This is a genomic window from Oxalobacteraceae bacterium OTU3CINTB1, assembly GCA_024123955.1.
Classification (GTDB): Bacteria; Pseudomonadota; Gammaproteobacteria; order Burkholderiales; family Burkholderiaceae_D; genus Rugamonas.
The window spans coordinates 4,664,706-4,722,376 of record CP099652.1; the positions used below are offsets into that span (position 1 = coordinate 4,664,706).

The 57,671-nt window shown below is 64.0% G+C and carries 45 protein-coding genes, 5 tRNA genes and 1 pseudogene (2 of these 51 cut by a window edge); 24 read left to right on the plus strand and 27 right to left on the minus strand.

Annotation, left to right across the window (positions count from 1 at the left end):
* From NHH73_20080 to NHH73_20090, 3 genes are all read right to left on the minus strand, one after another.
* On the minus strand, positions 1–937 hold the 5' end (the start) of the coding sequence (locus NHH73_20080) for a xanthine dehydrogenase family protein molybdopterin-binding subunit (GenBank protein ID USX29663.1). Its footprint begins 1,289 nt before the window's first position; the window shows 937 of its 2,226 coding nt (coding positions 1–937); it begins with the start codon at positions 935–937; the stop codon falls past the left edge of the window.
* Positions 938–1,002: 65 nt separating this feature from the next.
* The gene (locus NHH73_20085; GenBank protein ID USX24902.1) at positions 1,003–2,031 is read right to left on the minus strand and encodes a xanthine dehydrogenase family protein subunit M; all 1,029 of its coding nucleotides are present in this window, start codon (positions 2,029–2,031) and stop codon (positions 1,003–1,005) included.
* The gene (locus NHH73_20090) at positions 2,028–2,585 is read right to left on the minus strand and encodes a (2Fe-2S)-binding protein (protein ID USX24903.1); all 558 of its coding nucleotides are present in this window, start codon (positions 2,583–2,585) and stop codon (positions 2,028–2,030) included. The genes NHH73_20085 and NHH73_20090 overlap by 4 nt, the downstream gene beginning before the upstream one ends.
* 195 nt (positions 2,586–2,780) lie before the next feature.
* Here NHH73_20090 and NHH73_20095 point away from each other — a divergent pair, with 195 nt between their 5' ends.
* The 4 genes from NHH73_20095 to NHH73_20110 are packed head-to-tail and all read left to right on the plus strand — an operon-like array spanning position 2,781 to position 6,419.
* A complete protein-coding gene (locus NHH73_20095) occupies positions 2,781–3,713 on the plus strand; it encodes an isoaspartyl peptidase/L-asparaginase (GenBank protein USX24904.1) in 933 nt (310 codons plus the stop codon).
* Between the two features lie 30 nt (positions 3,714–3,743).
* Positions 3,744–4,775 (plus strand): SDR family oxidoreductase, encoded by a 1,032-nt coding sequence (locus tag NHH73_20100; protein USX24905.1) that lies wholly within the window; start codon positions 3,744–3,746, stop codon positions 4,773–4,775.
* Positions 4,776–4,825: 50 nt separating this feature from the next.
* Positions 4,826–5,425, plus strand: coding sequence for a hemerythrin domain-containing protein (locus tag NHH73_20105; GenBank protein USX29664.1), 600 nt, complete (start codon positions 4,826–4,828; stop codon positions 5,423–5,425).
* Positions 5,397–6,419, plus strand: coding sequence for a patatin-like phospholipase family protein (locus tag NHH73_20110; GenBank protein USX24906.1), 1,023 nt, complete (start codon positions 5,397–5,399; stop codon positions 6,417–6,419). Before NHH73_20105 ends, NHH73_20110 begins: the two co-directional genes overlap by 29 nt.
* 85 nt (positions 6,420–6,504) lie before the next feature.
* On the opposite strand, the gene NHH73_20115 is transcribed toward NHH73_20110, so the two are convergent.
* From NHH73_20115 to NHH73_20145, 7 genes and pseudogenes are all read right to left on the minus strand, one after another.
* The gene (locus tag NHH73_20115) at positions 6,505–8,724 is read right to left on the minus strand and encodes a formylglycine-generating enzyme family protein (GenBank protein USX24907.1); all 2,220 of its coding nucleotides are present in this window, start codon (positions 8,722–8,724) and stop codon (positions 6,505–6,507) included.
* An 87-nt stretch (positions 8,725–8,811) separates the two neighbouring features.
* The gene (locus tag NHH73_20120; protein ID USX24908.1) at positions 8,812–10,299 is read right to left on the minus strand and encodes a PepSY domain-containing protein; all 1,488 of its coding nucleotides are present in this window, start codon (positions 10,297–10,299) and stop codon (positions 8,812–8,814) included.
* A 12-nt stretch (positions 10,300–10,311) separates the two neighbouring features.
* Positions 10,312–12,453, minus strand: a complete 2,142-nt coding sequence (locus NHH73_20125; GenBank protein USX24909.1) for a TonB-dependent siderophore receptor — start codon at positions 12,451–12,453, stop codon at positions 10,312–10,314.
* Between the two features lie 164 nt (positions 12,454–12,617).
* Positions 12,618–12,989, minus strand: a complete 372-nt coding sequence (locus NHH73_20130; GenBank protein ID USX24910.1) for a DUF2946 domain-containing protein — start codon at positions 12,987–12,989, stop codon at positions 12,618–12,620.
* 73 nt (positions 12,990–13,062) lie between these two features.
* Entirely contained in the window at positions 13,063–13,611 is a 549-nt protein-coding gene (locus tag NHH73_20135; protein ID USX24911.1) for a hypothetical protein, read from the minus strand.
* A 13-nt stretch (positions 13,612–13,624) separates the two neighbouring features.
* Positions 13,625–20,218, minus strand: a pseudogene (locus NHH73_20140) (hypothetical protein).
* A 1,097-nt stretch (positions 20,219–21,315) separates the two neighbouring features.
* Positions 21,316–21,408, minus strand: a tRNA-Ser gene (locus tag NHH73_20145).
* Positions 21,409–21,632: 224 nt separating this feature from the next.
* On the opposite strand from NHH73_20145, the gene NHH73_20150 reads away from it, so the two are divergent.
* The gene (locus tag NHH73_20150; GenBank protein ID USX24912.1) at positions 21,633–22,406 is read left to right on the plus strand and encodes a thioesterase family protein; all 774 of its coding nucleotides are present in this window, start codon (positions 21,633–21,635) and stop codon (positions 22,404–22,406) included.
* Positions 22,407–22,460: 54 nt separating this feature from the next.
* On the opposite strand, the gene NHH73_20155 is transcribed toward NHH73_20150, so the two are convergent.
* The 6 genes from NHH73_20155 to cysS form a co-directional block, all read right to left on the minus strand.
* Positions 22,461–22,553 (minus strand) — tRNA-Ser (locus NHH73_20155).
* 113 nt (positions 22,554–22,666) lie between these two features.
* The gene (locus NHH73_20160) at positions 22,667–23,914 is read right to left on the minus strand and encodes an aspartate kinase (protein ID USX24913.1); all 1,248 of its coding nucleotides are present in this window, start codon (positions 23,912–23,914) and stop codon (positions 22,667–22,669) included.
* 143 nt (positions 23,915–24,057) lie between these two features.
* Positions 24,058–25,470, minus strand: coding sequence for a tRNA lysidine(34) synthetase TilS (gene tilS, locus NHH73_20165; GenBank protein ID USX24914.1), 1,413 nt, complete (start codon positions 25,468–25,470; stop codon positions 24,058–24,060).
* 61 nt (positions 25,471–25,531) lie between these two features.
* A complete protein-coding gene (locus NHH73_20170; GenBank protein USX24915.1) occupies positions 25,532–26,506 on the minus strand; it encodes an acetyl-CoA carboxylase carboxyltransferase subunit alpha in 975 nt (324 codons plus the stop codon).
* A gap of 84 nt (positions 26,507–26,590) precedes the next feature.
* Positions 26,591–27,250 carry a DNA-3-methyladenine glycosylase gene (locus NHH73_20175; GenBank protein USX24916.1) on the minus strand — a complete coding sequence of 220 codons (660 nt, stop codon included), beginning with the start codon at positions 27,248–27,250 and terminating at the stop codon, positions 26,591–26,593.
* Positions 27,250–28,641, minus strand: coding sequence for a cysteine--tRNA ligase (cysS, locus tag NHH73_20180; protein ID USX24917.1), 1,392 nt, complete (start codon positions 28,639–28,641; stop codon positions 27,250–27,252). Before cysS ends, NHH73_20175 begins: the two co-directional genes overlap by 1 nt.
* A gap of 298 nt (positions 28,642–28,939) precedes the next feature.
* On the opposite strand from cysS, the gene NHH73_20185 reads away from it, so the two are divergent.
* Genes NHH73_20185 through NHH73_20195 form a run of 3 tightly spaced genes read left to right on the plus strand, consistent with a single transcriptional unit; the run spans position 28,940 to position 30,919 of the window.
* The gene (locus NHH73_20185; GenBank protein USX24918.1) at positions 28,940–29,575 is read left to right on the plus strand and encodes a peptidylprolyl isomerase; all 636 of its coding nucleotides are present in this window, start codon (positions 28,940–28,942) and stop codon (positions 29,573–29,575) included.
* Positions 29,576–29,626: 51 nt separating this feature from the next.
* Positions 29,627–30,121: a peptidylprolyl isomerase gene (locus NHH73_20190; protein USX24919.1), complete on the plus strand. Its 495-nt coding sequence runs from the start codon at positions 29,627–29,629 to the stop codon at positions 30,119–30,121.
* Between the two features lie 21 nt (positions 30,122–30,142).
* Entirely contained in the window at positions 30,143–30,919 is a 777-nt protein-coding gene (locus NHH73_20195; GenBank protein ID USX24920.1) for a UDP-2,3-diacylglucosamine diphosphatase, read from the plus strand.
* A 3-nt stretch (positions 30,920–30,922) separates the two neighbouring features.
* Here NHH73_20195 and NHH73_20200 read toward each other — a convergent pair whose 3' ends face one another.
* The 5 genes from NHH73_20200 to NHH73_20220 all read right to left on the minus strand — a co-directional run bounded on the left by NHH73_20200 (position 30,923) and on the right by NHH73_20220 (position 36,453).
* Positions 30,923–31,675 carry a tetratricopeptide repeat protein gene (locus NHH73_20200; protein ID USX24921.1) on the minus strand — a complete coding sequence of 251 codons (753 nt, stop codon included), beginning with the start codon at positions 31,673–31,675 and terminating at the stop codon, positions 30,923–30,925.
* Positions 31,676–31,768: 93 nt separating this feature from the next.
* Positions 31,769–32,275, minus strand: coding sequence for a hypothetical protein (locus tag NHH73_20205; GenBank protein ID USX24922.1), 507 nt, complete (start codon positions 32,273–32,275; stop codon positions 31,769–31,771).
* Positions 32,276–32,377: 102 nt separating this feature from the next.
* Positions 32,378–33,565: a GAF domain-containing sensor histidine kinase gene (locus NHH73_20210; protein USX24923.1), complete on the minus strand. Its 1,188-nt coding sequence runs from the start codon at positions 33,563–33,565 to the stop codon at positions 32,378–32,380.
* Positions 33,566–33,619: 54 nt separating this feature from the next.
* Entirely contained in the window at positions 33,620–34,192 is a 573-nt protein-coding gene (locus NHH73_20215) for a DUF1439 domain-containing protein (protein ID USX24924.1), read from the minus strand.
* 56 nt (positions 34,193–34,248) lie between these two features.
* Complete coding sequence (locus NHH73_20220) at positions 34,249–36,453, minus strand: SulP family inorganic anion transporter (GenBank protein ID USX24925.1); 2,205 nt, start codon at positions 36,451–36,453, stop codon at positions 34,249–34,251.
* A 574-nt stretch (positions 36,454–37,027) separates the two neighbouring features.
* Between NHH73_20220 and NHH73_20225 the strand changes: the two genes are divergently transcribed.
* The 4 genes from NHH73_20225 to NHH73_20240 all read left to right on the plus strand — a co-directional run bounded on the left by NHH73_20225 (position 37,028) and on the right by NHH73_20240 (position 40,019).
* A complete protein-coding gene (locus tag NHH73_20225; GenBank protein ID USX24926.1) occupies positions 37,028–37,738 on the plus strand; it encodes a DUF72 domain-containing protein in 711 nt (236 codons plus the stop codon).
* Between the two features lie 108 nt (positions 37,739–37,846).
* Complete coding sequence (locus tag NHH73_20230) at positions 37,847–38,218, plus strand: GntR family transcriptional regulator (protein USX24927.1); 372 nt, start codon at positions 37,847–37,849, stop codon at positions 38,216–38,218.
* Positions 38,215–39,072 carry an ABC transporter ATP-binding protein gene (locus NHH73_20235; GenBank protein USX24928.1) on the plus strand — a complete coding sequence of 286 codons (858 nt, stop codon included), beginning with the start codon at positions 38,215–38,217 and terminating at the stop codon, positions 39,070–39,072. Before NHH73_20230 ends, NHH73_20235 begins: the two co-directional genes overlap by 4 nt.
* Positions 39,069–40,019: a hypothetical protein gene (locus NHH73_20240; GenBank protein USX24929.1), complete on the plus strand. Its 951-nt coding sequence runs from the start codon at positions 39,069–39,071 to the stop codon at positions 40,017–40,019. The genes NHH73_20235 and NHH73_20240 overlap by 4 nt, the downstream gene beginning before the upstream one ends.
* A gap of 160 nt (positions 40,020–40,179) precedes the next feature.
* Here NHH73_20240 and NHH73_20245 read toward each other — a convergent pair whose 3' ends face one another.
* From NHH73_20245 to rnr, 4 genes are all read right to left on the minus strand, one after another.
* Complete coding sequence (locus NHH73_20245; protein ID USX24930.1) at positions 40,180–40,854, minus strand: YceH family protein; 675 nt, start codon at positions 40,852–40,854, stop codon at positions 40,180–40,182.
* A gap of 11 nt (positions 40,855–40,865) precedes the next feature.
* Complete coding sequence (cysE, locus tag NHH73_20250; GenBank protein USX24931.1) at positions 40,866–41,612, minus strand: serine O-acetyltransferase; 747 nt, start codon at positions 41,610–41,612, stop codon at positions 40,866–40,868.
* A 143-nt stretch (positions 41,613–41,755) separates the two neighbouring features.
* The gene (gene rlmB, locus NHH73_20255) at positions 41,756–42,499 is read right to left on the minus strand and encodes a 23S rRNA (guanosine(2251)-2'-O)-methyltransferase RlmB (protein USX24932.1); all 744 of its coding nucleotides are present in this window, start codon (positions 42,497–42,499) and stop codon (positions 41,756–41,758) included.
* 3 nt (positions 42,500–42,502) lie between these two features.
* Entirely contained in the window at positions 42,503–45,013 is a 2,511-nt protein-coding gene (gene rnr / locus NHH73_20260; GenBank protein ID USX24933.1) for a ribonuclease R, read from the minus strand.
* Positions 45,014–45,359: 346 nt separating this feature from the next.
* On the opposite strand from rnr, the gene NHH73_20265 reads away from it, so the two are divergent.
* Positions 45,360–45,444, plus strand: a tRNA-Leu gene (locus tag NHH73_20265).
* Between the two features lie 74 nt (positions 45,445–45,518).
* On the opposite strand, the gene NHH73_20270 is transcribed toward NHH73_20265, so the two are convergent.
* Positions 45,519–47,165, minus strand: coding sequence for an ATP-binding protein (locus NHH73_20270; GenBank protein ID USX24934.1), 1,647 nt, complete (start codon positions 47,163–47,165; stop codon positions 45,519–45,521).
* 213 nt (positions 47,166–47,378) lie between these two features.
* Between NHH73_20270 and NHH73_20275 the strand changes: the two genes are divergently transcribed.
* From NHH73_20275 to NHH73_20290, 4 genes are all read left to right on the plus strand, one after another.
* Positions 47,379–47,463: transfer RNA gene (locus NHH73_20275), tRNA-Leu, on the plus strand.
* A 214-nt stretch (positions 47,464–47,677) separates the two neighbouring features.
* Positions 47,678–47,762 (plus strand) — tRNA-Leu (locus NHH73_20280).
* A 163-nt stretch (positions 47,763–47,925) separates the two neighbouring features.
* Complete coding sequence (locus NHH73_20285; protein ID USX24935.1) at positions 47,926–48,189, plus strand: type II toxin-antitoxin system RelE/ParE family toxin; 264 nt, start codon at positions 47,926–47,928, stop codon at positions 48,187–48,189.
* The gene (locus NHH73_20290; GenBank protein ID USX24936.1) at positions 48,173–48,499 is read left to right on the plus strand and encodes a helix-turn-helix transcriptional regulator; all 327 of its coding nucleotides are present in this window, start codon (positions 48,173–48,175) and stop codon (positions 48,497–48,499) included. The genes NHH73_20285 and NHH73_20290 overlap by 17 nt, the downstream gene beginning before the upstream one ends.
* Here the strand turns inward: NHH73_20290 and NHH73_20295 are convergent, their stop codons facing one another.
* Positions 48,500–49,348 (minus strand): NmrA family NAD(P)-binding protein, encoded by an 849-nt coding sequence (locus NHH73_20295; GenBank protein USX24937.1) that lies wholly within the window; start codon positions 49,346–49,348, stop codon positions 48,500–48,502.
* Positions 49,349–49,474: 126 nt separating this feature from the next.
* Between NHH73_20295 and NHH73_20300 the strand changes: the two genes are divergently transcribed.
* From NHH73_20300 to NHH73_20330, 7 genes are all read left to right on the plus strand, one after another.
* Positions 49,475–49,894 (plus strand): helix-turn-helix transcriptional regulator, encoded by a 420-nt coding sequence (locus NHH73_20300; GenBank protein USX24938.1) that lies wholly within the window; start codon positions 49,475–49,477, stop codon positions 49,892–49,894.
* Positions 49,895–49,965: 71 nt separating this feature from the next.
* On the plus strand, positions 49,966–52,164 hold the full coding sequence (locus tag NHH73_20305) for an ATP-binding protein (GenBank protein ID USX24939.1): 2,199 nt from the start codon (positions 49,966–49,968) through the stop codon (positions 52,162–52,164).
* A 66-nt stretch (positions 52,165–52,230) separates the two neighbouring features.
* On the plus strand, positions 52,231–52,440 hold the full coding sequence (locus NHH73_20310) for a hypothetical protein (GenBank protein USX24940.1): 210 nt from the start codon (positions 52,231–52,233) through the stop codon (positions 52,438–52,440).
* A gap of 62 nt (positions 52,441–52,502) precedes the next feature.
* Positions 52,503–53,057, plus strand: a complete 555-nt coding sequence (locus NHH73_20315; GenBank protein USX24941.1) for a phasin family protein — start codon at positions 52,503–52,505, stop codon at positions 53,055–53,057.
* A 187-nt stretch (positions 53,058–53,244) separates the two neighbouring features.
* On the plus strand, positions 53,245–54,885 hold the full coding sequence (locus tag NHH73_20320) for a VRR-NUC domain-containing protein (GenBank protein USX24942.1): 1,641 nt from the start codon (positions 53,245–53,247) through the stop codon (positions 54,883–54,885).
* Positions 54,873–57,227, plus strand: coding sequence for an ATP-dependent DNA helicase (locus NHH73_20325; protein USX29665.1), 2,355 nt, complete (start codon positions 54,873–54,875; stop codon positions 57,225–57,227). The genes NHH73_20320 and NHH73_20325 overlap by 13 nt, the downstream gene beginning before the upstream one ends.
* 123 nt (positions 57,228–57,350) lie before the next feature.
* A protein-coding gene (locus tag NHH73_20330) for a PEP-CTERM sorting domain-containing protein (protein USX24943.1) crosses the window boundary here: on the plus strand, positions 57,351–57,671 show its 5' portion. 21 nt of this gene lie beyond the right edge of the window; 321 of the gene's 342 nt are visible here — the first part of the coding sequence; the start codon lies at positions 57,351–57,353; the stop codon falls past the right edge of the window.

The following is a 57,671-nucleotide window of genomic DNA, read 5'->3' on the forward strand; positions in this document are numbered from 1 at the left end:
CCTCGATGCGCGAGGTTTCGGCCAGGGCTTCGTGGATGATGGCGCTCAGGGTGCCGTCCGGCTCGGCCGCCAGCCGGACGCGCTGCTGCGTTTCCGGCCGGTGGCCAAAGCTGAACATCTGCTGGCGCGTGAGCACCACGCGCACCGAACGTTCCAGCTTGAGCGCGGCCATCACCGCCAGCGGCAACTGGTACTGCGGCCGCAGGCCCGAGCCGAACGCGCCCCCAACATAAGGATTGCGCACCGTGACCTTGTCCTTCGACAGGCCGAACACGTGCGACACATACCAGCGGCTGTTTTGCGAGCTCTGGGTCTTGTCGTAGATCGTCAGGTGGCCGTCGGCGCCGCGGATCACGGTCGAGGCGAACATCTCCAGCGGATTGTGGTGCTCGACGCCGCTGTAGTACTCGCCCTCGATCTTGACGGCGGCGCTGTCCCAGCGGTCGTCCGGATGGCCCTTGGTGTCGGGCGGCGGCGTGTAGCCGGCCTTCAGGCGGCTGGGCGTGTAGGCGCGGCCGCGATGCTGCAGCAGATAGGTCTCGTGCGGCTCGACGTCGTAGTCGACGCGCACCAGCGCGGCCCCGTGGCGCGCCGCCTCGAATGTTTCGGCCACGACCAGCGCGACAGGCTGCCCGCTGTAGAGCACCTTGTCGTCGTACAGGGGGCGGAACGGCGAGCCGCCCGGCGCCGTCATGTCCTTGTAGAAAATGTCGAAGGAGCGGATGCGGGGCCGGTTTTCGTGCGAGATCACGTCCACCACGCCCGGCAACGCCAGCGCGGCGTCCGCGTGGATGGCGGCGATGCGGCCCTTGGCGACGCTGCCGCTGACCACCACGCCGTACAGCAACGGTCCTTCGCCGGCCTCGGGCCAGTGCTCGGCGGCGTAGCGCGCCTGGCCGGTGACCTTGTCGCGCCCGTCCACGCGCGAGACGGCCATGCCAATGTTGACGTTACCGGTGCCCTGGTCGGCCACGGGGGTGCGCAATGCTTCAATCAGATCGGTCACGGTTGCTCCTTGCCGGCGTATTCATGGGAATTGTCATGCGTGCCTTCGAGCGCCTGCTCGAGCGCGCGGATCACCGCGCGGCGCGCCATCGTGATCTTGAAGTCGTTCTCGCCCTGCCCCTGGGCGCCCGACAGCAGCAGCTCGGCCGCGTGCGCGAACGTTTCCGGGCCGGCGCGCCGGCCGATCAGGGCCGCTTCGGCCAGCGGCACGCGCCAGGGTTTGTGGGCCACGCTGCCCAGCGCCAGCCGGGCGTCGCGCACCACGCCGTCGTCGCCGACGTCGAGCATGGCCGCCACCGACACCAGCGCGAACGCGTACGAGGCGCGGTCGCGGAACTTCAGGTAGGCCGAGTGGGCGGCGAATTGCGCCGCGGGCGGCAGTTCGATATGGGTGATCAACTCGCCCGGCGCCAGCGTTGTGTCGCGCTCGGGATGGTCTTCCGGCAGCCGGTGAAAATCGGCAAAAGCGATTTGCCGCGCGCCGTCGGCCGACACCACGTGCACCACCGCCTCCAGCGCGGCCAGCGCCACGCACATGTCCGATGGATGGGTGGCGATGCAGTGCGCGCTGGCGCCGAGGATGGCGTGCTGGCGCGTCAGGCCGCCGATGGCCGCGCAGCCGCTGCCGGGCGCGCGCTTGTTGCAGGCGGTGGCGAGGTCGTAGAAATAGTGGCAGCGGGTGCGCTGCAACAGGTTGCCGCCGTTGCTGGCCATGTTGCGGATCTGCGGCGAGGCGCCCGCCAGGATCGCCGCCGTCAGCAGCGGATAACCGTCGCGCACCAGCGGGTGGTAGGCGGTGTCGGCGTTGCGCGCGGTCGCGCCCAGCAGCAAGCCGCCCGACGCGGACGGTTCGATGGCGTCGAGTTGCAGGCCGTTGACGTCGACCAGCGTGGTCGGGCGCATCACCTGTTCCTTCATCAGGTCGATCAGGTTGGTGCCGCCGGCGATGAACGCCCGCCCTGAGACATATTGGTGGCCCAGCGCGCCGGCCACGTCGGCCGCTTCCACATAGGTGATCGGATTCATGCCGGCACCGTCCCCGGCAGATACGGCCGGTCGGGATTATCCTTGCGCCCGGGCAGCCCCATGACCTCGGTCACGGCGGCGACGATGCCGGGATAGGCGCCGCAGCGGCAGACATTGCCGCTCATCAGCTCGCGCACCTCGGCGACCGAGCCGGCCTGCCCCTCGTTCATCAGCCCCACGGCCGAACACAGCTGGCCAGGGGTGCAGTAGCCGCACTGGAAGGCGTCGTGCTCGATGAAGGCTTGCTGCAGCGGATGCAATTGCACGCCGTCGGCCAAGCCCTCGACGGTGGTGATGTCCTTGCCATTTTGCATCACCGCCAAGGTCAGGCAAGAGTTGATGCGCTTGCCGCCAACCAGCACCGTGCAGGCGCCGCACTGGCCGTGGTCGCAGCCTTTCTTGCTGCCTGTTAAGCCTGCCCGTTCGCGCAGCAGGTCCAGCAGGGTGACCCAGGCCTCGACCTCGAAGCGGTGCGGCTGGCCGTTGATGCGCAGGTTGACGGGATAGGTGTTGATGGCCGCCTCGAGCGGCGCGGCGGTGAGATGGTCGTCCATGGCGATTCCTGAAATGGGTAGCCACCACTGTAGCCAGCGCGCTTGAAGCGGACTGTGTGTCAGCGCACGCTGGCGCCGCTTTAACGCACTCATCCACATACGTCAAATTCCTACCTCGTCCTTCGAGAAGCGCCTACATCGCGCGACGCGGATCGCGTGCATGATGAAGGCTTCAATCCCCATCAGCGAACCCCGATGACAGCAATTTCCAACCCAACATTTTCCCGCCAGGCCCCGGTCGTGGTCGCGCACGGCGGCGCCGGCGCGGATATCGCGGACCAGGACGGCTGCGTGGCCGCCGCCAGCGCCGGGCTGGCGCGGCTGCGCGCGGGCGCCGACGCGGTGCAGGCGGCGGTCGCCGCCGTCCGCGTGCTCGAGGACGACCCGCGCTTCAACGCCGGCACCGGCTCGGTGCTGCGCATGGACGGCGTCACCATCGAAATGGACGCGGCCGTCATGGACAGTCTGGGCCGCCTCGGGGCCGTGGCCGGCCTGCGCCGCGTGCGCCATCCGGTGGAGGTGGCGGCGGCCGTCGCGGGCACGCCACACTGGCTGCTGTGCGGCGAAGGCGCGCTGCGTTTCGCCCGCCACATCGGCGCCGGCGATCACGATCCGACCACCGAACAGGCGCTGCGCAAGCACCGGGAAATGCTTGAAGATCTGCAACACGGCAAGCGCCTGGTTCCCGGCGAAGACAACGCCAGCTTCGCGCAATACTGGAACTACCCGACGCCGCCGGCGATCGCCCCGGGCGAACCGTGCGACACCGTCGGCGCGGTGGTGCGCGACGCCGCCGGCCACTTCGCCGTGGCCGGCTCGACCGGCGGCTGCGCGCCTGCCCTGCTCGGCCGCGTGGGCGACACCCCGATCATCGGCGCCGGGTTTTACGCCGGGCCGGCCGGCGCGGTGGCCGTCACCGGTATCGGGGAGCACATCGTGCCTCACCTGCTGGCGCACCGGGTGCATGGCTGGCTGGCCGATGGCATGGCATTGCCGGCGGCGCTGGAGCGCGCGCTGACCTTGTTCGAGCCGGCCATCGACATCGGCCTGATCGCCGTCAGCCCCACCGACAGCGGCGCGCGCAGCAACCGCGACATGCCGTGGGCCGTGGCCAACGGAAACAATTGATTTAATCACCCACCTTTCTGGAGAAAAAAAATGATGAGCCGTTTGAAACCCCTGCACTCCCAAGTGATGGTCATCACCGGCGCCACCAGCGGCATCGGCTTGACGACCGCGCGCGCGGCCGCGCGCAAGGGCGCCAGCCTTGCGCTGGCGGCGCGCGACAGCGCCGCGCTCGATACCCTGGTGGCCGAACTGCGCGCCGCCGGCGGCGAGGCGCTGGCGGTGCCGACCGACGTCGGCAACCGTGACGAGGTGGCAGCCCTCGGCCGCGCTGCCATCCAGCGCTTCGGCCGCATCGACACCTGGGTCAACAACGCCGGCATCTCGATTTACGGGCGCAATCAGGACGTGCCGCTGGCCGACCAGGAAAAACTATTCCAAACCAACTTTTGGGGCGTCGTGCACGGCTCGCTGGTGGCGCTGGACTTGATGAAGGCCCACGGCGGCGCGCTCATCAATCTTGGCAGCGAACTGTCCGACCGCGCGGTGCCGCTGCAGGGCATGTATTCAGCCTCCAAGCACGCGGTCAAAGGTTTCACCGACTCGCTGCGGATGGAAATCGAAAAGGATAACGTGCCGATTTCGGTCACGCTGGTCAAGCCGGCCGGTATCGACACCGTGTTCACCGGCCACGCCCGCAACTACATGGCGAACGAGCCCGAACTGCCGGCGCCGCTGTACGCGCCCGAGGTGGTGGCCGACGCGATCCTGTACGCGGCCGAGCACCCGCAGCGCGACATCTACGTCGGCGGCGCCTCGAAGATGATCTCGCTGGAGAGCAAAATCATGCCGCGCGCGATGGACAAGTTCATGAACCTGTTCATGTTCAAGCAGCAGCAGAAGGATCAGCCGACCGTGCCCAACCGCGCCGATTCGCTGTACGCGTCGAACGGCATGGAGTTGAAGGAGCGCATGGGCGGCCATCGCAACAAGGTGCATGAACGCTCGGCCTACACCTACCTGAGCACGCGCGGCAAGCCGCTGGCGCTGTCGCTGCTGGTGGGCGGAACCTTGCTCGCGGCATGGAAACTCAGCGCACAGGCCGCCGCTGCGCAAGAGAAATAAGCGACCGCGAACTGCGGCGCCACGCCATTTTAAATATCGAGGAGTCAGCCATGTTCTCACTTAGCAAACTCAGCCCTTCCATCACCGACATGATCCGCATGGACCACAGCCATGTCTTGCTCGCCTTTCACCAATACACGGGCGGGGCCAAAAAGCGGGTCAAAAAAGCGCTGACCACCCATATCTGCACCGCGCTGGAAATCCACGCGACGTTGGAAGAGGAATGTTTTTATCCCACCATGCGCCGCATCAGCCCCGATGCCGTCACCGCCAAGAGCGAACCCGAACACGATGAGATGCGGCAACTCATCGCCCGGCTGCGCGCCAGCACCACCATCGACGACGAGCACGACCGCCTGCTGATGGAACTGATGCGCATCGTCATGCATCATGTGGCCGACGAGGAAACCGTGTTGCTCGCCAACGCGGAGAAATTGCTCAGCGCCGACCAACTAAGCGAGATGGGCATCCAGATGACCAAGCGGCGGCTGCAACTGGTTGGCGGCAAGGCGGGCACGATCGCCGCCAGCGGCGTGGTCGGTTTTTCCGGCAGCACCACGGCGCTGGTCCTGGCGCTGGCAGGCGGCATCGCGGCCGGTCATCTCTTGAAAGGATCGGCCAATGCGCGACTCCAAGCCCAGAACGGTTAGCATCGGCCTGCAGGGGGCGGGGGCCTACGGCGCCTTTACATGGGGCGTGCTCGACCGGCTGCTCGACGAGGAGGACCTGGCAATCGACTGCCTGACGGGCAGCAGCTCGGGCGCGATCAACGCGGCGGTGCTCGCCGACGGCTACGCCCGCGGCGGCGGCCGGCGCGGCGCGCAAGGGGCGTTGCGACGCTTCTGGACCGGGCTGGCAACTGCCGCCTCATTCAGCCCGATGCGGCGCACCTTGCTCGACCACCTGATTGGCGGCTGGACGATGGAAGCATCGCCCGCCTATCACGGGCTGGAAATGGCCGGCGTACTGGCCGGCCCGGTGTTCGAGATACCGCTCACGCAAAACCCGCTGCGCATTTTGCTGTCGCGCCTGATCGATTTCGACCGGGTCCGCGCCGCCGACACCATCCCCGTGTTCATCGCGGCCACCAATGTGCGCACCGGCAAGGGCCGCATCTTCACGCGCGACGAGATCACCGTGCAGTCGCTGCTGGCGTCGGCCTGCCTGCCGACGGTATTCGCCGCCGTCGAGGTGGAGGGTGAAAGCTATTGGGACGGCAGCTATGTGGCCAACCCGCCGCTGGCGCCGCTACTCGACCGCAACGCCGGCGACGTGATCGTGGTGCAGAACAATCCGGTCTCGCGCTCGACCATGCCGCGCAACCTTGCGGACATCAGCAACCGTGCCAATGAAATCGCCTTCAACATCAGTTTCGTGCGCGAACTTGCCACCCTCAAGCACGGGCTGGACGCGCCCGACGAGCAGGAAGGCACGTCCATGCACGCCAACCGATCGCGTTTGCACCTGATCAGTGGGAACGACACCTTGTCGGACTACCGCGTGTCGAGCAAGTTCAACGCGGAACGCGATTTCATCACCCATCTGCACCGGCGCGGGGTGGCGGCGGCCGAACAATGGTTGTGCACCGACGCCGGCCAGCTTGGGGTGCGCTCGACGCTCGACCTCGAGCGGGCGTTCGCGTAAGCGCTCGGGTTCCTCGCCACAGGAGGAGACATGCCGGGCTTGCTCAAAAGAGCGCGCGGCCAAAGGCCGCGCTGGGCGTCCTCCCTCAATCCGCCGCGTCCTTGACGCCACGGAACCCGAGCGCGCCCGAGCGGTCTTTCGACGGCGCCATCAACAGGTACTTGCCATGCTCGTTGAGCTTGTACGCTTGCGGGAAGTACCAGTACGAGTTTTGCGGCTGGTAGTAGCTGCCGCCGCGCAGCACCGCCGCGCGGGTGTGCTCGTCGGCGAACTCGTTGGTCCATTGCCAGACATTGCCCACCAGGTCCTCGACGCCGAACGGGCTGGCCGCCTGCGGACGCTGGCCGACCGCTTCCGGCGCGGTCATTTCCCGCCCCTTTTCCGGCGCCGGCACCATCGCCGCGTTCCACTCGTTGCCCCATGGGTAGAGGCGGCCGTCCCCGCCCTGCGCCGCATACTGCCATTCCCATTCGTTGGGCAGGCGCTTGCCGGCCCAGCGCAGGTAGGCGCGCACGTCGTCGAGCGACACCCACACCACCGGGCGCTGCGCATCGTCCGCCTTGGGGGCGCCAGCGGTCCAGTGGCGCAGGAAGTTATGCGCGTCCGCCGGCCGGTAGCCGCTGGCGTCGAGAAACTGCTTGAACTGCGCGTTGGTGACGAGGTGCTTGTCGATGTAGAAGGTTTTGATCGGCACGCTGCGCACGTGGTGCCGGCGCGCCACCGGCTCCCACGGATATTGCACATCCAGGCCCGGCTTGTTCTCGCCTTCGATCTCGATGCCGTGGACCTGGAAGTCGAACAGCGCGCCGGGCACCTTCACCATGCCCTCTGGCGTGGTACGTGCCGCCGGGGAGGCGGCGATGGCCACCATCTTTTGCCGCAGCGGCGTCCAGGCGTTCGCGTACGATGCCAGCGGCCGCGCGGCCTGCTTCGCCAGCATCTTCAACGTCGCCGCCAGACCCTCCACATCGACGCCCGGATCGAGGCGCAGCACGGCGCCGTAGCCATGCGCTTCCAGCGCGACGCCCAGTTCGGCGTAACCGTTCGCCACCGTCGGCGTCATTTCCTTGCCATCCCAGACGTCGAAGTAGCGTTGGCCTTGCGCATGCGGGACGCGCATGATGCGCCGGTCGACGCGCCAGTCGGTACGGTTGATGAGCGTCCACAGCGTCTTGCCGGGCAGCGGAAATTCGCTGGCGTAGACGCCGTGGTGCAAGGTCGGCACGTGCGGCCGCCAGCCGCTGCCGACCAGCTGTTCGGGGAAAGCGCGGTAAATGGTCGCGATGCGGCGCAAGGCCTCGCCGTCGCGCGGCGTGATCCGGTTCCACCAGCCCCAGACATTTTCCCAGCTCTGCACGCCGACGCCGTTGAAGAAGGCGTCCTGCAGCAAGGTGGTGCGGTCGGTCGCCCAACGGTCGCACACATGGACCTGGTGGCGCGGCTCCAGCCATTTCCATTTACTCACCAGCGGCACCGGCGACGCCGGCCAGTACCCCCAGCTTTGGTTATTGTACGCGAGCATGCGGTCGTCGCTGAACGATAGCTCCGGCTCCAGCGCCATGGCGTGGCCGGTGGCGTCGGCGGCGGTGCGGTACTCCAGCGGCAAGCCGAACATCGTGTCGCCGTTGATGCCGTCGGCGCCGATCTCGGCCATCAGCGCGGCCGTCGCCTCGTGGATCGTCGTGCCCGGATCGCGCGAGCCGGTATCCCAGGGCATGGTCGGGAAGAACACCTTGACGCCGCGCGCGTGGAAGTCCTTGATCATCCGCCGCACCCCGGCCACGCCGCCGGGCAGGTCGCGCAGCATGTCCCACTGGTTGCGGTCGTCGATGCCGATGTTCGGATAGACCGGCCATAGCAACACGCTGTCGATGCCGCCGTAGCGTTGATTCAAATCGTCGAGGAAGCGGTCGACGGTGTAGCGGCCGGTGGCCGGATCGTACAGATAGCGGTCTTCCATCATCGCCTGGGTTTGCACGAAATCGCGTTGCGTCCAGCGCAGTTCCGGGCGCCGGTACTGGGCGTCGTCGTAGCCCATCTTCGCGAGCTGGTCGAAGCGCCACGCGCGCATCGCCGCCAGCCAGGGGGCGTGCTGGCCGGTGGTGTCGCGCTTCCAGTTGTTCAGGCGGGCCAGCCAGTCCGCCTCGCCGCTGTCCTGCTGATCGGGGCCGAGGATCTGGCTGCCGCGCACGTCGATTTTGAGCGGTTCGGCGGCGGCAGCCGCCGGTCCGGCGTTCGCCAGCAGGATGCCGGCGAGGCAGTGAACGAACAGTCGGGCGTGTGCATGGCGGCGGCTTGGTTTCATCGTTGGCGGTTCCGGGGTTCGACAGGTTCGTGGGCGACACCACATTGTCCACTAGTTGCGCCCGCCAGGGAACTGGAAACCGCCGCGCTAATGCCTGACGATGGCACGCAGCCGGCGCAACGCGATGACCGCAGCCGTCGCGCTCAGCAGCAAGCCGCCGATGCTGAGCGCGATGATGGCCGCTTCGCGCGGCCAGGACGGTGTCAGCAATACGGGAATATCCCAGCTGTGCAGGAAGTTGAACAGCCAGCGTCCCAGGCGCTGGGTTTTGTCGGCGCTCAGCTCGACCTGGCCGGTGCGCGCATCCAGATACACCCACGTATTTTCCGGATCGTCGAACACCGCGCGCAAGGCCGGCAAGCGGCGTTCGTTGGCGCCGTACATGGACGCCTGTTCGCGCGCGAAATACTGCGCGTCGTAGCTAGTCAGCATGTCGAACGACGCCACCCGATACGGCAGCAGCCGGCGCGCCGCGTCCTCAAGTTGCCACAGGGGCCAGGACGTCAGGATGCGCAAGCCGCTGCCGGTCGCGTCCACAATGCGGGTGTCGTTCATGCCGTCGCGCGCCAGGATGAACGGGTGGCCATTCAATACGCCCCACTCCAGCTCGCGCGGCGCAAAGGACCCGGTGCGCAGGCGCTCGAGCACCTGCGGTACGGTTTGCGGCAGGCGCAAGCTCGCCGGCGATGCACCCTGCATCGCGATCGCGTCGGGGCGCGCGCCCTTGGCGCCGAGGATATTGAAGGGATTCATCGACATCAACCCGCTGAACATCCAGGTGCACAGCACCAGCCCGAAAACGAGGCCAAGGATGTGGTGCCAGCGCATATATGCCTCGCGGTACGGCGTGCGCTGACCGCTTTTGTAGCGGCCGCTGAATCGCCAGCGCCAAACGCCGTTCAGCAGGCCGGTTAGCGCCGACAGCACGCCGACGGCGGACAGGCCGATCAGGGTCCAGGTCCACACCGGATCGGTGTTCTGCTGGCGGATCATGTACATCCAGTGCAACCAGGCGCCAACGAAGTTCCAATAGCGCTCGGCGCGCGGCGCGTCAAGCACCACCTGGCCGGTCGAGGAAGACACGTACACCCTCGTCGACGCCTCGTCACCGAGGTCCACGATATGCAGCGGACGGTGTGGATTCAAGGCCCGCGAATGGGTCCAGCGATCTTCATCGACCGCGCCCAGGTACACCGCGTCGGCGCCAGGCTTAAAAGTGCGCGCGGCGGCGATCGCGGCGTACTTGTCCGCCGGGCCGGACGCGGTGCCGCCGACGGCGTCCACCCGCGTGTATCGCCCGTCCCCTTCCAGCAACAGATAATGCGGGCGGCCGGCGACCGATGTCAGCGTCAGCCGCTGGACGTCGGCCGGCGCGGCGCTGTGCGCCAGCGCGCGCCCGGGCTCGATGCAACAGCCCGCTGTTGGCAACGGCGGCAGCGCGCCCAAGCGCTCCCACGGCGTCAGCTTGGGATAGCCGACGAACAGCATCACCACGCCGCTGACGAACCACAGCGCCATCAACACACACATGACAATGCCGGTCCAGCGGTGCAGCAGATAAATATAGCGTCGCATCGCGCCTCCCGGTCAGAAGCGGTGGTTGACGATCAGGTCGACGCGCCGGTCCTGGCCGTAGAACCACTGGGTCGCCGAATAATACGCGGTCGTGAAATAGCGCTTGTCAAAGACATTGGCGACCCGCAGCGTCAGATTGGTGTCGGCCGATAGCTTCCAGCGCAACGACGCGTCGGTGACAGCGTAAGCGGGCAGCTTGAGCGTGTTGGCGTTGTCGGCGTTGCGTTCGCCGACATAGCGCAAGCCCGCGCTGGCGGTCCATGCCGGCATCAACTCCCAGTTGAGCCAGATGTTGGCCAGGCGCCGGGGCACATCCGGCGGCACGTTGCCGGCGCGCGAGACCAGGCTTGCGCCCGACGCTTCACTAAAATCGTCAAACCGCGCGCGCAGCAGCGAGGCGTTGGCCTCCACGCTCCATCCCGGCGCCAGCGCCGCCATCACCGTCGCCTCGATGCCGCGCGAGCTGCGCTCGCCGACCTGCACGCTGCGCGCCGGATTGGCCGGGTCGCGCGTGAGCAGATTGTTTTTGGTGATGTCGTAGAGCGCCAGCGTCCATTCGCCGCCCTGCGCGAAGGCCTGCTTGACACCAACCTCGAGTTGCCGGCCGGTCGCGTTCTTGAACTGGCTGTTGGCCGCCGACAGGAAGAACAGGGAGCTGATCGGATCGGCCGCCTTGGCGTACTGGCCGTACAGCGCCAGCGACGGCGTCACCTGGAACACCGTGCCCAGACGCCATCCGACATTGGTCGAGGTCTTGTCGTAGGCCAGTCGGTTGGCGACCAGGTCGGTGCGGCGCAAGGCCGCATGGTCGTAGCGCACGCCCGCCAGCAGCGACCAGCGCTCGTCCAGCGCCAGCCGGTCCTCGGCGAACAGCGCGTACTGCTTCGCGTAGCTGTCGTAGCGCGGGATGGTCGGCACCGGGCTACTGAACGAACCCGGCACAGGATGATATGGATCGACCGAGGGCGCACTGCCGACATAGGTGTTGTTGGTATGCTTGAGGTCGCTGGAGTTGACGTCGAAACCGACGGAGAACTGATTGGCCAGACCGAGCAAGGCGCCTTTGAATGCGGCGTCGGTGGTATTGCCCGTTTGCGATTGCCGGTGGTAGATCTCGGTGGCGTCGGAACGGTCGATCAGGCGCGTTACGGGGTTGTACCGGTACGCCTCGATATCGCGCCAGTGGCGGTCGCTGTCGATGTCGTAGAAGCGGCTGCGCACGCTGACGTTGTCGTTCGGACTCCAGTTCACCAGCAGATCGATCCAGCGGTCGTCATAGCGCATCACGCTGTCGGCGACGTTGTAGTTCTTTTCCGCCAAGGCCGGATCGGGCTTGCCGTCGATCAGCGGCGTGCCGAAATACTTCATCGGCTTTTGCCTGCCCTTTGCCACGCCAAGCTGCACATTCAGGTGCGGGGAGATGTCGAGACGTAGCGCTCCCGAGAAGGCGCCGGTGCTGTATTCGCCCCGCTCCACCCAGCCGTCGGAGCGGTCGGTGCTGGCGTCGACGCGGTACGACCATTTGTCGTCGATGGCGCCGCCGCTGCCGACGGCGAATCGGCGGCTGCCCTCGGTCCCCAGGCCGGCCTGCAGCTCGGTCTGGATGGCGCCGCGCGTGGGCTTCTTGGGCACCACGTTGATCACGGCGCCGATCGCGCCGTCGCCGTAGATGACCGAGGCCGGTCCGCGCAGCACCTCGATGCGCTCGATGGACCAGGTGTCGAACGGGAATGTGAGGCCGGCGCCGCCGTACTGGCGCATGCCGTCGTATAGGCGCATCACGGAGAGCGTGTCGGTGAAGCCACGCGCGGCAACCGAGGAGCCGCCATTGCCGGGATGCGGCATGGCGCTGATGCCGGGCGCGCGGGTGATGGCGTCCAGCAGGCTGGTGTCGCTGCGCCGCTCGAGCTGGTCGCGGGTGATGGCGTCGACGCTGGCCGGCGTGTCGAAGCGGCTCAGGTCGAGGTTGGAGCCGGTGCCGGTCTGGGAACGCAGGCCGCCGTTGTCGGCGCGCGAGGACACGACCACCGTGGGCAAGGTGGCGTCCTCCCCGGCGGGGAAGGCGCTGGCGTTGGCGGCCAGCAGTGGCAGCGCCAGCGCGCAAAAAGTGGCGACGCGGGTGCGGGCCGCAGGCAAATGGGAAATAGTGTTCATGGTATCGGGACGCGAAATGGATAATCCGGGCCGCCATGGGCGGCCCTCGGCAGACGGCGTTACCTGGCAGCGGCTGCCTCTATGCAGCGGCGCGGTCAGGTGCGTGGGTCTGGAGTACGTGCTTGTGCGGACAGGCGAAGCCGCCAGCACAGGCCAGGCGGATATCAGGCGGCGGGCGGACCGCGCGGATTCGCGACGACCCAGGAAAACAGCGGCGTCGGGGAACGGTAGAACAGCGTTGGCCGTTCCGAGGTGATCTTAAAGTGGGGAAGCCGGGCCGGTGCGGGCGGCAGCACAGGCACGTCGAAGTGAACCCGGCAATAGGGGCAGTCGTTCATCATGCCGGTTTGCTTGCTGTCCGAATCCGGCGACTTGACGATATTGACGCCCATGGCCGAACAGATTTCAAGCAGCACGGCGTTCGCCGCGCCATCCGAGGCGAATGTACGCGAGAACGCCGGCATCAATGCCGTCATCAGCATGGCTGCGCAAAGCAGCCATGCGACGTACCGTCGTCGCTGTCGTGGAATGAACATTCGACTATTTTACGCCATGTGCGCCGGGGTGCCGACAATGAACACCTCGCGCGCGCCTGCAAACGCCGTGCAACTAGCTTTTGTTGCCGCCCTTGTCGATCAGAACTTGCATCTGACGATAGGTCGATGCGGCGGTCGTACTCGCCTGGGAGGGGACGCTTCCGCCTCCCCCGGTCGCCGTCGACACCGCCGTCTCATACTTGCTGATGTAGTCAGTCAACGCTGCCTTGTAGCTGCCAAGGTCGGAAATGTCCTTGTCGCCATAGCGGCCATTGACGGTGACCCCCACATCCTCCTTATTTTTGATCATCACTTCGGCGACGCCCAACGACTTCCTGGCATTTTCGAGCGACAAGTCGGAGATGTTCGGCAAGTACATTTGATGACTTTCCATGCCTTCGGCCGAGAACTTTTTTTTCACATCCTGAAGTTGCTTCTCGGATGCGGTCGACGCCGCCGCCATATCGGCCCGGGCTTTGACGATTTCAGCCTTTTGTTCGGGCGTTTGCACCAGGGCTTTACCCAGGTACGACTCGCTCCTTCCGGTGACAGCGACGCTGGTGGGGCGCCGCGGCGCTATCGCGTCCGCGCTTGGCACGCTATTGTTGGAAATGGTGGTCATCTTTCGCTCCTTATCAGGACACCGGATACGTCGAGTTGTCTGCGGTAACAAAGAATTCTATCGTATTCCCCCCGGTAAACCATCCCAGGAGCATAACACCGGAATCCCCCGTTCCATTGTTATTGATATCCGACCACGATGTGATATACAAGTCGTCGCCCACCCGCTGTTGGTAAATATCCGCACCCGTTGCGACATTGTTCAAATATAAATAGTCGTTGGTGCCTGCGGCGCCGGTATCCCGGATGGTGACAATGCCGGTCGTATTGACATTATAAATATCGCCGCCTTCCCCGCCGTACGCCTCGCCGCCGCCGTTGAGGAAGAATTTGTCCGCGCCGGCATCGCCATACAAGGTGTACGCGCTGCCGTATCCGGTGAGCGTATCGTCGCCATCGCCCCCGTGCGCCGTCCCCGCGCCCGTCACCGTCAACTGGTCGAGGCCAATGCCGCCGTCGGCGGCGGCGTCGGTGACGCTGATCGCGTCATTGCCGGCCTCGCCCAGGGCGACGCTGCCGGCGTCGTTCGCCGCCGTGAAGATCGTATCGTTGCCGTTGCCGCCATACAACATATCCACCTGCACCGCGCCGCTTGCCGCGACGATGGCCGGGACAGCGCTGCCAAGGCCGCCGAAGATCGTGTCCGCGCCATCGCCACCGTTGATGGTGTCGTTGCCGTAACTGCCCTCCAGCGCATTGCCGAGCGCGTCGCCGGTGAGCGTGTCGTCGAACGAGGAACCGATCAGGTTCTCGATGCCGGTGAGCACATCGCCGGCGGCATGCCCGCCCGCCGCGGTGGCCGCCAGCAGATTGATCTGGACGGCGGCGTTGCTGGTCAGGTACCACGCGCCATCGAGGCCCAGGCCGCCATTGATCGTGTCCGCTCCGGCGCCGCCCATGAAGATATTGGCGTTGCCGTCGCCAACCAGCACGTCGGCGAAGCCGGTCGCCTGGATGGCCTCGATGTTGGTCAGCGTGTCGCCGGCGGCGATCCCGGTTTGAATCTTCGACGCGAGGTCAAACGTGATGCCGGACGTCGCCGTTTCATAGCTCACCATGTCGATCCCGGCCAGGCCGTTGAGCGAGCGGGCGTCGCCATTTTCGATGAAGATGTCGCCGTAGTTGGAGCCGGCGATGCGTTCGATATCGTGGAAGGTGTCGCCCTGGCCGTTTCCGGAGAAATTACCGGTGGCGAAGTTCAGCGTGATGGCCGTGCCGTCCACGTAGCTGACGGTGTCGATGCCGGCGCCGCCATGGAACTCGTCGGCGCCGGCGCCGCCGACGAACGTGTCGTCGCCCGCGCCGCCGGTGATGATGTTGTCGCCCGCGTTGCCGGTGCCGCTGAAGGCGGCCGTGCCGGTGTAGGTCAGCTTCTCGACGTTGCCGTAGCCGGCGATGCTGAGCACGGCAAGCGCGGTCTGCACTTCATCGACGCCGCCGCCGGCCGCTTCGGTCACCACGACGGTGCCGATGCCGACGGTGTAGACGTCGTTGCCGGCGCCGCCGCGCAGCGTGTGGCCGGCGGTCGACGAGGCCAACACGTCGTTGAAGGCCGAGCCGGTCACCGCTTCGAAGCCGAGCAGCACATCGCCCTGGGCGTCGCCGCCGGAGACGGCGTTGGTCGTCAGGTTGACGTTGACGGCGGCCGCCGAGGTCGAATAGTCGATGGTGTCGACGCCGGCGGCGCCGTCGAAACTGTTGGCGGCGGCCGTGCCGCTGAAGCTGTCGCCCAGGTTCGAGCCGCGGATCAGCTCGATGCTGTCGTAGGTGTCGCCGGCGGCGATGCCGGTGTGCACGCCCGTCTTGAGGTTGACCGTGACGCCGGCGGTGGCATCGAGATAGCCGACGACGTCGGTGCCGGCGCCGCCGAAGAACGCGTCCGCGCCCGCGCCGCCGTAGAGCGTGTCGTTACCGATGCCGCCGGTGATGATGTTGTCGCCGGCGTTGCCGGTGCCGGTGAAGGCGGCCGTGCCGGTATAGGTCAGCTTCTCGACGTTGCCGTAGCCGGCGATGCTGAGCACGGCAAGCGCGGTCTGCACTTCGTCGACGCCGTTGCCGGCCGCTTCGACCACCGCGACGGTGCCGATGCCGACGGTGTAGACGTCGTTGCCGGCGCCGCCCTGCAGCGTGTGGCCGGCGGTCGACGAGGCCAAGGTGTCGTTGAACGCGGAACCGGTCACCGTCTCGAAGCCGAGCAGCACGTCGCCCTGGGCGTCGCCGCCCGACACCGCGTTGGTCGTCAGGTTGACGCTGACGGCCGCCGCCGAGGTCGAATAGTCGATGGTATCGACGCCGTTGCCGCCGTCGAAGTTGTCGGCGCCGGCGGTGCCGGTGAAGCTGTCGGCGTAGCCCGAGCCGCGGATCGCCTCGATGCTGTCGTAGACGTCGCCGGCGGCGATGCCGGTGTGGACGCCGGTCTTGAGGTTGATCGCGACGCCGGCGACGCCGGCATCGGCGTAGCTGGCCGTGTCGATACCGTCGCCGCCCTGCAGCAGGTCGGCGCCGGCGCCGCCGGTGAGGACGTCGTTGCCGGCGCCGCCGACCAGCTGGTCGTCGCCGGCGCCGCCGTTGAGCGTGTCGCCGCTGGCGCCGCCGGTGATGACGTTGTCGCCGGCGTTGCCGGTGCCGCTGAAGGCGACCGTGCCGGTGTAGGTGAGCTTCTCGACATTGGCATAGCCGGCGATGCTGAGCGTGGCCACCGCGGTCTGCACCTCGTCGACGCCGTTGCCGTCCGCCTCGACCACCACCACGCCGGCGACACCGACGATGTAGAGGTCGTCGCCCGCCCCGCCCTGCAGCGTGTGGCCGGCGGTCGACGCGGCCAGCGTGTCGTTGAACGCGGAACCGGTCACCGTCTCGAAGCCGGCCAGCACGTCGCCCTGGGCATCACCGCCCGACACCGCGTTGGTGGCCAGGTTGACGCTGACGGCCGCCGCCGACGTCGAATAGTCGATGGTGTCGATGCCGCTGCCGCCGTCGAAGTTGTTGGCGGCGGCCGTGCCGGTGAAGCTGTCGGCGTAGCCCGAGCCCCGGATCGCCTCGATGCTGTCGTAGACGTCGCCGGCGGCGATGCCGGTGTGGACGCCGGTCTTGAGGTTGATCGCGACGCCGGCGACGCCGGCATCGGCGTAGCTGGCGGTGTCGAAGCCGTCGCCGCCCTGGAGCAGGTCTTCGCCGACGCCGCCGGTGAGGACGTCGTTGCCGGCGCCGCCGACCAGCTGGTCGTTGCCGGCGCCGCCGTTGAGCGTGTCGCCGCTGACGCCGCCCGTGATCAGGTTGTCGCCGGTGTTGCCGGTGCCGATGAAGGCGGCGCTGCCGGTGTATGTCAGTTTTTCGACATCGGCGAAGCTGGCGATGCTGAGCGCGGCGAGCGCGGTCTGCACCTCGTCGACGCCGTTGCCGGTGTCCTCGTCGACCACGACGCCGGCCGCGCCGACGAGATAGAGGTCGTCGCCGGCGCCGCCGCGCAGCGTGTGGCCGGCCGTCGACGAGGCCAGGGTGTCGTTGAAGGCCGAGCCGATCACCGTTTCGAAGCCGGCCAGCACGTCGCCCTGGGCGTCGCCGCCCGACACCGCGTTGGTGGTCAGGTTGACGTTGACGGCGGCCGCCGACGTCGCATAGTCGATGGTGTCGACGGCGGCGCCGCCGTCGAAGTTGTTGGCGCCGGCCGTGCCGGTGAAGCTGTCGGCGTAGCTCGAGCCGCGCACCGCCTCGATGCTGTCGTAGGTGTCGCCGGCGGCGATGCCGGTGTGGATGCCGGTCTTGAGGTTGATCGTGACGCCGCCGACGCCGGCGTCGGCGTAGCTGACGGTGTCGAAGCCGTCGCCGCCCTGCAACCGGTCTTCGCCGACGCCGCCGGTGAGGACGTCGTTGCCGGCGCCGCCGACCAGCTGGTCGTTGCCGGCGCCGCCGTTGAGGGCATCGGCGCCGGCGCCGCCGGTGATGACGTTGTCGCCGCCGTTGCCGGTGCCGGTGAAGGCGGCCGTCCCGGTGTAGGTCAGCTTCTCGACATTGGCGAAGGAGGCGATGCTGAGCGTGGCGAGCGCGGTCTGCACCTCGTCAACGCCCTCGGCGGCCTCCTCGTCGACGATGATGCCGGCCGCGCCGACCAGATAGAGGTCGTCGCCGGCGGCGCCGCGCAGCGTGTGGCCGGCGGTCGACGAGGCCAGGGTGTCGTTGAAGGCCGAGCCGATCACCGTCTCGAACCCGAGCAGCGTGTCGCCCTGGGCGTCGCCGCCGGAGACCACGTTGGTGGTCAGGTTGACGTTGACGGCGCCCGCCGACGTCAGATAGTCGATGGTGTCGACTGCGGCGCCGCCGTCGAAGCTGTTGGCGCCGGCCGTGCCGATGAAGCTGTCGCCATAGCTCGAGCCCCTTATCAGCTCGATGCTGTCGTAGGTGTCGCCGGCGGCGTTGCCGGTGTGGACGCCGGTCTTGAGGTTGATCGAGACGCCGCCGACGCCGGCATCGGCGTAGCTGGCGGTGTCCATGCCGTCGCCGCCCTGGAGCTGGTCGGCGCCGACGCCGCCGGTGAGCACATCGTTGCCCGCGCCGCCGACCAGCTGGTCGTTGCCGGCGCCGCCGTTGAGCGTGTCGGCGGCCGCGCCGCCGGTGATGAGGTTGTCGCCGGCGTTGCCAGTGCCGGTGAAGGCGGCCGTGCCGGTGTAGGTCAGCTTCTCGACATTGGCGGAACTGGCGATGCTGAACGTGGCCAGCGCGGTCTGCACCTCGTCGACGCCGTCGGCGGCGTCCTCGTCGATCAGGACGCCGGCGGCGCCGACGAGATAGAGGTCGTCGCCGCCGCCGCCGCGCAGCGTGTGGCCGGCGGTCGCTGAGGCCAGCGTGTCGTTGAAGGCGGAACCGATCACCGTTTCGAAGCCGACCAGGGTGTCGCCCTGGGCGTCGCCGCCCGAAACCACATTGGTCGTCAGGTTGACGTTGACGGCGCCCGCCGAGGTCGAATAGTCGATGGTGTCGACCGCGGCGCCGCCGTCGAAGCTGTTGGCGCCGGACGTTCCGATGAAGCTGTCGCCATAGCTCGAGCCCCGGATCTGCTCGATGCTGTCGTAGGTGTCGCCGGCGGCGTTGCCGGTGTGGACGCCGGTCTTGAGGTTGATCGCGACGCCGCCGACGCCGGCATCGGCGTAGCTGGCGACATCGACGCCGTCGCCGCCTTGGAGCTGGTCGGCGCCGGTGCCGCCGGTGAGCACATCGTTGCCGGCGCCGCCGACCAGCTGGTCGTTGCCGGCGCCGCCGTTGAGCGTGTCGCCGCCCGCGCCGCCGGTGATGAGGTTGTCGCCGGCGTTGCCGGTGCCGGTGAAGGCGACGGCGGCGCCGGTGTAGGTCAGCTTCTCGACGTTGGTGGAGGCGGCGATGCTGAACGTGGCCAGCGCGGTCTGCACCTCGTCGACGCCCTCGGCGGCGTCCTCGTCGATCACTACGCCGGCGGCGCCGACCAGATAAAGGTCGTCGCCGCTGCCGCCGCGCAGCGTGTGGCTGGCGGTGGACGAGGCCAGCGTGTCGTTGAAGGCCGAGCCGGTCACCGTTTCGAAGCCGACCAGGGTGTCGCCCTGGGCGTCGCCGCCCGAAACCACATTGGTGGTCAGGTTGACGTTGACCGCGCCCGCCGAGGTCGAATAGTCGATGGTGTCGACCGCAGCGCCGCCGTCGAAGCTGTTGGCGCCGGCCGTGCCGATGAAGGAGTCGGCGTAGCTCGAGCCCCGGATCAGCTCGATGCTGTCGTAGGTGTCGCCGGCGGCGTTGCCGGTGTGGACGCCGGTTTTGAGATTGATCGCGACGCCGCCGACGCCGGCATCGGCGTAGCTGGCGATGTCGATGCCGTCGCCGCCCACGAGCTGGTCGGCGCCGGTGCCGCCGGTGAGCACGTCGTTGCCCGCGCCGCCGACCAGCTCGTCGTTGCCGGCGCCGCCGTTGAGCGTATCGCTGGCCGCGCCGCCGGTGATGAGGTTGTCGCTGCTATTGCCGGTGCCGGTGAACGCGGCGATGCCGGTGTAGGTCAGCTTCTCGACATTGGTGGAGGCGGCGATGCTGAACGTGGCCAGCGCGGTCTGCACCTCGTCGATGCCGTCGGCGGCGTCCTCGTCGATCACGACGCCGGCGGCGCCGACCAGATAAAGGTCGTCGCCGCTGCCGCCGCGCAGCGTGTGGCCGGCGGTCGACGAGGCCAGGGTGTCGTTGAAGCCCGAGCCGGTCACCGTTTCGAAGCCGACCAGGGTGTCGCCCTGGGCATCGCCGCCCGAAACCACATTGGTTGTCAGGTTGACGTTGACGGCGGCCGCCGAGGTCGAATAGTCGATGGTATCGACCGCGGCGCCGCCGTCGAAGCTGTTGGCGCCGGCCGTGCCGATGAAGGTGTCGCCGTAGCTCGAGCCCCGGATCAGCTCGATGCTGTCGTAGGTGTCGCCGGCGGCGATGCCGGTGTGGACGCCGGTCTTGAGGTTGATCGCGACGCCGCCGACGCCGGCATCGGCGTAGCTGGCGATGTCCATGCCGTCACCGCCCTGCAACTGGTCGGCGCCGGCGCCGCCCGTGAGCACGTCGTTGCCCGCGCCGCCGACCAGCTGGTCGTTGCCGACGCCGCCGCTGAGCACGTCGGCGCCCGCGCCGCCGGTGATGACGTTGTCGCCGCTATTGCCGGTGCCGGTGAAGGCGGCGGTGCCGGTGTAGGTCAGCTTTTCGACGTTCGTCGAGGCCGCGATGCTGAACGTGGCCAGCGCCGTCTGCACCTCGTCGATGCCGTCGGCGGCCGTTTCGACCACCAGGACGCCGGCGGCGCCGATGATGTAGATGTCGTCGCCGGCCCCGCCCTGCAGCGAGTGGCCGGCGGTCGACGAGGCCAGCGTGTCGCCGAAGGCCGAGCCGATCACCGCCTCCATCGCGATCAGGCTATCGCCCTGGGCGTCGCCGCCGGAGGCAGCGCCGGTCGTCAGGTTGACCGTTACGCCGGCAGTCGAATTAACATAGGTCGCCGTATCCGTACCCAGTCCGCCATTGAGCACGTCGGCACCGGCGCCGCCGTCCAACAGATCGTTGCCAGCGTCGCCGAGCAGGCTGTCGTTGCCCGCAAGCCCGTATATTTGATCCGCGGTGGTGGTGCCAGCCAGGGATTCGCTGTTTGCCGTGCCAGTGATTACTGCCATTTTATCGATCTCTCAAAAAGGGGGAACTTCGGGTCGCTCGGGGGGGTAATTGCAAAAATCCGCATTGCCTTATTTCATGTTTACTGCTGGCAATTTTAATGCTCATGCAAGATTACAATCTAACCAATTGTCACAAACGCGAAATTTACTGAAGGTTTGCAACTGTCGGTGATGAGCGGGAATTGTCTCCCTGGAGCATCCATTGACTAATTCGACGGAACCCCGGCAAATTGATCATCGATGGCACTTTTGGCTACAAACGCTCGCTTGCAAGGCGCGGCTTCTACCTTGCGAGACTAGGCGTCGTAAAGAATGAAGAGGAACTGAATAAACTGATGAGCCAAACCCATCGGAAGTTAAGTATTGGCAACGCTCGGTTGCACTTCGAGGAGGGTCCGTTGCCGTGGGATATGTTGATCAGCCTGGCACCGGGCTTGATCGTTTAAAGCTATCCGCACCCACAACACCGGGCAACAAAAAACCCCCAGGCTTCACTATGAGCGGTGGGGGTTTTAGGACGTTGCCGACGTCAGCAAACGCTTATCTGGCGGAGACGGTGGGATTCGAACCCACGATACAGGTATAAGCCGTATGCATCCTTAGCAGGGATGTGCCTTCGGCCACTCGGCCACGTCTCCTAGTCGATCGCTCAACTATGACCACTTGCCGTGAAGCAGCAATGTGGACGCGAGTTATGATATAGATCGGTAGCCGGTTGGTCAAGGGTACGCCAGATAAATGTAACGCCGAGCGCTTGCCATATCGGCGCGTCCAGCCGTCCGCGCTTTGACCAACCTCGCTTATGATAGCGGTTCGATCAATTACTCGGCGATTGTAGATCGCATTGCAACGGATACCCGACATGGCCTATTTCACGCGCCTTAGCGATACAAACTTTCTCGCCACCGAACACATCGGCGGCGCCTGGAGCGTCCACGAACAACACATCGCAGCGCCGATGGGGCTGCTCACCCACGTCATCGAACGGGACTGCGCGCGGCGCGGCAACGGGTTCAAAATCGGCCGCCTGGCCTTCGATATTCTCGGCGTCATCCCTATCGAGGAAGTTCAGACGGAAGTGCAGTCGCTGCGCTCGGGACGCACCATCGAATTGGTCGAGGCAACCCTGCTCCACAACGGACGCCCGGCGCTGCGGGCCCGCGCCTGGCTGGTCAAACCGAACGATACCAGCGCCATCGCAGGGCACGCCATTCGTCAAATACCCGGTCCCGACACAATGCCGCGCTGGGATCCCACCACGGTGTGGCCGGGCGGCTTCATCGCCACGATCGACGTGCATCGCGCATCCGAGGAACCCGGCCGGGCGGCGTACTGGGCCCGCGCCCGCCAGCCGCTGCTCGCGGACGAACCGGTCAGCGCCCTCGCCCGCGCCGCGTCCTTGTTTGATATCGCCAACGGCATGGCCGTGCGCGCCGCGCCGACGGCCGTGGCCTTCCCCAACCTGGACCTGACCGCGCACCTGTTCGCGACGCCGCGCGGAGAATGGCTGGGCTTTGACACCTCGGTGTCGTTTGGTGCGGATGGCCTGGGCCTGACCAGCTCGACCATTTATGATGAAACGGGGCCGATCGGCACGCTGGCCCAGATTCTGACAATACGCCCCAACATCGGTTAAGCCGATGGCACGGACGAAAAAAAGCCCCGTTGCCGGGGCTTTTTTTCTGATTCTTGGCGGAGACGGTGGGATTCGAACCCACGATACAGGTATAAGCCGTATGCATCCTTAGCAGGGATGTGCCTTCGGCCACTCGGCCACGTCTCCCAGTTGATTGCTCAACCTTGTCCGACCGGTCAAACTTCACCAGAGCAGACGACCGCCATGGTATAGACCGGGACTGATCTGGTCAAGGAAACCAGACCAATATTTTTAAAAATTTATGCCTTTTCCAGTTCGAACGCTTTATGCAGCGCGCGCACGGCCAGTTCCATGTACTTTTCGTCGATCAGCACCGAGATTTTGATCTCCGACGTCGAGATCATCAGGATGTTGATGCCCTCTTCCGACAGGGTGCGGAACATCTGCGAGGCCACGCCCACGTGGCTGCGCATGCCCACGCCAACGACCGAGATCTTCGACACTTTGGCGTCGCCGGTGATGCTGGCCGCGCCCAGTTCGGCCTGGGTGCCGGTCAGCACGTCCACGGCGCGCTGGTAGTCGTTGCGCGAGACGGTGAAGGTGAAGTCCGTTTTACCGTCGACCGACTGATTCTGTATGATCATGTCGACCTCGATGTTGGCCTCGGCCACCGGTCCCAGGATGTGGTACGCGACGCCAGGACGGTCCGGCACGCCCAGCACGGTGATTTTGGCCTCATCGCGGTTAAACGCGATACCGGAGATGACTGCTTGTTCCATGTTTGTATCTTCCTCAAACGAAATCAGGGTGCCGGAGTTGGCTTCTTCTTCGATATCCAGCAGCGGATCGGTCAGCGACGACAGCACGCGGGTCGGCACGCGGTAGTTGCCGGCGAATTCCACCGAACGTGTCTGCAGCACTTTCGAGCCCAGCGACGCCAGTTCCAGCATCTCTTCGAACGTGATCGCCTTCAGGCGACGCGCTTCGGAAACCACGCGCGGGTCGGTCGTGTAGACGCCGTCGACGTCGGTGAAGATCAGGCATTCGGCCGCCTTCATGGCGGCGGCGATGGCCACGGCCGAGGTGTCCGAGCCGCCACGGCCCAGGGTCGAGATGTTGCCGTTTTCGTCGACGCCCTGGAAGCCGGTGATGATGACGATCTTGCCGTCGTCCAGGTCGCGGTTGACCTTTTCGTTGTCGATCGACTGGATGCGGGCCTTGGTGAAAGCGGAATCGGTTTTAATCGCGACTTGCCAGCCGGCGTAGGAGACGGCTTTCTTGCCGATCGCCAGCAGGGCCATCGACAGCAGGCCGACCGAGACTTGCTCGCCGGTCGAGGCGATCATGTCCAGCTCGCGTGGGTCCGGTTGCGCCTGGATTTCCTTGGCCAGGCCGATCAGGCGGTTGGTCTCGCCGGACATGGCCGATGGCACGACGACGATGCGGTGCCCGGCGTCATGCCACTTGGCGACACGCCGCGCGACGTTCTTGATACGGTCCGTCGAACCCATCGACGTACCGCCGTATTTGTGCACGATTAAAGCCATAACAGTGAGGTTTCCGCTCAAATAAAGGTAAATGGAACCCTTAACTCTACATGCCGCAGTGCAAAATAACAAGTCAAAAAGCTCATAAAGTCATACCTTATAAGCATATGCACATACAAAATTCGGCGAATGCAAGGAAATTTTTATGCCGCTTGCCAACGCAGGGTGATGCGCCCCAAGCCTTCGGTCAACTGGTTGCAATCCATGCCGATGCCGGCGGCGAACAGCATCTGTTTGTCCGCGCGCACCAGCGGCAGGCGGCCGCGCTCCCACGCCGGAATGCCCAGCGCCTGATAGTGATATTTGAGCCCGCGCGTCGGCCGGTTGTGCGCCGGCTTGAGGCGCTCGCCCCCCTTGCGGAATTCGATCACCAGCTTTTGTCCGCGCAGCCATTCCGGGGCCAGCCCGGCGCTGGCATCGGCAACGACATCGAAGTGCAGCACGCCGCCATAGGCCGGGAACGCCATTTCGCTCTCACCGGCCCAGACGAAGGAGGTGCCCGGCGTCTGGTCGAACTCGTCCTCGCGCGTGCCTTCCAGGTCGGCCAGCTTGGGCGTCAGGTGCAGGCGGTCGCGGTGGCGGCGCACGTGGCAGTCCGGATGCGTGACCAGCAGCTGGGCGCCGTCGCGCGCCTCAAGCAGTTGCGTCAGCATCTCGGACAGCCAGGCGGCGCTCGGCATGCGCAGGTCGCGCGTGCCGAACCAGTAGCGCAGCAGGTTGTAGCTGCGGTCGGTGCTCAACATGCGCAGTTTGGCGATCACGATGCAATCGCCGTCGAGGCACATTGCTAGGTCCTGTTGCGCCAGTTCCGTCAGCAGCCGCTGCGCCGATTGCGCGTGCTGGGCGCTGCGGGCGAAGCGTTCCTGGAAGCCGGGGAAGGCCTCGGCCAGTGCCGGCATGACCTTGTGGCGCAGCGCGTTGCGGGCGAAGCGCGGGTCGTCGTTGGATTCATCGTTGATATAAGCAATGCCGTGTTCGGCGACGTAGGCGGCCAGTTGCTTGCGCGACGCGGGCAGCAGCGGGCGCACCATGACGAGGTCCGGATTGGCCAGCAGGTCCGGCGCGGCGTTGGCGGCGTCCATGCCGGACAGGCCGGCGGTGCCGGAGCCGCGCAGCAGTTGCAGCAGCAGGGTTTCGGCCTGATCGTCCTGGTGGTGGGCGGTGAACAGCAACTGGACGCCGTGCTCGCGGCACAGCGCGCCCAGCGCGGCGTAGCGCGATTTGCGGGCCGCCTCCTCGGTGCCGGTCTTTTCCTTGCGCACCAGCTCGACGCGGCGCGCCTCGAAGGTGACGCCGAGCGCGGCGCAGGCTTGCTCGCAGTGCGCCTGCCAGGCGTCGGCGTTGGGGCTCAGGCCGTGGTGGATGTGGAAGGCGACCAACGCGACGCCGCGCGCCTGCGCGTAGGCGTGCGCCAGGTGCAGCAGCGCGGACGAGTCCAGGCCGCCGCTGAGGGCGATGGCGATGCGGCCGCCCTGCCCCGAACCGATGCGCGCCAATGCGGCGTCGGCGGCTTGTTCGAAAATATGGGACAGGGTCGGGATTTGCTGCTTCTTCAAGTGCTGCTCCAAAATGCAAAACCGGGAGCAGCGCTCCCGGTTGGTGTCGATGCCGGCTGGATTATTCCTGCGGCGTGGTTTCTTTGAATTTGCCGTAGCTCATCAGCTTTTCGTGACGCGCTTCCAGCAGGTCCTTGGTTTTCATGCCGTGGAACTGGCGCAGCGAGTCGGCCAGCGCGCGCTTGAGCAAGGTGGCCATCTGCTTCGGATCGCGGTGGGCGCCGCCCAGCGGTTCGCTGACGATCTTGTCGATCAGGCCGATGGCCTTGAGGCGGTGCGCGGTCAGGCCCAGCGCTTCGGCGGCGTCGGCCGCGCGCTCCGAGGTCTTCCACAGGATCGAGGCGCAACCTTCCGGCGAGATCACCGAGTAGGTCGAGTATTGCAGCATCAGCACGACGTCGCCGACGGCAATCGCCAGCGCGCCGCCGGAGCCGCCTTCGCCGATGATGGTGGCGATCAGCGGCACTTTCAGTTCGGCCATGACGTACAGGTTGTGGCCGATCGCCTCGGACTGGCCGCGCTCTTCGGCGTCGATGCCGGGGAAGGCGCCCGGGGTGTCGACGAAGGTGAAGATCGGGATGCCGAATTTCTCGGCCAGCTTCATCAGGCGCATGGCCTTGCGGTAGCCTTCCGGCTTGGGCATGCCGAAGTTGCGCATCGCGCGTTCCTTGGTGTCGCGGCCCTTCTGGTGGCCGATGACCATGCAAGCCTGGCCGTTGAAGCGCGCCAGCCCGCCCACGACCGACAGGTCGTCGGCGTAGGTGCGGTCGCCGTGCAGTTCGTGGAAGTCGGTGAAGATTTCATTCACATAGTCCATGGTGTACGGACGCTGTGGGTGACGCGCGATTTGCGCGACCTGCCAAGGGGTCAGCTTTGCGTAGATGTCCTTGGTCAGTTGCTGGCTCTTCTTGGCCAGGCGGTCGATCTCCTCTGAGATATCGACGGCCGAATCATCCTGGACGAATCGTAGTTCTTCGATTTTGCCATCGAGTTCGGCAATCGGTTGCTCAAAATTGAGGAAAGTCGTTTTGGTCATTGTACCTCCGAGTTTATTCTCAGCTGCGGCTCAGTTGCCATCTTGTGACGCGCACAAAAAGGCCTCGCGCAGCGATTAGAGTGATTATTCTACAGTAACTGGGTCCAAACTACGCCATAAGTACCACGTCGCGACGGTACGCCACGGCTCCCAATTGGCCGACACCTCGCGCGCGTCGCTGCGCGAGACGGGCTCGCCCGAGAAATAATTTTGGCTGATGCCCTGGATCAGACCGGGGTCGTCCAGCGGCAGCACGTTGGGGCGCAGCAGATTGAAGATCAAAAACATCTCGGCCGTCCAGCGGCCGATGCCGCGGATTTGCACCAGCTCGGCGATGACGGCTTCGTCGTCCATCTGGCCCCACTGGGCGCTGTGGACGCGCTTGTTCTTGAAGTGATCGGCCAGGTCGAGGATGTATTCGGTCTTGCGCTTGGACAGTCCGCAGGCCGACAATTGCTCGGCGCCGGCCTTGACCACTTGCGCGGGCGTGCATTTGGGACAGGCCAGCAGCAGCTTGTGCCAGGCGGCGTCGGCCACTTTGGGCGTGACTTGCTGGCCGACGATGGAACGCGCCAAGGTGGTGAAGGGGTCGTCGTGGCCGACCAGGTGCAGGTCGCCAAATTGCGGGATCAGCTTTTTCATGATGCGGTCACGCTTCATGAGCTCGATCTTGGCCTCTTCCCAGTACGGCGGCACGGCCGATACCGGGCTCACTCCGCCCTCGTTATCCTTGGCGGTGACCATTATGCGCGGCGCCAGTTGGTGGTGCCGTCAGGCTTGTCTTCGAGGATGATGCCGGCGGCCAGCAAGTCGGCGCGGATCTTGTCCGATTCGGCGAAGTTGCGCGCCTTTTTCGCTGCGATGCGCTGGGCGATGGCGGCGGCAATGGCGGCGTCGCCGCTCGTGTCCGCCTCGCCGACGGCAGCCTGGCGGAATTGCTGCGGCGTGCGCGCCAGCAAGCCGATGACGTCGGCCAGGCCCTTGAGCTGGCGCGCCACGGCCGGCGATTTCGCGCGATTCAACTCGCTGGCCAGGTCGAACAGCACGGCCAGCGCGACCGGCGTATTGAAGTCGTCGTCCATCGCCTCGGAAAAGCGCGCGGCGTGCGGTTCCTGCCAGTCCAATGCTGCGCCGTCGCCTTCCACGCCATCGAGCGCGGTGTACAGGCGGGTCAGCGCGACGCGGGCGTCATCGAGATGCGCGTCCGAGTAATTGAGCGGGCTGCGGTAGTGGGCGCGCAGGATGAAGAAGCGGATCACTTCGGCATCGTATTTCTTCAGCACGTCGCGGATCGTGAAGAAGTTACCCAAGGACTTGGACATCTTTTCATTGTCCACGCGCACGAAGCCGTTGTGCACCCAGTAGTTGACCATCGTGTGGCCGAACGCGCCCTCGGACTGGGCGATCTCGTTCTCGTGGTGCGGGAACTGCAGGTCGGCGCCGCCGCCGTGGATGTCGAACTGTTCGCCAAGCAAGGCCGAGCACATCGCGGAGCACTCGATGTGCCAGCCCGGACGGCCCTTGCCCCATTTCGAGTCCCATTTGACTTCTTCCGGCTCCGATTCCTTGGACGCCTTCCACAGCACGAAATCGAGCGGATCGCGCTTGCCGGTGTTGACGTCAACGCGCTCGCCGGCGCGCAAGTCGTCGAGCGACTTGCCCGACAGGCGGCCGTAGTGGGGGAAGTTGCGCACCGCGTAGTTGACGTCGCCGTCGGTGCCCTGGTAGGCCAGGTCCTTGCTTTCGAGCGTTTCGATCAGCGCCAGCATCTGCGGCACGTATTCGGTCGCGCGCGGCACCAGGGTGGGCGGCAAAATGCCCAGCGCGCCGGTGTCCTCGTCCATGTACCTGGTGAAACGGGTGGTCAGCTGCGAGATCGTCTCGCCGTTTTCCACCGCGCGCTTGATAATCTTGTCATCGATGTCCGTGATGTTGCGGGCGTACGTGACTTCGTAGCCGGAGGCCATCAGCCAGCGGTACATGACATCGAACGCCATCATCATGCGGGCGTGGCCGATGTGGCAGTAATCGTAGATGGTCATGCCGCAGACATACATGCGGACCTTGCCGGCTTCCATGGGAACGAATGTCTGCTTGTCACGCGCCAGCGTGTTGTAAATCTTTAAATTGCTCATCGGACTCTTGGTATTCTTTTATAGAAGCGCCCGTCGGCCCCGGGCAATACGAGAACCTGGCGCGGCGCCAAACAAGCGGGGCGCACCGTGTATTTCATCGCATGCCGTGGAGACTGACAGACCCTCGGTATAGTTATTTCGTTAGTTCGTTGCCTTATTTCATTCCACCGGACAGCGGGTAGAATGGAATGTATTGGAGAAGTATAGCATTGATAAAAATCGTATTGGCCCGATATGACTGAGGATTTTGGCTCGTCGGGCCGATCGTCACCAACAAAATCACTAGGGGGAAGCAAGAATGTACAAATCGCAGACATCGCTGTTCGGCAAACTGATGACCATGTTCGCGGGTGTCGCGCTGTCCGGCGCCGCGCTGGCGGCGGGACCGGCGACCAAGGCCTCCGTGCCGGCCAGCCCCACCGCGCAGGTGGAGATCAAGACCACCATGGGCGACATCGTCGTCGAGCTCGACCGCGAAAAGGCGCCGAAGTCGGTGGAAAATTTCCTCGGCTACGTCAAATCGGGCTTTTATAAGGGCACCATCTTCCACCGCGTGATCGACGGCTTCATGATCCAGGGCGGTGGTTTCGATGAAAAGCTGGTGCAGAAAAAGACCAACAAGCCGGTGCCGATCGAGTCGCAAAACGGCTTGACCAACGTCACCTATTCGCTGGCGATGGCGCGTACCGGCGACCCGAACTCGGCCACCTCGCAATTCTTCATCAACGTCGCCGACAACGAGGCGCTGAACTACCCGGGCCGCGACGGCTTCGGCTATACGGTGTTCGGCAAAGTGATCCAGGGCCAGGAAGTGGTCGACAAGATCAAAGGCGTGCTGGTCGACGACAAGGGTATCTTCCAGAACATCCCGGTGATCCCGGTCGTCGTGAAGTCCGCGACGATTTTGAAGACCCCGATCCAGCCAAAACTGTAAAATAGCGGCCTGCGGCATCAAAATAACTCATTTACCATACAGGATAAGAATATGACCAACGTAATCATCACCACCAACATGGGCAAAATGACCGTCGAACTGAACGACGAAAAAGCCCCGAAATCCGTGGAAAACTTCCTGGCCTACATGAACGCCGGCCACTATAACAACACCATCTTCCACCGTGTGATCGACGGTTTCATGATCCAGGGCGGCGGTTTCGAGCCAGGCATGAAGCAAAAGCCGGCCGACGCGACCGTGGAAAACGAAGGCAAGAACGGCCTGAAAAACGAGCCGTACACCCTGGCCATGGCCCGCACCTCGGCGCCGCACTCGGCTTCGGCGCAGTTCTTCATCAACGTCAAGGGCAACTCCTTCCTCGACTATCCAGGCCAGGACGGCTGGGGCTACGCCGTGTTCGGTAAAGTCATCGAAGGCACCGAAGTCGTCGACGCCATCAAGAAAGTCAAGACCACCCGCAGCGGCATGTTCGCCGACGTGCCGGCCGAAGACGTCATCATCGAAAGCATCGAGCTGGCCGCTTAATTTTTTAGCGAACCAGACTCAATGAGCCAATCCCAGACCGGCGAGCGCGCGAGCGACGTTCTCGCGCTGTTTATCTCCGATCTGCATTTGCAGCCCGCGCATCCCGCCACCAGTGCAGCGTTTTTCGACTTCCTGGAGCGGCATGCGCGGCGCGCGCAACAGTTGTACCTGCTCGGCGACCTGTTCGAATTCTGGGCGGGCGACGACGACATCGGCGATCCCTATCATCAGCAAGTCGTTGCCGCGCTGCGTCAGGTGAGCGAGGGCGGCACGCGCGTCTACTGGATAGGCGGCAACCGCGATTTCCTGGTGAGCACCGGCTTTGCCGAGGCGGCCGGGTTGACCTTGCTGCCGGAGACTTACGTCACCGAGATCGGCGGCCAACGCCTGGTTTTATTGCACGGCGACGCCCAGTGCACCGAGGACGTGAAGTACATGGAATTCCGGGCGATGGTGCGGCAGCCGGCGTATCAAGCGCAATTCATGGCGATGCCGCTGGCGCAGCGCAAGGCGATCATCGCCGGCATGCGCGAAAGCAGCCGCAGCGAGCAAGGCGCCAAATCGTACGAGATCATGGATGTGACGCCGCAGGCGATCGGCGACGTGTTCGCGCAAACCGGGACCGACGTCATGATCCACGGCCACACGCACCGCCCCGCCCTGCACCAGGTCGGCGCCACGCGCCGCTACGTGCTGCCCGACTGGGAGCCGGACGCAACGCCGCCGCGCGGCGGCTGGATCGCGATCGACGCCAACGGCGCGATCACCCGCCACGACCTGAGCGGCACCGTTATTTAACGGTTATCGCCGCACCGACGCCATCGCGGCATTCAACCGTTTTATCAACGGCTGGTTCAATTCCCGCGTATGGCTGGTCCAGCGCTGTATCGTGCGCTGCAATTCCTGATCGAGCTGATTGGCCTTGGCCGCATCGCCCACGCCAGCGGCCCAGATCGCGCATTCCGCCTGGGTGGTGAAGCTGTTGTGATGGCCCAGCGCGTAATCGAATTCCGCCCTCGCCTCGTCCTGCCGCCCCGCCGCCGCCAGCGACTGCGCCAGCAACAACGATACCTGTTCCGGCCTGAAATTGGCATTGGCCGCGCGGATGGTTTGCAAATGCGTCACCGCAGCGCCCGGCCTGCCGCCCGCCAGGGTGGCGCGCGCCGCGCCGAAACGAATCTCCAGATCGCCCGAAAACGGTCCCTGCAAGCAGGCTTCATAGGTCGTCGCCGCCTCGTCCGCATCGCCCGCCTCCAGCAAGGCGCTCGCCAGGCGCATCTGGTTCTGCGCGGTCGGCGTGTACTCGTAGGCTTGCCGCGCCTCGCGCAGCTCGCGGCCCGGATCGAGCGTCTTGGCCGCCACCGTCACCACCTTGCGCGCGCCGTGTTGCAGCTTGGAGTTCGGCAAGTAGATCGCGATGAAATACACCACGCTGCCGATGCCGGGAAACATGAACAGTATCATCAGCCAGTACATCTGCTGGCCGCTGCGGATCACGTGGATGGCAAAGAAAATCGCCACCAGCACGTGTATGCCGATCCCAAATATAGCCATAAACCGCCCCAACAATGTTATCGATGCGGCCCATTGTAAGAGCTCTTGCCGCCGGCCACAAGGAAGGCCGGGGCCGTTTAAGGGCTGGCTAAATCAAACCAGTGCCGCCGCCGGCTGGCGCGCATAGGCGGCGACGCAACGCAGCAGGCGGCCGATGAAGACGCCGTTGAACACGCCGAACAAGCCGCTCACGGCAACGACGAACAGTATCTGACGCTGCAACTCGGGATGCATCACCGACAGCACGGCGACCGTGTACTTGGTGACAAAAATGGCGATCATCAGCACCAATGGCGCCCAGCTGCCGCGCTGCAGCACGGTGCCGGCGGCGCGGTCGACCACGATTTCGCCTTGGCCGATGGTCCAGACGATGGCGACGGTGGCCAGCATGCCGGTCAGCCAGACTCCCCAGATGCCTGCGCCCAGCAGGCCGTGGCCGTTGATGCCGGCAAGCGAAATCACCAGCATGACGACTGGAATGATGAACAGCTTGGACAGCGCTACTTCACGGTCCCGGGAGGCCATCACGCCGCGATAGACGAGGAAGGCCAGCAAGGCCCACACATAGGTGGGAGTATGGGAAATAATTTGCTGAATCATGGCGTGCTCCGCAGGGCTGGTTAAGTTGCCTCCACTATGCCTGCGGCCAGGCGCGAGGCCGGCGCGATGCGACGAAATGCCGGATTGCGGCGCGAATTGCCATCAGCCGGCGCGAACGGCGTCTTTCATCCTAAAAATAAACGAGGTGGCGTCGTCGGTGGAGATCACATCGAGCTCGCCATGGTGCGATAGCGCGATCTCCGACACGATAAACAAGCCCAGGCCCAGCCCTTTTTGGCCGTAGACGGGCTTGCCGCGCCAGAACGGCTTGAACAGCTGGCTGACGGTTTCCTCCGGGATGGCCGGGCCTTCGTTGGCGACGATGATTTCCAGCGCCCCGCCCTGTTGCGTGACATGCACGCGCACCGGACGCGTGGTGTCGCCATGCACCAGCGCGTTCTTGAGCAGGTTGGACAGCAGCTGCGCCATGCGCCCGGCATCGACCATGAGCGGCCCGCCCAGCGACATGTCGGCGATGATCTCGCTGTCCGGATGGGCGCCGCGCAATTCGGCGATGACTTGCTCGAAGGCCGCTTGCAGCTTGCTTTCCAGCTTAAGTTCGATGGCGATGCCGCCGCCCATGCGGCCGCGCGTGAAATCGACCACGTCGTCGACCAGGCCGGCGATCCGCATCGCGCTGCGGCGGATACGCTCGACCACTTTGCCCGCCTGGGGCGGCAGCGCCAGCATGCCGAGCACGTCGGCGCCGGTGACGATGGAACTGAGCGGCGTGCGCAGGTCGTGGCCCAGCACGGCGATGAACTGCTCGCGCAGCTCGGCGCCGGCCTGCTCGTCCAGCAGCGCCGTACGGGTTTCGGCCAGCTCGCGCTCGCACTCCAGCTGGGCCGAAATGAGCTGGGCAAACAAGGTGAGCGTCTGGCTGACTTTGGGCGTCGACAGCTCGTTGGGCACGGGGTCGAGCCCGCACAAGGTGCCGAAATAGTCCCCGTCCGGACGAAACAGCGGGATCGAAAAGTAACTCTGAAAGCCGTACATGCGCGGCGTGTGATGGTCGCGGTAGCGCGTGTCTTGCGCCACGTGGTCGATCACGACGGCGTGGCGGGTGTCGCGCACTTCCTCGCAGATGGTGGTGGTGACGTCGAGCCCGTCGCCCACGTTCAAGCCGAAGTTCAGCTTGTCCAGCACCGCGCAGGTGGTCCAGGAATCGGCGGTCACCCTTGCCACGCACACAAATCGCAGGCCGGTCAGCGCTGCCACCGTCTCCAGTATCGTCGGCACGACGGCCATCGACTGGATGACGGCAATATCGGCGGCGATCTTTTGTTGCATGCTGGCTGTCCTTGGCGGGTGGAGTTGACATCTTACCCGCTAAAAAAAGCGACGCTAGCGCGATTGCTCAGCCGGCCGCAGACTCGCGACCAGGCCGCCCGGACGGGTGTTGATGCCGGTCAAAACGAACTGCACGCCCGCATAACGCAACTCTTTGGGGTCGAAGGTATGCACCGCGATATCCTTGACGACATTATCGCCCAGCAAATTCGCGACACTGGCAAGCTGCACCTGTTTGCCCTCGTCCATATTGTCCATGGCGAAGCGATCGACGTGGGCTTCGCTCAGATAGACGGTGTTGCGCACGCTGTCGACGTTGAGACGGCCGGACACCGTCATATTGCCGCGCCAGGCCTGGCGCGCCAGCAGCGGCGTCACGTTCAAGTCGACGTTCAATGCGACGCGATTGTTTTCGGCCAGGATGGTCAATTGAGGATGGCTCAGCTCAACCTCGAACACGCCCAGCACGCGCTGGCGCATGGGGAATTTTCGGTCGAGATTTTGTTGCAGCCGCTCCTGCGGGAGATCGATCTCGCGAGGGCCGATCAGGGAGGCGCAGGCGGCCAGCAGCAGCGCGGCCGCCACCAGCGCGAAGACAAACTTGAGGGAGCGTTTAAGGTCGATCATAGGGTCCGTTTCGAGATGAACTCGTCGACATTATGACCGACCTGCGGCGTTCCGGCTCAGGCGGCGAGATGGCTATCGGACGAGCGGTAACGCTGTACCTTGTCGCCAGTGACCAACTCGCCAAACTGCACCGTTCTGGCGGCGATGTCGTGATAAGCGCCAACCAGGCCCATTTCGCCCCGCTCGATGCAATCGCGCAGGTGTTCGCTGCCGTTGATCACCTCCGCCAGCGAGTTCTCGATGTTCTGGCGGGCGATCTGATCGCGCAACTCCTTGCTGCCGGCCACGCCATGTCCCGAACACTGGTGGATCGCCATCTGGATCTTGCCGGTGATCGCGCCGATGCTGTGCGCATGCTCGTTCGCCATCGCCAGGCCGATGGCGCCGCAAGACGAGTGGCCCTTGACGACGATCAGCTTGGCACCCAGTTTGTGCGCGATCTCCAGGCTGCCGATGATTTCCTGGCTGATGACGTTACCGGCGATACGGATCGTCAACAAGTCGCCCAGACCGGCATCGAAAATGATCTCCGGCGAGGTGCGGGAATCGATGCAGTTCACCACCACCGCCATCGGGTGCTGGCCGGAGGCGGTCGCGTCGGCCTGGTGCAGGTAGTACTTTTCGAAGCAGCGCCCGGCCTTGAAGCGCTCATTGCCATCGCGCAGCAGTTGCAGCACTTCATGCGGACGCAGCTTTTTCTGGGTTTCCTGGTCCAGCACGGGCACGAACTGGATCGGATCGCTCAACGCATATTTGTCGCGCAGACCGATGACGTTCAGCTGCACGTCGCGCTCGGCGGCGACTACACGGTAGTCCTGGATAGTTTCCAAAACATCATTATCGATAAAATCGGCATTGCTGGCGTTGATCAGAACCTTGGAGCCATCGGGAATTTCCCACAGTGCGGTTTTGATCGTGGCCTTGTTCAGGAACGATACTTGGTTCGGCAATTCCATCTTCACCACTTCACCGATATGCAGGCGGTATTGCTCCAAGGAGAAAGGATTGCGGAAATTGCTGCGCATGAGATAAAACACGCCGGCCGCCAAGCCGATCAATACGCCCATCAGCAAATCGGTGAAAACAATTGCCAGCACGGTAATGACAAACGGGACGAATTGCGACCAGCCCTTTTGGTACATATCGCGGAACAACGATATTTTCGCCAGTTTATAGCCGGTAGTGATGAGGATGGCTGCGAGCGCGGCGAGCGGAATGAGATTCAATAACGGACTCAACAAGGCGACGCTGACCAGCATGAATACACCATGCAATACGGCGGAAGCCTTGGTTTTATTGCCGGACTGGACGTTCACCGAGCTGCGCACGATCACCGAAGTCACCGGCAAGCCGCCCAGCAGGCCGGCGAAGATGTTACCCACCCCCTGGGCCACCAGCTCGCGGTTCGGCGGGGTTTCACGCTTGTGGGGATCGAGCTTGTCGACCGCTTCGACATTCAGCAGGGTTTCCAGCGAGGCCACAATGGCGATGGTGATGCCGACGAACCAGACGTCGCGATTGGCGAAATGGGTAATAGCCGGCAAATGCAGATAAGCGCCGAGATTGCTCGTATCGATCGGCGGAATATCCACCAAATGGGTTTGTTCGATGCCAAGCGCCGGCACATATTTATTGAACATGATATTCAGCAGAATACCGAGGGCAACCACAAACAGCGGCGCCGGCAGCAGCATGAACCGCTTGAATGGCGTTTTATCCCAGTAGACCAGGATCAAAACAGACAACAATGAAATAATCAGCGCGCCCGGCGTAACGACATTCAAAGCATTGATGATCGCAGAGAATGTATTCTCGCCATTGCCCTGCGTGAAGGAGAAATTATCGACGTCGCTCTTGTCGTAGCCGATCGCATGCGGGATCTGCTTGAGTATCAATAATATACCGATCGCCGCAAGCAAGCCCTTAATCACATTGGAGGGAATATAGTTCGCGATGAAGCCGGCGCGGAATACGCCCATTGCCAGCTGTAACACCCCGGCGATCAATATCGCCACCAGCAAGATCTCGAAGGTTCCGAGCTTGGTGATCGAGGCCAGCACCACGGCGGCCAGACCGGCGGCGGGACCGCTGACGCTGGTCTGCGAACCGCTGATCATCCCCACGACGATGCCCCCGATGATGCCGGAGATGATGCCGGAGAACAGCGGCGCCCCGGAGGCCAGGGCAATGCCCAGGCATAGCGGCAGGGCAACCAGGAAGACCACGATAGCGGCCGGTATATCGTATTTGAGTTTATTCATAATCAATATCCATGCTGATGAATGATTTAAACGGATGACTATGATTAGTCAGACAGGCGCCAGCCATCGTCCACCGATGATCGAGATGACATCGAATTGGAAGAGATTTAAACAAAAGGTTATCGAGGGCAGTACCACCAATTAACCAGGACGCCCGCGCGGCGTATGGAAAATTGGAATATCTCAGCGCGACAGCTATCGTGGTTGATAACGGCGCGGAGGATGACAACCAAAGGCTTCAGCGGTGAAAACAATATAGCACGGACTTTTCGGACATGGCAACATTGTTCGAAAATTCATATTTTAAACAAAAATTTCCTATTGCCACTTTATTGGCCGCACCAATTTGGTGCTATTTAATATGTCAAGTCCGGTATTATACTTAGGCAGAATGAATAATAACTAATTCATATACCAGATATATTCAGAAAATACAGGATTGCTAGTTGCTCCAAATAATCAACAATTTGATCGTTTAAACGGTCCGGCCGAACCTGTGAATTGAGCGCCGTCGATTGCCGGGAAGTCTTAAAATGAACCAAGGTGTTCTTTTTTGAGCGGGGAGTTAATAATAATGATTTCAAATATACGTATAGGCTGCGCCGGATGGAGTATCGACCGGCAGTCGGCAGCGCACTTTGCCGGTGAAGGCAGCCATTTGCAGCGCTACGCCACGGTTCTGAACGCAGCCGAAATCAACTCATCCTTCTACAAGCCGCATCAGGCCTCGACCTACGCGCGCTGGGCGGAAAGCGTGCCGGATGCGTTCCGCTTTTCCGTCAAGTTACCGCGAAGCATCAGTCATTATCAAAAATTAGTCGACATTGATGATTTGTTGGCAGGTTTTTCGGCCGAAGCGGGTACCTTGGGCGAGAAACTCGGCTGCATTCTGGTGCAATTGCCGCCGAGTCTGGTTTTCGATCTGGAAGTTGCCGAAGGGTTCTTCGAACGCCTGCACGGAAGCTTCCAATGCGCCCTCGCCTGCGAGGCGAGGCACGGCAGCTGGTTCGGCGACGACGCGACCGAGTTGATGAAGCGGCATCGCGTCACGCGCGTCATCGCCGACCCGCCGGCGGGCCAGGCCGGCGTTTTCGTGCCGACCACCGACATGGTTTACGCGCGCTTGCACGGCAGTCCGCGAATTTATTACTCACCATATGACGAAAAATATCTGAATCAAGTTGCCGAGTATCTAAAAAAACACCCCGGTTGGTGCATCTTCGATAACACCGCGTCCGGTGCGGCGCTCCCCAATGCGCTGGAATTGATGGCAAAACTCGGCTAAATCGTCGCGCCGAGAGATCTGCTTGCATTTTTGCTTGCATTTTTTTGCATCACTGTTATAGTTCACTACAACACCACTTCATCAACACACATCTAGGGGACCACATGTATGTCCACGATAGGCTGGAATGACAATGCGCCGATCTACCGGCAGCTGAAGGACAAGGTCATCGGCATGATGCTCGATGGCGTCCTCAAGGCGGGCGATGCCCTGCCCTCGGTCCGGCAAGTTGCGGCCGATTATCAACTCAATCCGATTACCGTCTCGCGCGCCTATCAGGAGCTCGTGGACGAAACCTTGGTCGAAAAAAGAAGGGGATTAGGTATGTACGTTACTGATGGCGCCCACGAAAAACTGTTGGCCAGCGAACGCGAACGCTTCCTGCGCGAAGAATGGCCAGCCATGCTCGAACGCATTCGCCGGCTCGGCCTGCAACCCGAATCGCTGCTCAAGCCGGCCACACCGGGAGGTGCTTCATGAGCGCCATCATCACCGCGAGCAACCTCAGTAAAAAATACGGCAAGCAAGCCGCGCTGGACGGCGTCACTTTCACGGTCGAGGCAGGTCGCATTGTCGGCCTGATCGGCCCCAACGGTTCGGGCAAGACCACCACGCTCAAAGCGATGCTGGGACTGACGCAGTTCGACGGCGAGCTCTCGGTGCTGGGCATGGACCCGCGCACCCAGCGCGACGCGCTGATGAACGAGGTGTGCTTCATCGCCGATGTCGCCATCCTGCCGAAGTGGCTCAAGGTCAAGGATGCGATCGATTTCGTGGAAGGCGTGCATCCGCGCTTCGACCGCAGCAAGGCCGAGAAGTATCTGGCCATCACCAAGTTGAATCCGCAGATGAAGGTCAAGGCCATGTCCAAGGGCATGGTGGTGCAACTGCACCTGGCGCTGGTCATGGCGATCGACGCCAAGCTGCTGGTGCTCGACGAGCCGACCCTCGGCCTGGACATCCTGTACCGCAAGCAGTTCTATCAGAACCTGCTCGAGGATTATTTCGACGAGAACAAGACCATCGTCATCACGACGCACCAGATCGAAGAGGTCGAGCACATCCTGACCGACCTGATGTTCATCCAGGACGGCAAGATCTCGCTGGCCGCGACGATGGATGAAGTCGGCGAGCGCTTCACGGAAGTAATGGTCGAGGGACCGTTCATCGCCGCCGCCAACGCGCTGCAACCGATGACCCAGCGCACCGTGTTCGGCAAATCGATCATGTTGTTCGACGGGGTACCGCGCGAACAACTCGCGAACTTCGGCGAGCTGCGCACGCCCAGCGTCGCCGATTTGTTCGTCGCCACCATGAAAGGAACCTACGCATGAAAACCATGAAATGGCTGATCAAGCGCGAAATGTGGGAACATAAGGGCATGCTGGTGTGGGCGCCGGCGGTCATCGCCGCACTGGTCGCGGTGCTGGCGCTGGTCGCGGCCTCGTTCGACAAGAACATCAGCATCAACGGTGACGGTTCGCCATCGCAAATCCTGTCCGTCACGCTGGAGGGCAAGGTGCGCACGCAAGTCGTCGAAACGATGGCGCAGGCGTACATGGCCTCGTCCGCGCCGGTGCTGCTGGTGCTTGGCGTGCTGGTGTTCTTCTACTGCCTGGGCGCGCTGCATGACGAGCGGCGCGACCGCAGTCTGCTGTTCTGGAAATCGCTGCCGGTATCGGACGCGATGACGGTGTTGTCGAAGGTCTTGCTCGCCGCTGTCGTGGCGCCGCTGATCACGCTGGGCATCGGCTTCGTGCTGTCGCTGCTGATCCTGTTGATCGGCGCCTTCCTGTTGCTGACGCACGGCACCAACGTGTTTGGCGAACTGCTCGTCACGCCGGACCTGTATCTGACGCCGCTGCGCATGCTCGGCCTGCTTCCCTTGTACGTGATGTGGGCGCTGCCGACGGTGGGCTGGCTGCTGATGGTGTCGAGCATGGCGCGCTCCAAGGTGTTCCTGTGGGCGGTCGGCACGCCGCTGGTGACGGCGCTGCTGCTGTTGTGGGCCGAAAAAGCCATGCACATCGGCATCGACTCGGCCTGGTTCGTCAGCAACATCGTCTGCCGTCTGTTGCTCAGCGTGGTGCCGGGCGCGTGGCTGCTGTTTGACGACGCCCGCGTCTTGACGGAAGGCGTACCGCACCGCTTGCCCGTTCCGCAGATCTTCGGCGAATCCTGGGCAACCTTGGGCAACGCCAATGTATGGATCGGCGTCGCCGCCGGGGCCGCCATGATCGCGGTGGCCATCTGGATGCGCCGCCGCCGCGAGGAAGGCTAACCCACCAGCAACTCCGGGGTCAGGTCCACCAATTCTACACGGCTTCAACCGTAGCACCAGCTGCGGGGCGATTTTCGCTGCGGCGCTACAATCCGCGATCCGCGCCGGAGGTCTAACGGATCAGCCCGTGTAGAAAAAGTGGACCTGACCCCGGAGTTGATTATTCGAACTGTTTGCGGAAGTCGGCAAACTGGGCGCTGAGGTCGTCGAAGTCGCGCCGAAGTTGCTGCACTTCCTGCTCCAGCGCGGCGACGCGGCCGCCCGACGAGGCGGAGCTGACCGAGCCGCCCAGGCCGGCGGCCGTTTCTTCACGCGCCAGCGCGTCTTCGCCACCGAGCAACTGGCCGTAGCGCGGTTCCTTGGTGCCGGGCGCGAGGGCAAGCTTGGAGACCAGCGGCGGATATTTGTCGATCAGGAATTGCAGCGCGTTCTCGACGTCCGCCACCGATTTGAAGTCGTGCAACCGCCCCGTGCGGGTGCGGATCTCGCCCGCCGTCTGCAAGCCGCGCAGCATCAGGATCGTCAACACCGCCAGCTTGTCTTGCTCCAGCGACCATTTGATGCGCATCCGGTGTTCGTACTTGGTCACCCGGGCGCCCGCCTGCGTGATGCCGTTGACATACTTGCGCTGCATCAGCCGCTGCAAGACCTCGGCCACCGTTTCTTCCGAGATCGACATCACCGGATCACGGCTCGACAATTGATTGCAGCCATTGACCAGCGCATTCAGCGACAGCGGATAGTTGTCCGGCGTGAGCGCTTCCTTTTCGGCCAGCACGGCCAGCACGCGGATTTCAAACGGGTCCAGTAGTTCTGCGCCTGCGGGTGATTCCATGTCCATGATCCTTATTCGACGAGCTTGTTTAATTGGTCGGAATTCAATTTATCACATTCGGCTACTCCCTGACAGGGCAAGCCCGCCGCCTTCAGCACTGCCAGGATGCGCTCGATCTGCTGTTCCTGCTGGACGGCGTGATTGATCAGCCCGTGCAGCGCTTTCGACAGCGGATCGTCGCCGTTCGGCGTCACGCCGTAGGCCGAGAACAAATGCGCGGTGGCGCTGACCGGCGCGGCCGCTTCCTTCTGCACGATGTGCGCGGGATTGCCGACCGCCGTGGCGCCCGCCGGCACCGGCTTGAGCAGTACGGCGTTCGAGCCGACCTTGGCGTATTCGCCCACCGTGAATCCGCCCAGCACCTTGGCGCCGGCGCCGACGATGACGCCGCGCGCCAACGTCGGGTGGCGCTTGCTGCCGGTGTGCAGCGAGGTGCCGCCCAGGGTCACGCCCTGGTAGATGGTGCAGTCGTCCCCGACTTCCGCCGTCTCGCCGATGACCACGCCGAAGCCGTGGTCGATGAACACGCGTCTCCCAATGGTCGCGCCGGGGTGGATTTCAATCCCGGTGATGATGCGCGCCAGGTAGGCAATGAAGCGGCCGGGCCACTTCATGCCGTGCCACCAGCACCAGCTGGCCCAGCGGTGCATGACGATCGCCTGCAGGCCGGGATAGCACGTGAGCACCTCCCAGGTGTTGCGGGCGGCGGGGTCGCGTTCGATGATGCTGTTGATGTCTTGTCGCAGGTGGTTGAACATAGCTGTACGGAATGACAACCGAAACGCCCATGTTAGCGTATCCGGTTGGAGGTTGCTAAGAAGCGGCAGACTTGGAGGGGGAGCTGGTGACACAGCGGCGACCCTCGAAGCGGGCCGCCGGAACTGCTTTGCCGGGATGCTGTTTAAGCTTCCTTGGCAAGGCGCTGGCGGCGCGCTTCGTACAGACAGACGCCGGAGGCCACGGAGACGTTCAAACTTTCAACCGAACCGAACATCGGGATGCTGACCAGCATGTCGCAGGTCTCGCGCGTCAGGCGGCGCATGCCTTCGCCTTCCGAACCCATGACCAGGGCGGTCGGGCCGGTGAAGTCGGCTTCGTACAGCCCTTTTTCGCCGTCGTCGGAGGTGCCGATCAGCCAGATGTCGCGGTCCTTCAGGTCGCGCAAGGTGCGCGCCAGATTGGTGACGGTGATGTAAGGCACGGTTTCGGCCGCGCCGCTGGCGACCTTGGCGGCCGTGGCGTTCAAACCGACGGCGCGGTCCTTCGGCACGATGACCGCGTGCGCGCCGACACCATCGGCCACGCGCAGGCAGGCGCCCAGGTTGTGCGGATCGGTGATGCCGTCGAGGACCAGCAACAACGGCGGGCCTTCGATGGCGTCGAGCAGTTCATCGAGGTTGCGCGCCAGCGCCAGCTGCGAGGCGAAGGCGATCACGCCCTGGTGGCGGCGGGTGCCGACGATCTTGTCGAGCCGGCCGGAATCGACCGGCATGACGCGCACACCGGCCGCCTTGGCGTTGGCGACCAGATCCTTCATGCGGCGGTCGTCGCGCGTGGCGTCGATGAAAATCTCTTCCACGGATGAGGCCTCATGACGCAAACGCGAGGTCACCGCATGGAAACCAAAAATCATTTTGTTCTTCATTATTTATCGCTTCTTCTTACTTTTTGAGGCAGGCTGCGCTGCTCGGGGTGCTACCGCGGCACCCGCCGCGGCATTGGACTTGCCGCGTCCGCCCCTGGAGCGCGACGCCGGTTTGGCGGCGGGCTGGGAAGCGGACGGCTGCGGAGCGGACGACCTGGACTTGGACGGCGCCGACTTCGGCTCGCTGGTCTTGACCTCGTGGCGCTGCGACGTCGTCGGGCCCGGCTTGACGTTGCTCTTACGATCCTTGTCCTTGGCCGGTTTCTCCGGACGTGGCGGCGGCGCGTCGACCCCGGCCAGGCGCAGATCGATCTTGCGCGATTCCAGATCGACGCGGACCACTTGCACGTCGACCTTGTCGGTCAGCTGGAAGCGTTTGCCGGTGCGGTCGCCGCGCAGTTCGTGACGGGCGTCGTCGTACTGGAAGTAGTCGGTGCCGAGGTCGGTGATGTGCACCATGCCTTCGACGAACAATTGATCCAGCTGCACGAAGATGCCGAAGCTGGTCACGCCGGTGATGATGCCGGTGAATTCCTCGCCCAGCTTGTCCTGCATGAAGTAGCACTTCAGCCAGGCTTCGACGTCGCGCGACGCTTCATCGGCGCGGCGCTCGTTGGCCGAGCAGTGCACGCCGAGCGCGTCCCACACGGTCAGGTCGACGGCGGCTTTTTTCTCTTTGCCGTCGGCCTTGTCCTTGGCCTGCTGCTTGCGCGTGGCGTTCGAGACATTGGTGTTGAGCACGCTGGTCGACGGGATCTTCGGCTCGTATTTTTTACCGAGCAAAATCGCCTTGATGGCGCGGTGCGTCAGCAAGTCCGGGTAGCGGCGGATCGGGCTGGTGAAGTGGGCATAGGCCTCATACGCCAGGCCGAAGTGGCCGATGTTGTCCGGCGAGTAGACCGCCTGCTGCATGGAGCGCAGCAGCATGGTTTGCAGCAGCGACGCGTCCGGACGCTCCTTGACCTGACGCATCAGCTCGGCGTAATCGCCGGCGGTCGGCTTGTCGCCGCCGTTCAAGTTCAGGTTCACCTGCTTGAGGAAGGTGCGCACCTGTTTGAGCTTTTCAGCGGTCGGGCTGGCGTGGATGCGATAAGTGCCGGGATGCTTGTGGCGGATCAGCAGGTCGGCCGCGCAGACGTTGGCGGTCAACATGCACTCTTCGATCAGCTTGTGCGCTTCGTTGCGGGTGCGCGGGATGATCTTTTCGATCTTGCCCGACGGGTTGCAAACGATGTAGGTTTCGGTGGTCTCGAAGTCGATCGCGCCGCGTTCGCTGCGCGCCTTCAACAAGGCTTGGTAGACGTCGTACAGGTTCAGCAGATGCGGCACGATGCCCGGACGGCGCGCCGCTTCAGGTCCCTTGGTGTTGCCGAGGATGTCGGCCACTTCGGTGTAGGTCAGGCGCGCGGCCGAGTGGATCACGGCCGGATAGAACTGGTAGGCCTTGATCTCGCCCTTGGCGGTGATGACGGCGTCGCACACCAGGGTCAAACGGTCGACCGCCGGGTTCAGCGAGCACAAGCCGTTGGACAGTTTTTCCGGCAGCATCGGAATCACGCGGCGCGGGAAATAGACCGAGGTGCTGCGTTCGAGCGCGTCGGTGTCGAGCGCGTCGTTCGGCTTGACGTAGTGGCTGACGTCGGCGATGGCGACGATCAGGCGGAAGGCGTTGGCGCGGCCGATCTTGACCGGTTCGCAGTAGACCGCGTCGTCGAAGTCGCGCGCGTCTTCGCCGTCGATGGTTACCAGCGGAATGTCGCGCAGGTCGACGCGGTCGGCCAGGTCGATCTCGCGCACGACGTCGGGCAGCTTGTTGGCCTGCTTGAGCGCGGCGTCCGAGAAGATGTGCGGCACGCCGAACTTGCGCACGGCGATTTCGATCTCCATGCCCGGATCGTCAAGCGAGCCCAGCACTTCAACGATCTTGCCGACCGGCTGCTTGAAGCGCATCGGTTGCTCGGTCAGCTCAACGCTGACGACCTGCCCCGATTTCGCCTTGCCGATCGAACCTTCGATCAGGATGTCCTGGGCGATGCGCTGGTCTTCCGGCGCGACGATCCAGGTGCCGTTTTCGTTGAGCAGGCGGCCGATGACGTGGGTGTTGGCGCGCTGCACCACTTCAACGATGGTGCCCTCCGGCCGGCCGCGGCGATCGACGCCGATGACCTTGGCCAGCACGCGGTCGCCGTGCAGCACTTTCTGCATTTCTTTTTCGGGCAGGAACAGGTCTTCGCCCGGCTCGTCCGGGATGACGAAACCGAAGCCGTCGCGGTGGCTGCTGACGCGGCCGGCCACGAAGCCGGTCTCGGTCGCCAGCGAGAAGTGACCGCTGTCGTCGGCGACGATCTGGCCGTCGCGCTGCATGGCGTTGAGCCGGCGCGACAGCACGGCTTGTGCGTCTTGCGCGACTTTGAGCGACTTCGCTACTGCGAGCAGGTCAAGCGGCGCCTTGGCGCTGCGGAAGATGCCGAGAATTTCCTCCCGGCTGGGAATGGTGTGGGTAGTTTGGTTCAAAAGTATTTCTGTAGTTGTTATTGACAGTGTTCAGAGGAAATCCGGCCTGGCAAAATCGTCGGGTGCATATATATGACACGGCGACAGGCGTAGTGTACTTGGAAACGCCGGGATAGCCTAATTCGCCACCCCTGTGCAGGATTTTTCAGACAGATATCGAATTTGGTGTTTGACATTGCGCAGGATTGCTCTATAATCTTGGTCTCTCGCAGCGACAATGTTGAAAAACAGAGTTTAACCGAGAAACTGCCAGACCGGGTTGATGCGCAGTATGGAACGAAAGTTCATCTGGCGCGAAACTCACCCTGTCGCTATAATACAGCAGTTGTTGTTCAGCAGTATCAGTGCCCACGTGGCGGAATTGGTAGACGCGCATGGTTCAGGTCCATGTGCCGCAAGGTGTGGGGGTTCGAGTCCCTCCGTGGGCACCAAAAAATTCCGCAAAAAGCCTCCAGTTAGCCTCACGGCGCGCTGGGGGCTTTTTTCATTGCCGCGCCGGTTGCCCTCACCTTATCCATTGCAGGTTGAGGCGGACGCCGATTTCACCGAGCAACGCGTGCTCGTCGACCGGCTTGCTGAGAAACGCATCGGCGCCGGCGGCGATCGCGCGCTGCCCCTCCTCCGGCGTCGAGCTGGCCGAAATAATCAGTACCGGCGTGCTGGCGGTGCCTGGCTCGGCGCGCAACCTGCGCGTCGTTTCAATTCCGTCCATGTCCGGCATCACCATGTCCATCAGCACCAGGTCGGGCGGATCGATTTTCGCCTGACGCAGCGCGGCGGCGCCATTGTCGGCCTCCTGCATGCGGAAACCAAGCGGCCCCAACAGATCGCGCAGGAAAGCGCGATTGGTCGCGACATCATCCACCACCAGCAAAGTTTTACGCGGCCCCAGGTAGCCACTCGGGATGTCACCGCCACCCACCGCCGGGCCGGGCGCGTCGACGACGGGCATCGGAACATCGAACCAGAAGCGGCTGCCTCGGCCCGGCATGCTCTCCACTTTCACATCGCCACCCATCTGGCGCACCAGTTGGCGGCTGATCGCCAGGCCCAGGCCGGTACCGCCGGCGCGGCGCGCGGTGTCGCCGACCTGTTCGAACGGCGCGAAAATGCTGTCCAGCAGGGAGGCGTCTATGCCCACACCCTCGTCCAGCACTTCGAAACGCAGATGGGCGGTGGCCGTGACTTCGGCGACGGCGGCAATGCCGGCCGGGCCAGATGCCGCCGCGACCACCGCGACCGGCGCGCGCACGGGTGCGGGAGAAACGCGCAGACGCACGGCGCCGTGGTCGGTGAATTTGACGGCGTTGCCAAGCAGGTTCAACAGCACTTGGCGCAGCCGCGTTTCATCGACGCTGACCGCCATTGGCAGCCCGCCGACCAGTTCCAGCTCAAAATGCAAATGCCGCTGCTCTGCCCGCACGCGCATGATGTCGGCGACCACCGTCAACAACTCACCCAGCCGCACCGGCTTGGGGTGGAACTCCATCTTGCCCGCCTCTACCCGCGACAGGTCCAGCACGTCGTTGATCAGCGCCAGCAGGTGGTGGCCGCCCTGATGGATCGTGCCGAGGCCGGCTTGCTGCGTCGGCGACAGGTGCTTGTCGCGCCTGAGGATTTGCGTGTAGCCCAGGATGGCGTTGAGCGGCGTGCGCAACTCGTGGCTCATTGCCGCCAGAAACGCGCTCTTGGCGCGGTTCGCCACTTCGGCGCGCTCCATCGCGGCGCGCAGGTCCTTGTTGGCTTGCAGTAGCTCGGCGTTGACGGCGGCCAGCTGGGCCGGGCTTGGTATCAGCAGCGCCACCGGCACCAGCCGCACCAGCGCGATAGCCGTCACCACGGACGCGACCGCCGTGATCGCCTTGAGGATCACCAGCGGCACGTAGTCGGGACGCCAGACCACCCAAATCTCGGCCAGGTGCGTGCTGCCGCAAGCGAGGATGAACACACCGAAGGCGATGAACATCCAGTTGAACGGCATGTCGCTGCGGCGGCGTATGAAGTAGATCAGGGTGATGGGGATGGTCAGATAGGCCAGTGCGATCAGCGCGTCGGCGACGACGCTGGTCCACAGGATGGACGGTATCCACAGAAAGCAGTGGCCGTGCGGCATAAATCCCTGGCTGCTAAACCAGTTGTTCAACATCTCCATTATCTGTCTCCGTTTCTTGGGCGCCGGGTGAGCAAACTGGAGCTTACGAAAGTGCGACTGAACAAGCAAGCGCGAAATCCCCTGCGCGCGGCAGGGTGTGGCGCGCGGATTTCTTTCACAAAAAAATGGTTTCTCCCTTGACTGCGGTGGGCGGCTCACTTATGATTCTGGCCTCTGTTGCAGAACACGCAGCAGCGAAGCAAGCAGTACAGTGCCCACGTGGCGGAATTGGTAGACGCGCATGGTTCAGGTCCATGTGCCGCAAGGTGTGGGGGTTCGAGTCCCTCCGTGGGCACCACAAAATTCCGCAAAAAAGCCTCCATCAGCCTCCGGGCAGATTGGAGGCTTTTTTCATTTGCGCGCCGGCTTCGGTGTCAGCACATCCGCAACTTTGAAATTTAAATAATTTCGCCCGGGCACCAGATTGCTATTGACGGGGTGCCTGCCCTCCTTTAAGATTCGGGCCTCTGTTGCAGAACACGCAGCAAGCAAGAAGCAGCAAGCAGTTCAGTGCCCACGTGGCGGAATTGGTAGACGCGCATGGTTCAGGTCCATGTGCCGCAAGGTGTGGGGGTTCGAGTCCCTCCGTGGGCACCACTCTACCGGATACGCAAAAAAGCTCCATCAACCGAAAGGTCCGATGGAGCTTTTTTCATTGGCGCCAGGTTTTGCGCAAGCTACCCTATCGTCAGCCGCACGACAATGAGCACTCCATCAAATCTCAATGCCGCTTCTGGCATAAAGCTATATTTAAGCTATCATGAACTTGAAAAACCAAGTTACATGGACACCCAAGGCTGTTCGCCAGCTCCGAAAGCTGCCGCCCGAGTTTCAGCTTCGAGTATTTGAAGCCGCCGACACGCTGGAACAAATGCCCAACTGCCCTCAGGTTCTAGCGCTAAAGAATCATCCGTACCGGTACCGTCTACGAGTCGGAAACTTTCGCGTGCTTTTCGACTGGTCGACGGTTATCAAGATTGTTGAAATTCAGGAAGTGAAGAAGCGAGATGAAGGCACCTACTAACATCCAATTGATCAACGGACCCGACGGACACCCTGCATTTGTTGTCGTGCCGTACGAGGAATTCATGCGGGCATATCAAAAGGAACATGATCTGATTCCGCAAGCAGTTGTTGGTGCTACGCTTCACGGCGCGACGCCTATACGCGCGTGGCGCGAGCACCTTCAACTCACCCAATCGGAAGTGGCAGCAAAGTTAGGCATTTCCCAACCTTCATACGCCAAGCAGGAGGCCAGCATCAACCTGCGCCCAGCCACTGTCAGGAAAATCGCCGCCGCACTGGGCGTTACCACCGCCCAGCTCGACTTCTAATTACAGCGCCGCTTTGACGGCGTCCGCCAAAGTGATGGTCGGGCGGCCAATCAGCTTGCTCAGCGCATGGCCCCCATCGTCCAGCGCGCCCTTGGCCGCGGCGGCGTCGGAATCGGCGATCAGATCGGCCACCGGTGGTGGAAGGCCCACGCCGATCAACATCTCGCGGTATTCCTGCTGCGGCAAATTATGGAAAGGCACCTGCTTGCCGGCCTGGCGCGACAATTCCGCCGCCAGGTCCGCCAGCGTGAATGCGGTGTCGCCCGCCAGTTCATACACTTGCTCGACCGGTCCGGCGCTCGACAGCACTGCCGCCGCCGCGTCCGCATAGTCCGCGCGCGCGGCGGCGGCGATGCGCCCTTCTCCCGCCGCGCCGGCCAACGCGCCGTGCGCCAGCGCGCCAGCGAGGCCGGCGGTGTAATTTTCCACATACCAGCCGTTGCGCAGCAGACTGTAAGCCAGGCCGGACGCCCGGATCAGCGCTTCCGTTTCGCGGTGCTCGGCGGCGAGGCCCAGCTGGCTGCTATCGGCGCGCAGCACGCTGGTGTAGACGAACAGCCCGGCCTTGGCGCGCGCGGCGGCATCGATGACGGCGCGGTGCTGCGGCACGCGCTGCCCCACCTCGCTCGACGAGATCAGCAGCACCTTGGTCGCGCCCACGAAGGCGTTGTCCAGCGACGCGGCATCATTGTAATCGGCACGGCGCACTTGCACGCCCTGGGCGGCGAGGTCGGCGGCCTTGGCGACGTCGCGCACGGCGGCGACGATCTGCGCGGCGCGGGTGGTTTTCAACAAGCTGGCAATCACCAGACGGCCCAGTTGGCCGGTCGCACCAGTAACAATAATCATGACTTTTCCTTTGCGTTGAGCTCCGCAGGGACATTCCGCGCGGTTTGGAGCATCATAAAGCCTATACTTTCGAATTGTAAGTACGTACAATTTAGTAAGTACAGATGATCTAGAATGGAACCCGCCATGACCGAGCCGAAAACCAGCAAATCCCTGCGCAACAGCCTCGCCGCGCTCAGCGACGGCCAGCGCGCCGAAGTGCTCGCCGCCGATTGCCCGTCGCGCGCCGTGCTGGCCCACATCACCAGCCGCTGGGGCGTGCTGGTGCTGGTGGTGCTGCTCGACGGCACCCACCGCTTCAGCCAGCTGCGGCGCGCGATTGGTGGCGTCAGCGAGAAAATGCTGGCGCAAACGCTGGACGCGCTGGCCTACGACGGCCTGGTGCTGCGCGTGGCACAACAGGTATTGCCGCCGCACGTGGAGTACAGCCTGACCCCGCTGGGACGCGAGGCGGCCGAGCGGCTGGAGGTGCTGGTCGACTGGATCGAGGATAACTTCCAACAAATCAAACAGGCGCAGGAGGCGGCCACGGTTGCGGCGGCATAAACGCTGGCGGGTCCCACCCATCTTGTAATACACTAGTTTTTACCTCCGCCTTGCGGAACCGGACCCACACCATGATGCCGCCGTTCTCACCCGATCAGCCGCACACGATACTGATTGCCACCAGCGCGGCGTACGACCACGTCACGCTCGGCAAAACGCTGGGCAGGTATGGCTACGACGTGCGCGCGGTCAGCCGCGGCGACGAGGCGCTGGCCGAGGCGGACGCCGGCGGCGTCGCCCTGGCCGTGCTGGACGCGGCACTGGCCGGCAGCGCCGGCCTGGAGCTTTGCCAGCGCCTGCAGCAGGTGTGCGGTCGGAACTTGCCCATCTATGTGTTGTCGAGCTCGCCCAGCGAGGACGAACACGAGCGCGCCCGGGCGGCCGGCGCCGACGCTTATCTGCCGCTCGGCCTCAACGCCGACGACCTGGCCGAAAAAATCCTGCTGCGCTTGAAGGTGATCCAGCCGGCGCCGGTCGCGGCGGACCTGCCCGCCATGTCCACGCTGGAGGTCAACTACCATGCCATGCTGTCCGGCTCGCCGGACGCCATCTTGCTGCTGCAACGCGGCAATTACCGCATCCTGGACGTCAACCGCCGCACGCGCGAACTGTTCGGACTGACCGCAACCGAATTGGTGCAAGCGCACTTCCTGTCGCTGTGTCCGCCAGCGCAGCCGGACGGGCGCGCCTCGTCACAGGTATTCGAGGCGCACGTCGAGCAAGTCATGGCCGGCGGCGTGCAGGTGTTCGAACTGACCATGCGGCACAGCCTGGGCCGCGCCGTGTGTTGCGAACTGCGCATGGTGCCGCTTAACTCCGGGCCACACCGGCTGATGCACGTGCGGGTGGTCGATGTCACGCGGCGCAAGCTGGCCGACGCGCTGCGCGACGGCAAGAACCGCCTGCTGGAGATGATCGCCCGCGCCGCGCCGCTGCGCGAGATTCTCAACCGCCTGATGCTGCTGATCGAATCGCAGTCCGAGAACGTGATGTGCACGGCGATGCTGCTGGCGCCGGACGGCGTCACCGTCCAGGTCGGCGCTGGTCCGAACATGCCACCGGACTACCTGGCCGCCCTCGAAGGCTTGTCGATCGGCCCGGTGGCCGGCTCCTGCGGCACCGCCATCCACCGCAAGCAAACGGTGGTGGTGGCCGACATCATGAACGACCCGCTGTGGGCCGACTACAAGGCGGTGGCCGCCCAATACGGCCTGCGCGCCTGCTGGTCGGTGCCGATCATGCTCGACAAGGATACCGTGCTCGGTTCGCTCGCGATGTACTACCGCGAGGTGCGCACGCCCAGCCCCGAGGATTTGAGCCTGATCGGCGCTGCCACCTATATCGCCGGCATCGCCATCGTCCGCACCCGCCGCGAGGAAGAACTGCGGCGCCACCGCGAGCACCTGGAGGAACTGGTGGCGGCGCGCACGGCCGAGCTGTTGCAGGCCAAGGAGGACGCCGAGCACATCAACGAAGAGCTGAGCACCGCGCTCGACAACCTCAGCCTGACGCAGGATGAGCTGGTGCGGCGCGACAAGCTCGCGGCGCTGGGCGCGCTGGTGGCCGGCGTGGCGCACGAGCTGAACACGCCGATCGGCAACAGCCTGGTGATGGCCAGCAGCATGAGCGAGCGCACGGCGGAACTGCGGCGCGACCTGGACAGCGGCCTGCGCCGCTCGGTGCTGGAGAGCTATCTGAACCAGGCCGCCAGCGCCGACGAGGTGGTGGTGCGCAACCTCACCCGCGCGGCGGCGCTGGTGGCCAGCTTCAAGCACATCGCCGTCGACAGCGCCAGTTCGCAGCGGGCCCGCTTCGTGCTGGGCGACCCGATTTCGCAACTGCTGCAACCGCTCGACGCCGGCCTGCGCCAGCACGGCCTGACCTTGGAAGAGAATGTCGACCACATGCTGGAAATGGACAGCTATCCGGGTCCGCTGAGCCAGGCGCTGCACAATCTGATCGAAAACAGCATCGTGCACGGCTTCGACGGCCGCACCTCCGGGACGATCATGCTGTCGGCCCGCGACGGCGGCAACGGCGAGCTCGTCATCGAAGTCAGCGACACCGGCGCCGGCATTCCGGCCGCCAACCTGCCGCGCATCTACGACCCCTTCTTCACCACCCGGCTCGGCTCCGGCGGCTCCGGGCTGGGCCTCTACATCACCCACAACATCGTCACCGGCGTGCTGGGCGGACGCATCGACGCCAGCAGCGCCGAGGGCGACGGCGCGCGCTTCACCCTGCGCCTGCCGAAGGTGGCGCCGCTGTGAACTTCACCGCATGATGTCGGATCGACATGCATCGCCACCGGCGCCGATTTGCTGTACGCTCAAAGCATGACCAATATCAATACGCGTGTCGCCGTCCTGCTGACACTGTTGCTGTGCTGCGGCCAGCTCAGCGCCGGTCCGGCGCCCTGGTGGCAGTACCGCAGCAAAATCGACGGCAAGCTGGCGTTTTCGCAAACCCCGCTCGGCGCCGGCTGGGAGAAGGCTGCGGGACCGTACAAAGATAGCCGTTGCGAAAAGTTAGTTCTTGCTAAATAATGGACCCACAACAACACGGGAGAACCCCGGGGCATTACATACCATCATCATGAGGAGACTGTATGTTTACGAATCCCGAGCAATTTGCCAACGCGACCAAAGCCCTGTTTGAATTCCAACTCGAAACATTTAACGCGCTCACCAGCAAAGCCGTGCAAGGCGTCGAGCAGGTGGTCGCGCTGAACATGGCCACCGCCAAGTCGCAGATGGAGGAAGGCCTGGCCACCGGCAGGGAAATGAGCCAGGCGGCCGATCCGAAAGCGGCGATGACCCTGGCCGCCGCCAAGCTGCAGCCGGGCGTCGCCGGCGCCAACGCCTACAACCAGCAGCTGGGCGTGATCATTGCCGAGATCCGCGAAGAATTCACCCGCGCCGCCGACGCCCACGTGGCCGAAGCCAAAAGCAATCTAAGCGCGCTGATCTACGACGTCACCAAAAACGTCCGTCCCGGCTCGGAAAACGCGGTGCAGATCGTCAAAACGGCCATCGACAACGCCTTCAACGGCTACGAGCAGGTCACCAAAGCCACCAAGCAGGCGGTGCAGTCGGTAGAGGCGCAAATCGCCAAAGCCAGCGAAATGGTGGAAAAAAACACCCCCTCCGCCAAGCAAGCCTGATCGGTTTGATTCCAATTCGGGGTCAGGTCCACCATTTCTACACGGCCTAAGCTGTAACGGCGTGACAGCGCCGAGCTTGTGTAGAATTGGTGGACCTGACCCCGGAGTTGATTTTGCTGGGCAAGCGGTTCGGAACGCGATACACTGTATATAAATACAGTTTATCGCTCTCCTCGCTTCCCCTGCAATGATCAAAGTTCTCGATAACGCGTTTTATTACCTGGATAACTTCCATCAGGTGCTGACGTGGATAGGCGACCGTTACGACGATCTGCTGACCACCGAGGAACGCGACTTCATCACCGCCTTTCCCACGCTGCCGCAAGCGTCGCGCGCGCTGCTGGTGCGCATGGTCATGCGCAAGGGAACGCTTTTCCGGGCGAGCAAGCTGGCGTATGCAGAGATCGGTAGCGCGCACGAGGCCGCCCGCCCGCTGACCGCGCTGGGCCTGATCGAGGAAGATCCGCTGCTGGACCTGGAACAGCTGTTCGATCTGCTGCAAAAGCCCGAGATCGGCAAGATTTTCCAGCTGACGCCGCACGTGCGCCAGTTGCGCAAGGCCGAGCAGCTCGAAGCGCTGCGCGAACAGTACGACGGCCAGCACCGCTTTTCCAACTGGTACGAGAATTCCGGCGATCATGTTTATAGCCATCTGACGCAGCAGTTGTGCGATCGTCTGCGCCTTATCTTCTTCGGCAACTATCACCAGGACTGGACCGAGTTCGTGTTGTCCGACCTGGGCATCTACCAGTACGAAAAGGTGGCGTTCTCTCCGGCCGCGCGCGGCTTCCGCAGCCGCCGCGACATCGACGATTTCCTGATGCTGCACCAGTGCCACGAGCGCTTCGTCGACGGCGAGGACCCGGCCGACGTGATCCGCGATCTGCCACCCTGCTCGGACGATAACGAATGGCTGCGCAGCCGGCGCGACAAGCTGACCTTCACCATCGCCCAGCACGTGGAAAAGCTGGCCGACTGGAAGGCCGCGCACGCGCTCTACGCAAACTGCCACTATCCCGGCGCCCGCGCGCGCGCCATCCGCGTGCTGGAAAAGGACGAGCAGCCGCGCGAAGCGTTCGACCTCCTGCAAATCGCGATGCAACAGCCCGAGAGCGAGGCCGAACGCCAGCAACTGCTGCGCATGGCGCCGCGCCTGGCGCGCAAGCTGGGCCACGCCAAGTTGCCGCGCACGCCCTTGGCGCAGGCGCTGCGCATCGACCTGAGCCTGCCGCCGCCGCAGGAACCGAGCTATGTCGAATTCGTCGTGCGCGACCACCTGACGCGCGACGACGCGCCGGTCTATTACGTCGAAAATTCGCTGATCAACTCGCTGTTCGGCCTGCTGTGCTGGGACGCCGTGTTTTGCCCGATACCGGGCGCCTTCTTCCATCCCTACCATCGCGGGCCCGCCGATCTGCACAGCGCCGATTTCCAGCGCCGCCGCGCGCAGCAATTCGCCCACTGCCTGGCGCAGCTCGACGGCGACCAGTATCGCGCCACCATCCTGGCCAATTACGCCGCCAAGACCGGCATCCAGTCGCCCTTCCTGTACTGGGAGGCGCTCGACGAGGACCTGATCGGGCTGGCGCTCGACTGCATCCCGCCGCTGCACCTGAAGCGCGCCTTCGAGCGCATCCTGCTCGACATCAAGGCCAACCGCAGCGGCTTCCCCGACCTGATCCAGTTCTGGCCCGCCGAGCGGCGCTACAACATGATCGAGGTGAAGGGCCCCGGCGACCGCCTGCAGGACAACCAGCTGCGCTGGATCGAATACTGCGCCACGCACCAGATGCCGATCTCGGTGTGCTATCTGCAATGGGCGGCATGAACGCGCTTGCTAGCCAACCCACCTACACCGTCGCCGTGCGCGCGCTGTGCGAGTTCACCGCCAAGACCGGCGACCTGGATTTGCGCTTCACGCCCTCGCCCACCGCGCAGGAAGGCATCGCCGGCCACGCGCTGGTGACGTCGCGCCGCGACGAGGATTACGAAACCGAAATTCCCTTGTCCGGCGACTTCGGCCCGCTGCACGTGCGCGGCCGCGCCGACGGCTACGACCGCCGCGCCAACCGGCTGGAGGAAATCAAGACCTATCGCGGCGACTTGAAGAAGATGCCGGACAATCAGCGCCAGCTCCATTGGGCGCAGGTCAAGATCTATGGCCATCTGCTGTGCAAGGAGCAGGGTCTCGACAAGGTGCATCTGGCGCTGGTCTACTTCGACATCGGCAGCCAGAAGGAAACCCTGCTGCACGAAGAGCATACTGCGCTCGGCCTGCGCGCGTATTTTGAAAAACAGTGCGGCCTGTTCCTGCAATGGGCGGAGAAGGAGATGGCGCACCGCGAGGCCCGCGACGCGCAGCTCAAGGCGATGCGTTTTCCGCATGCCGATTTCCGTCCCGGCCAACGCCAACTGGCCGAGGCGATGTACAAGGCCAGCAACCGCGGCGTGTGCCTGCTGGCGCAGGCGCCGACCGGCATCGGCAAGACCGTCGGCAGCCTGTTCCCGATGCTGAAGGCGAGCGCCGAACATGGCGTCGACAAGGTGTTTTTCCTGGCCGCGAAAACCTCGGGAAGGCAGATGGCGCTGGACGCCGTCGACATCATCCGCGAGGGCGCGCCGCTGCTGCCTTTGCGCACGCTGGAGCTGGCGGCCAAGTCGACCGCCTGCGTCAATCCGGACAAGGCCTGCCACGGCGAGTCGTGCCCGCTGGCCAAGGGCTTCTACGACCGCCTGCCGGCCGCCCGCCAGTCGGCGCTGGACATCATGCTGCCGCCTGCACCAGAAGGCGACGAAGCGGCCAAGGCACCGTTCCTGGCGCTGGACCGCGAGACCTTGCGCGCGGTCGCGCTGGCGCACGACGTTTGCCCGTATTACCTGAGCAGCGAAATGGCGCGCTGGTGCGACATCGTCATCGGCGACTACAACTACTACTTCGACATCAGCGCCATGCTGCACAGCCTCACCTTGCTCAACGACTGGAAAGTCAACGTGCTGGTGGACGAAGCGCACAACATGGTGTCCCGCGCGCGCAAGATGTACTCGGCGGAGATGGAGCACGCCAGCCTGCGCATGCTGCGCAAGGTGGTGCCGGAGGAATTGAAAAAGCCGCTGGACCGCGTGCACCGGCAATGGAACCAGCTGGAGAAGGACCAGACGGGCGAATACCAGTGCTACGCTACCTTGCCCGAGAAGTTCATGGGCGCGCTGCAGACGGCGGCCACCGCGATCTCCGACTACATGGCCGACCATCCGAGCCATGTCGACGCCGACCTGCAGGAGTTCTACTTCGGCGCGCTGATGTTCGCGCGGCTGGCCGAGAGCTTCGGCGACCACGCGCTGTTCGACATCGAAAAGAGCGAAGGCGCGCGCGCCAGCCATTCCAACTCGGTGCTCTGCATCCGCAACATCGTGCCGGCGCCCTTCCTCAAGCCGCGCTTCGAGAGCACGCACACCACCGCGCTGTTCTCGGCCACACTCAGTCCCTGGAACTACTTCGGCGACATGCTCGGCATGCCCGACACCACCGCCTGGGTGGATGTCGAATCGCCGTTCGTGGCCGAGCAGCTGTCGGTGCAGGTGGCGTCGCACATCTCCACGCGCTATCAGCACCGCCAGCAATCGCTGCGTCCCATCGCCGCCTTGATGGGCGGCCAGTACCAGCGCCAGCGCGGCAACTACCTGGCTTTCTTCAGCAGCTTCGATTACATGGAAAAGGCGGCCAACCAGTTCGCGGAGGCCTTTCCGGACGTGCCGGTGTGGCGCCAGTCGCGCCGCATGGACGAAGCGGAACGCGCGCAGTTCCTGGCCCGCTTCACGCTGGAGAGCGAAGGCATCGGCTTCGCGGTGCTGGGCGGCTCCTTCGGCGAAGGGGTCGACCTGCCCGGCGCGCGCCTGATCGGCGCCTTCGTCGCTACCCTGGGACTACCGCAGATCAATCCCGTCAACGAGCAAATCCGCTTGCGCATGGACGCCATCTTCGGCGCCGGCTACGACTACACCTACACCTATCCCGGCCTGCAGAAGGTGGTGCAGGCGGCGGGCCGCGTGATCCGCACGCAGTCCGACCAGGGCACCGTCTACCTGATCGACGACCGCTTCGGCCGCCCGGAAATCCAGCAGCTGATGCCGGCCTGGTGGCGCATCGAATCCGCCACTCCCACACCATAGCCGCACACTATTGCGATGATTGTCACAATGGGAAAATCCAATAATATAATGATAATTATTCCATAGTATGATGATCAACTGAGCTCACAAGGCTTTTGTTTATAACTGAACAGGTGTATGCCAATGCCGAAGACAATTCGCTTCATGCTGTGCGCGCTATCGCTGATCAGCTCACCATCATTCGCCGCCGTGATTATCGTTGCCAACGATGACGTCGCCACCGGCCCGTCGCCCGTCTGGAATGCCAGCATCGATCCTCAAGCCTACTTGTCCAAGTACGACTACAGCGCCAGCCCGGTGATCGCCACCGCCAACGACACGCGGCTGGTGCTGCCCGTGTCTTCCGTGCCGGAGCCGTCGGCGGTGCTGACGGTCATGCTCGGCCTGAGCATGCTGGGCATCGCGGCGCGCCAACAAAGCAAGCCGTTTAGCCGCCCGGCCACA

What these genes read in the sequence shown, in the direction of transcription:
- NHH73_20085 (USX24902.1), bottom strand. Translation starts at nt 2,031, where the DNA reads ATGAATCCGATCACCTATGTGGAAGCGGCCGACGTGGCCGGCGCGCTG.
- NHH73_20090 (USX24903.1), bottom strand. Translation starts at nt 2,585, where the DNA reads ATGGACGACCATCTCACCGCCGCGCCGCTCGAGGCGGCCATCAACACC.
- NHH73_20095 (USX24904.1), top strand. Translation starts at nt 2,781, where the DNA reads ATGACAGCAATTTCCAACCCAACATTTTCCCGCCAGGCCCCGGTCGTG.
- NHH73_20100 (USX24905.1), top strand. Translation starts at nt 3,744, where the DNA reads ATGATGAGCCGTTTGAAACCCCTGCACTCCCAAGTGATGGTCATCACC.
- NHH73_20105 (USX29664.1), top strand. Translation starts at nt 4,826, where the DNA reads ATGTTCTCACTTAGCAAACTCAGCCCTTCCATCACCGACATGATCCGC.
- NHH73_20110 (USX24906.1), top strand. Translation starts at nt 5,397, where the DNA reads ATGCGCGACTCCAAGCCCAGAACGGTTAGCATCGGCCTGCAGGGGGCG.
- NHH73_20115 (USX24907.1), bottom strand. Translation starts at nt 8,724, where the DNA reads ATGAAACCAAGCCGCCGCCATGCACACGCCCGACTGTTCGTTCACTGC.
- NHH73_20120 (USX24908.1), bottom strand. Translation starts at nt 10,299, where the DNA reads ATGCGACGCTATATTTATCTGCTGCACCGCTGGACCGGCATTGTCATG.
- NHH73_20125 (USX24909.1), bottom strand. Translation starts at nt 12,453, where the DNA reads ATGAACACTATTTCCCATTTGCCTGCGGCCCGCACCCGCGTCGCCACT.
- NHH73_20130 (USX24910.1), bottom strand. Translation starts at nt 12,989, where the DNA reads ATGTTCATTCCACGACAGCGACGACGGTACGTCGCATGGCTGCTTTGC.
- NHH73_20135 (USX24911.1), bottom strand. Translation starts at nt 13,611, where the DNA reads ATGACCACCATTTCCAACAATAGCGTGCCAAGCGCGGACGCGATAGCG.
- NHH73_20150 (USX24912.1), top strand. Translation starts at nt 21,633, where the DNA reads ATGGCCTATTTCACGCGCCTTAGCGATACAAACTTTCTCGCCACCGAA.
- NHH73_20160 (USX24913.1), bottom strand. Translation starts at nt 23,914, where the DNA reads ATGGCTTTAATCGTGCACAAATACGGCGGTACGTCGATGGGTTCGACG.
- NHH73_20170 (USX24915.1), bottom strand. Translation starts at nt 26,506, where the DNA reads ATGACCAAAACGACTTTCCTCAATTTTGAGCAACCGATTGCCGAACTC.
- NHH73_20175 (USX24916.1), bottom strand. Translation starts at nt 27,250, where the DNA reads ATGGTCACCGCCAAGGATAACGAGGGCGGAGTGAGCCCGGTATCGGCC.
- cysS (USX24917.1), bottom strand. Translation starts at nt 28,641, where the DNA reads ATGAGCAATTTAAAGATTTACAACACGCTGGCGCGTGACAAGCAGACA.
- NHH73_20185 (USX24918.1), top strand. Translation starts at nt 28,940, where the DNA reads ATGTACAAATCGCAGACATCGCTGTTCGGCAAACTGATGACCATGTTC.
- NHH73_20190 (USX24919.1), top strand. Translation starts at nt 29,627, where the DNA reads ATGACCAACGTAATCATCACCACCAACATGGGCAAAATGACCGTCGAA.
- NHH73_20195 (USX24920.1), top strand. Translation starts at nt 30,143, where the DNA reads ATGAGCCAATCCCAGACCGGCGAGCGCGCGAGCGACGTTCTCGCGCTG.
- NHH73_20200 (USX24921.1), bottom strand. Translation starts at nt 31,675, where the DNA reads ATGGCTATATTTGGGATCGGCATACACGTGCTGGTGGCGATTTTCTTT.
- NHH73_20205 (USX24922.1), bottom strand. Translation starts at nt 32,275, where the DNA reads ATGATTCAGCAAATTATTTCCCATACTCCCACCTATGTGTGGGCCTTG.
- NHH73_20210 (USX24923.1), bottom strand. Translation starts at nt 33,565, where the DNA reads ATGCAACAAAAGATCGCCGCCGATATTGCCGTCATCCAGTCGATGGCC.
- NHH73_20215 (USX24924.1), bottom strand. Translation starts at nt 34,192, where the DNA reads ATGATCGACCTTAAACGCTCCCTCAAGTTTGTCTTCGCGCTGGTGGCG.
- NHH73_20220 (USX24925.1), bottom strand. Translation starts at nt 36,453, where the DNA reads ATGAATAAACTCAAATACGATATACCGGCCGCTATCGTGGTCTTCCTG.
- NHH73_20225 (USX24926.1), top strand. Translation starts at nt 37,028, where the DNA reads ATGATTTCAAATATACGTATAGGCTGCGCCGGATGGAGTATCGACCGG.
- NHH73_20230 (USX24927.1), top strand. Translation starts at nt 37,847, where the DNA reads ATGTCCACGATAGGCTGGAATGACAATGCGCCGATCTACCGGCAGCTG.
- NHH73_20235 (USX24928.1), top strand. Translation starts at nt 38,215, where the DNA reads ATGAGCGCCATCATCACCGCGAGCAACCTCAGTAAAAAATACGGCAAG.
- NHH73_20240 (USX24929.1), top strand. Translation starts at nt 39,069, where the DNA reads ATGAAAACCATGAAATGGCTGATCAAGCGCGAAATGTGGGAACATAAG.
- NHH73_20245 (USX24930.1), bottom strand. Translation starts at nt 40,854, where the DNA reads ATGGAATCACCCGCAGGCGCAGAACTACTGGACCCGTTTGAAATCCGC.
- cysE (USX24931.1), bottom strand. Translation starts at nt 41,612, where the DNA reads ATGTTCAACCACCTGCGACAAGACATCAACAGCATCATCGAACGCGAC.
- rlmB (USX24932.1), bottom strand. Translation starts at nt 42,499, where the DNA reads ATGAAGAACAAAATGATTTTTGGTTTCCATGCGGTGACCTCGCGTTTG.
- NHH73_20270 (USX24934.1), bottom strand. Translation starts at nt 47,165, where the DNA reads ATGGAGATGTTGAACAACTGGTTTAGCAGCCAGGGATTTATGCCGCAC.
- NHH73_20285 (USX24935.1), top strand. Translation starts at nt 47,926, where the DNA reads ATGAACTTGAAAAACCAAGTTACATGGACACCCAAGGCTGTTCGCCAG.
- NHH73_20290 (USX24936.1), top strand. Translation starts at nt 48,173, where the DNA reads ATGAAGGCACCTACTAACATCCAATTGATCAACGGACCCGACGGACAC.
- NHH73_20295 (USX24937.1), bottom strand. Translation starts at nt 49,348, where the DNA reads ATGATTATTGTTACTGGTGCGACCGGCCAACTGGGCCGTCTGGTGATT.
- NHH73_20300 (USX24938.1), top strand. Translation starts at nt 49,475, where the DNA reads ATGACCGAGCCGAAAACCAGCAAATCCCTGCGCAACAGCCTCGCCGCG.
- NHH73_20305 (USX24939.1), top strand. Translation starts at nt 49,966, where the DNA reads ATGATGCCGCCGTTCTCACCCGATCAGCCGCACACGATACTGATTGCC.
- NHH73_20310 (USX24940.1), top strand. Translation starts at nt 52,231, where the DNA reads ATGACCAATATCAATACGCGTGTCGCCGTCCTGCTGACACTGTTGCTG.
- NHH73_20315 (USX24941.1), top strand. Translation starts at nt 52,503, where the DNA reads ATGTTTACGAATCCCGAGCAATTTGCCAACGCGACCAAAGCCCTGTTT.
- NHH73_20320 (USX24942.1), top strand. Translation starts at nt 53,245, where the DNA reads ATGATCAAAGTTCTCGATAACGCGTTTTATTACCTGGATAACTTCCAT.
- NHH73_20325 (USX29665.1), top strand. Translation starts at nt 54,873, where the DNA reads ATGGGCGGCATGAACGCGCTTGCTAGCCAACCCACCTACACCGTCGCC.